47 protein-coding genes, 1 pseudogene and 1 riboswitch (2 of these 49 only partly in view) are annotated in these 57671 nt (G+C 73.5%); of the genes and pseudogenes, 27 read left to right on the top strand and 21 right to left on the bottom strand.

Annotated features, from left to right (window positions below):
- A protein-coding gene (locus ABZX40_RS14105) for a cation acetate symporter (protein ID WP_355735224.1) crosses the window boundary here: on the bottom strand, positions 1 to 491 show its start. It extends 1147 nt beyond the left edge of the window; the window shows 491 of its 1638 coding nt (coding positions 1–491); it begins with the start codon at positions 489 to 491; its stop codon lies beyond the left edge, outside the window.
- Entirely contained in the window at positions 488 to 844 is a 357-nt protein-coding gene (locus ABZX40_RS14100) for a DUF485 domain-containing protein (protein ID WP_355735221.1), read from the bottom strand. The genes ABZX40_RS14105 and ABZX40_RS14100 overlap by 4 nt, the downstream gene beginning before the upstream one ends.
- A 369-nt stretch (positions 845 to 1213) precedes the next feature.
- Here ABZX40_RS14100 and ABZX40_RS14095 point away from each other — a divergent pair, with 369 nt between their 5' ends.
- From ABZX40_RS14095 to ABZX40_RS14080, 4 genes are all read left to right on the top strand, one after another.
- Positions 1214 to 2740, top strand: a complete 1527-nt coding sequence (locus ABZX40_RS14095; protein WP_355735218.1) for a S8 family serine peptidase — start codon at positions 1214 to 1216, stop codon at positions 2738 to 2740.
- A 128-nt stretch (positions 2741 to 2868) separates the two neighbouring features.
- Positions 2869 to 4386 carry a S8 family serine peptidase gene (locus ABZX40_RS14090; RefSeq protein WP_355735216.1) on the top strand — a complete coding sequence of 506 codons (1518 nt, stop codon included), beginning with the start codon at positions 2869 to 2871 and terminating at the stop codon, positions 4384 to 4386.
- A gap of 233 nt (positions 4387 to 4619) precedes the next feature.
- The gene (locus ABZX40_RS14085) at positions 4620 to 6125 is read left to right on the top strand and encodes a CoA transferase (RefSeq protein ID WP_355735213.1); all 1506 of its coding nucleotides are present in this window, start codon (positions 4620 to 4622) and stop codon (positions 6123 to 6125) included.
- Between the two features lie 105 nt (positions 6126 to 6230).
- Positions 6231 to 7280 carry a CopD family protein gene (locus ABZX40_RS14080; RefSeq protein WP_355735345.1) on the top strand — a complete coding sequence of 350 codons (1050 nt, stop codon included), beginning with the start codon at positions 6231 to 6233 and terminating at the stop codon, positions 7278 to 7280.
- Positions 7281 to 7365: 85 nt separating this feature from the next.
- Here the strand turns inward: ABZX40_RS14080 and ABZX40_RS14075 are convergent, their stop codons facing one another.
- The 3 genes from ABZX40_RS14075 to ABZX40_RS14065 all read right to left on the bottom strand — a co-directional run bounded on the left by ABZX40_RS14075 (position 7366) and on the right by ABZX40_RS14065 (position 10199).
- Positions 7366 to 8154 carry a lysoplasmalogenase gene (locus ABZX40_RS14075; RefSeq protein WP_355735211.1) on the bottom strand — a complete coding sequence of 263 codons (789 nt, stop codon included), beginning with the start codon at positions 8152 to 8154 and terminating at the stop codon, positions 7366 to 7368.
- The gene (locus ABZX40_RS14070) at positions 8151 to 9161 is read right to left on the bottom strand and encodes a sterol desaturase family protein (RefSeq protein WP_355735208.1); all 1011 of its coding nucleotides are present in this window, start codon (positions 9159 to 9161) and stop codon (positions 8151 to 8153) included. Before ABZX40_RS14070 ends, ABZX40_RS14075 begins: the two co-directional genes overlap by 4 nt.
- Before the next feature lie 327 nt (positions 9162 to 9488).
- The gene (locus tag ABZX40_RS14065) at positions 9489 to 10199 is read right to left on the bottom strand and encodes a VIT family protein (protein ID WP_355735205.1); all 711 of its coding nucleotides are present in this window, start codon (positions 10197 to 10199) and stop codon (positions 9489 to 9491) included.
- A gap of 245 nt (positions 10200 to 10444) precedes the next feature.
- Here ABZX40_RS14065 and ABZX40_RS14060 point away from each other — a divergent pair, with 245 nt between their 5' ends.
- The 5 genes from ABZX40_RS14060 (at position 10445) to ABZX40_RS14040 (ending at position 15808) form a co-directional block, all read left to right on the top strand.
- On the top strand, positions 10445 to 11467 hold the full coding sequence (locus ABZX40_RS14060; protein ID WP_355735202.1) for a DEDDh family exonuclease: 1023 nt from the start codon (positions 10445 to 10447) through the stop codon (positions 11465 to 11467).
- A 78-nt stretch (positions 11468 to 11545) separates the two neighbouring features.
- Positions 11546 to 11779 carry a hypothetical protein gene (locus ABZX40_RS14055; RefSeq protein ID WP_355735199.1) on the top strand — a complete coding sequence of 78 codons (234 nt, stop codon included), beginning with the start codon at positions 11546 to 11548 and terminating at the stop codon, positions 11777 to 11779.
- A gap of 373 nt (positions 11780 to 12152) precedes the next feature.
- A complete protein-coding gene (locus ABZX40_RS14050) occupies positions 12153 to 12947 on the top strand; it encodes an SURF1 family protein (RefSeq protein WP_355735196.1) in 795 nt (264 codons plus the stop codon).
- Between the two features lie 324 nt (positions 12948 to 13271).
- Positions 13272 to 15047 (top strand): glycoside hydrolase family 15 protein, encoded by a 1776-nt coding sequence (locus ABZX40_RS14045; protein ID WP_355735342.1) that lies wholly within the window; start codon positions 13272 to 13274, stop codon positions 15045 to 15047.
- A gap of 5 nt (positions 15048 to 15052) precedes the next feature.
- On the top strand, positions 15053 to 15808 hold the full coding sequence (locus ABZX40_RS14040) for an SDR family oxidoreductase (protein ID WP_355735193.1): 756 nt from the start codon (positions 15053 to 15055) through the stop codon (positions 15806 to 15808).
- 13 nt (positions 15809 to 15821) lie between these two features.
- Here the strand turns inward: ABZX40_RS14040 and amaP are convergent, their stop codons facing one another.
- The 5 genes from amaP to ABZX40_RS14015 are packed head-to-tail and all read right to left on the bottom strand — an operon-like array spanning position 15822 to position 18363.
- Positions 15822 to 16409: an alkaline shock response membrane anchor protein AmaP gene (gene amaP, locus ABZX40_RS14035; protein ID WP_355735190.1), complete on the bottom strand. Its 588-nt coding sequence runs from the start codon at positions 16407 to 16409 to the stop codon at positions 15822 to 15824.
- Positions 16406 to 17119: a DUF6286 domain-containing protein gene (locus tag ABZX40_RS14030; protein WP_355735187.1), complete on the bottom strand. Its 714-nt coding sequence runs from the start codon at positions 17117 to 17119 to the stop codon at positions 16406 to 16408. Before ABZX40_RS14030 ends, amaP begins: the two co-directional genes overlap by 4 nt.
- Positions 17116 to 17643, bottom strand: a complete 528-nt coding sequence (locus ABZX40_RS14025) for an Asp23/Gls24 family envelope stress response protein (protein ID WP_355735184.1) — start codon at positions 17641 to 17643, stop codon at positions 17116 to 17118. Before ABZX40_RS14025 ends, ABZX40_RS14030 begins: the two co-directional genes overlap by 4 nt.
- A gap of 5 nt (positions 17644 to 17648) precedes the next feature.
- Positions 17649 to 17834 carry a hypothetical protein gene (locus ABZX40_RS14020; RefSeq protein ID WP_355735182.1) on the bottom strand — a complete coding sequence of 62 codons (186 nt, stop codon included), beginning with the start codon at positions 17832 to 17834 and terminating at the stop codon, positions 17649 to 17651.
- Positions 17835 to 17877: 43 nt separating this feature from the next.
- Positions 17878 to 18363 (bottom strand): Asp23/Gls24 family envelope stress response protein, encoded by a 486-nt coding sequence (locus ABZX40_RS14015; protein WP_355735179.1) that lies wholly within the window; start codon positions 18361 to 18363, stop codon positions 17878 to 17880.
- Between the two features lie 105 nt (positions 18364 to 18468).
- On the opposite strand from ABZX40_RS14015, the gene ABZX40_RS14010 reads away from it, so the two are divergent.
- Complete coding sequence (locus tag ABZX40_RS14010; RefSeq protein ID WP_355735177.1) at positions 18469 to 19311, top strand: nucleopolyhedrovirus P10 family protein; 843 nt, start codon at positions 18469 to 18471, stop codon at positions 19309 to 19311.
- Positions 19312 to 19334: 23 nt separating this feature from the next.
- Here ABZX40_RS14010 and ABZX40_RS14005 read toward each other — a convergent pair whose 3' ends face one another.
- The 4 genes from ABZX40_RS14005 to ABZX40_RS13990 form a co-directional block, all read right to left on the bottom strand.
- Entirely contained in the window at positions 19335 to 20078 is a 744-nt protein-coding gene (locus ABZX40_RS14005; RefSeq protein WP_355735340.1) for an enoyl-CoA hydratase/isomerase family protein, read from the bottom strand.
- 392 nt (positions 20079 to 20470) lie between these two features.
- Positions 20471 to 20686: a helix-turn-helix domain-containing protein gene (locus tag ABZX40_RS14000; RefSeq protein WP_355735174.1), complete on the bottom strand. Its 216-nt coding sequence runs from the start codon at positions 20684 to 20686 to the stop codon at positions 20471 to 20473.
- A gap of 335 nt (positions 20687 to 21021) precedes the next feature.
- Complete coding sequence (locus ABZX40_RS13995; RefSeq protein ID WP_355735171.1) at positions 21022 to 22620, bottom strand: ABC-F family ATP-binding cassette domain-containing protein; 1599 nt, start codon at positions 22618 to 22620, stop codon at positions 21022 to 21024.
- Between the two features lie 93 nt (positions 22621 to 22713).
- Positions 22714 to 23409 carry a hypothetical protein gene (locus tag ABZX40_RS13990; RefSeq protein WP_355735168.1) on the bottom strand — a complete coding sequence of 232 codons (696 nt, stop codon included), beginning with the start codon at positions 23407 to 23409 and terminating at the stop codon, positions 22714 to 22716.
- Positions 23410 to 23667: 258 nt separating this feature from the next.
- Here ABZX40_RS13990 and ABZX40_RS13985 point away from each other — a divergent pair, with 258 nt between their 5' ends.
- Complete coding sequence (locus tag ABZX40_RS13985; protein WP_355735165.1) at positions 23668 to 24558, top strand: neutral zinc metallopeptidase; 891 nt, start codon at positions 23668 to 23670, stop codon at positions 24556 to 24558.
- 134 nt (positions 24559 to 24692) lie between these two features.
- On the top strand, positions 24693 to 25106 hold the full coding sequence (locus ABZX40_RS13980; protein WP_355735162.1) for a VOC family protein: 414 nt from the start codon (positions 24693 to 24695) through the stop codon (positions 25104 to 25106).
- Between the two features lie 65 nt (positions 25107 to 25171).
- Here ABZX40_RS13980 and ABZX40_RS13975 read toward each other — a convergent pair whose 3' ends face one another.
- From ABZX40_RS13975 to ABZX40_RS13965, 3 genes are all read right to left on the bottom strand, one after another.
- Entirely contained in the window at positions 25172 to 26833 is a 1662-nt protein-coding gene (locus ABZX40_RS13975; RefSeq protein WP_355735159.1) for a hypothetical protein, read from the bottom strand.
- 952 nt (positions 26834 to 27785) lie between these two features.
- Complete coding sequence (locus ABZX40_RS13970; RefSeq protein ID WP_355735156.1) at positions 27786 to 28907, bottom strand: alpha/beta hydrolase; 1122 nt, start codon at positions 28905 to 28907, stop codon at positions 27786 to 27788.
- Positions 28908 to 28996: 89 nt separating this feature from the next.
- A complete protein-coding gene (locus ABZX40_RS13965) occupies positions 28997 to 29701 on the bottom strand; it encodes a class II aldolase/adducin family protein (protein WP_355735154.1) in 705 nt (234 codons plus the stop codon).
- Positions 29702 to 30027: 326 nt separating this feature from the next.
- On the opposite strand from ABZX40_RS13965, the gene ABZX40_RS13960 reads away from it, so the two are divergent.
- The 10 genes and pseudogenes from ABZX40_RS13960 (at position 30028) to cobI (ending at position 45041) form a co-directional block, all read left to right on the top strand.
- Positions 30028 to 30708, top strand: a complete 681-nt coding sequence (locus ABZX40_RS13960) for a lysozyme (protein WP_355735337.1) — start codon at positions 30028 to 30030, stop codon at positions 30706 to 30708.
- Positions 30709 to 31018: 310 nt separating this feature from the next.
- On the top strand, positions 31019 to 32335 hold the full coding sequence (locus tag ABZX40_RS13955; protein ID WP_355735152.1) for an inorganic phosphate transporter: 1317 nt from the start codon (positions 31019 to 31021) through the stop codon (positions 32333 to 32335).
- 58 nt (positions 32336 to 32393) lie between these two features.
- Positions 32394 to 32615, top strand: a complete 222-nt coding sequence (locus ABZX40_RS13950) for a hypothetical protein (protein ID WP_355735149.1) — start codon at positions 32394 to 32396, stop codon at positions 32613 to 32615.
- Between the two features lie 280 nt (positions 32616 to 32895).
- A riboswitch (cobalamin riboswitch) is annotated at positions 32896 to 33036 on the top strand.
- Between the two features lie 141 nt (positions 33037 to 33177).
- Positions 33178 to 34086: pseudogene (locus ABZX40_RS13945) on the top strand (cobalamin biosynthesis protein); the annotation flags it as partial.
- Positions 34087 to 34814: 728 nt separating this feature from the next.
- Positions 34815 to 36356 carry a cobyric acid synthase gene (locus ABZX40_RS13940; RefSeq protein ID WP_355735146.1) on the top strand — a complete coding sequence of 514 codons (1542 nt, stop codon included), beginning with the start codon at positions 34815 to 34817 and terminating at the stop codon, positions 36354 to 36356.
- Positions 36353 to 40081 carry a cobaltochelatase subunit CobN gene (gene cobN / locus ABZX40_RS13935; RefSeq protein WP_355735143.1) on the top strand — a complete coding sequence of 1243 codons (3729 nt, stop codon included), beginning with the start codon at positions 36353 to 36355 and terminating at the stop codon, positions 40079 to 40081. Before ABZX40_RS13940 ends, cobN begins: the two co-directional genes overlap by 4 nt.
- The gene (locus ABZX40_RS13930) at positions 40078 to 42180 is read left to right on the top strand and encodes a putative cobaltochelatase (RefSeq protein WP_355735140.1); all 2103 of its coding nucleotides are present in this window, start codon (positions 40078 to 40080) and stop codon (positions 42178 to 42180) included. Before cobN ends, ABZX40_RS13930 begins: the two co-directional genes overlap by 4 nt.
- Complete coding sequence (gene cobO, locus ABZX40_RS13925) at positions 42180 to 42779, top strand: cob(I)yrinic acid a,c-diamide adenosyltransferase (RefSeq protein WP_355735137.1); 600 nt, start codon at positions 42180 to 42182, stop codon at positions 42777 to 42779. The genes ABZX40_RS13930 and cobO overlap by 1 nt, the downstream gene beginning before the upstream one ends.
- A gap of 43 nt (positions 42780 to 42822) precedes the next feature.
- Positions 42823 to 44313 carry a cobyrinate a,c-diamide synthase gene (locus ABZX40_RS13920; RefSeq protein WP_355735134.1) on the top strand — a complete coding sequence of 497 codons (1491 nt, stop codon included), beginning with the start codon at positions 42823 to 42825 and terminating at the stop codon, positions 44311 to 44313.
- Positions 44310 to 45041, top strand: a complete 732-nt coding sequence (cobI, locus tag ABZX40_RS13915; protein ID WP_355735131.1) for a precorrin-2 C(20)-methyltransferase — start codon at positions 44310 to 44312, stop codon at positions 45039 to 45041. The genes ABZX40_RS13920 and cobI overlap by 4 nt, the downstream gene beginning before the upstream one ends.
- Positions 45042 to 45151: 110 nt before the next feature.
- Here cobI and ABZX40_RS13910 read toward each other — a convergent pair whose 3' ends face one another.
- Entirely contained in the window at positions 45152 to 45871 is a 720-nt protein-coding gene (locus ABZX40_RS13910; RefSeq protein WP_355735128.1) for a ZIP family metal transporter, read from the bottom strand.
- Positions 45872 to 45981: 110 nt separating this feature from the next.
- Between ABZX40_RS13910 and cobM the strand changes: the two genes are divergently transcribed.
- From cobM to cobC, 4 genes are all read left to right on the top strand, one after another.
- Positions 45982 to 46815 carry a precorrin-4 C(11)-methyltransferase gene (gene cobM / locus ABZX40_RS13905; protein ID WP_355735125.1) on the top strand — a complete coding sequence of 278 codons (834 nt, stop codon included), beginning with the start codon at positions 45982 to 45984 and terminating at the stop codon, positions 46813 to 46815.
- A gap of 79 nt (positions 46816 to 46894) precedes the next feature.
- Entirely contained in the window at positions 46895 to 48682 is a 1788-nt protein-coding gene (gene cobJ, locus ABZX40_RS13900) for a precorrin-3B C(17)-methyltransferase (protein ID WP_355735122.1), read from the top strand.
- Positions 48683 to 48824: 142 nt separating this feature from the next.
- A complete protein-coding gene (locus tag ABZX40_RS13895) occupies positions 48825 to 49850 on the top strand; it encodes a sirohydrochlorin chelatase (RefSeq protein ID WP_355735119.1) in 1026 nt (341 codons plus the stop codon).
- Entirely contained in the window at positions 49840 to 50940 is a 1101-nt protein-coding gene (gene cobC, locus ABZX40_RS13890; RefSeq protein ID WP_355735117.1) for an Rv2231c family pyridoxal phosphate-dependent protein CobC, read from the top strand. Before ABZX40_RS13895 ends, cobC begins: the two co-directional genes overlap by 11 nt.
- A gap of 111 nt (positions 50941 to 51051) precedes the next feature.
- On the opposite strand, the gene ABZX40_RS13885 is transcribed toward cobC, so the two are convergent.
- Positions 51052 to 51993 (bottom strand): SCO1860 family LAETG-anchored protein, encoded by a 942-nt coding sequence (locus ABZX40_RS13885; protein ID WP_355735113.1) that lies wholly within the window; start codon positions 51991 to 51993, stop codon positions 51052 to 51054.
- A gap of 410 nt (positions 51994 to 52403) precedes the next feature.
- On the bottom strand, positions 52404 to 53489 hold the full coding sequence (locus tag ABZX40_RS13880; RefSeq protein ID WP_355735110.1) for an amidohydrolase family protein: 1086 nt from the start codon (positions 53487 to 53489) through the stop codon (positions 52404 to 52406).
- 343 nt (positions 53490 to 53832) lie between these two features.
- Here ABZX40_RS13880 and ABZX40_RS13875 point away from each other — a divergent pair, with 343 nt between their 5' ends.
- Positions 53833 to 54948, top strand: a complete 1116-nt coding sequence (locus tag ABZX40_RS13875) for an aminotransferase class V-fold PLP-dependent enzyme (RefSeq protein ID WP_355735334.1) — start codon at positions 53833 to 53835, stop codon at positions 54946 to 54948.
- Here ABZX40_RS13875 and ABZX40_RS13870 read toward each other — a convergent pair.
- Positions 54945 to 57671, bottom strand: partial view of an NACHT domain-containing protein gene (locus ABZX40_RS13870; RefSeq protein ID WP_355735107.1) — the 3' portion only. Its footprint extends 576 nt past the window's final position; 2727 of the gene's 3303 nt are visible here — the last part of the coding sequence; its start codon lies beyond the right edge, outside the window — the gene reads right to left on this strand; it ends in the stop codon at positions 54945 to 54947. The genes ABZX40_RS13875 and ABZX40_RS13870 overlap by 4 nt on opposite strands.

Below are 57671 nucleotides of genomic sequence, written 5' to 3'. Positions count from 1 at the left end.
GAGACGAGCACACCGGCGCCGGCCATCTGGGCGAGCAGATAGAAGATCGACACGACGATGGTGGAGGTGCCGGCCGCGGTCCGTACCGGTCGCTGGCGCATCCGGTAGGCGAGCACGTCGCCCATGGTGTAGCGGCCGGAGTTGCGCAGCGGCTCGGCGACCAGCAGCAGGGCGACCAGCCAGGCGACGAGGAAGCCGATGGAGTACAGGAAGCCGTCGTAGCCGGAGAGGGCGATGGCGCCCGCGATACCGAGGAAGGACGCGGCGGACATGTAGTCGCCCGCGACGGCCAGGCCGTTCTGGAAGCCGGTGAACTGGCGGCCCCCCGCATAGAAGTCGGCGGCGTCCTTGGTCTGCCGTCCGGCCCAGATGGTGATGAACAGGGTGGCCACCACGAAGGCGGCGAACAGGCTGATGATGAGCGTCCGGTGTTCGCTCGCCGCCGTCGACGCGAGTGTTTCGCTGGTCGCGAGCGTGATCGACTGGCTCATTCGCCGCCCTCCATCCGGGACTTGATCGCTTGTGCTTTGGGATCGAACTTGTTCGCGGCGATCCGCGCGTACCACCAAGCGATCAGGAACGTGGTGACGAACTGGGCGAGGCCCAGGACCAGGGCCACATTGATGTTGCCGAAGAGCTTGGTGCCCATGAAGCCGCCCGCGTAGTTCGACAGCAGGACGTAGAGCAGGTACCAGGCGATGAAGGCGACGGTCAGCGGGAACGCGAACGAACGGTAGGAGTGGCGCAGTTCACCGAACTCCGCACTCTCCTGCACCTGGGTGAATTCCTCGGTCGAGGGGAGCCGGTGCTCCGGTTTCGAAGGTGGCGGTGTCTCGGTGGCCACGGAGTCTCCTCGCGTTGCGGGTGCGCCGCCCACAGGTGTCGGGGCGCGGTCGGGGATCGGGGACGGTTGCGGTACGGACATGCGGATCTGTCCTTGTGCTGGGGCGGATCATCTGATCGGCCGTGACAGTGGTGGCCGGGTGCGTGATCCACGGGGAGGCGTCGATCGTGCTCGGCTCCCTGTCCAACGTGCACGGCGCCACGCGAGGACCGGTTCAACCTCGATCAGTTCTTTCCGAAGTCGTCGCCTCTGGTCATTGCTGGCCAGCGAGTTCGGGAGATAACTTCACCCTGCACCACCCGTCATGTACCTGCCCGGACGCCACCTGTGTCTGGGCCGGTCCCGTTTTCCGGATGATGTGGAGACCCCATGGCTCATCTGCCTTCCAGACGCCGGCTCGCGCTCGCCGTGCCCGTCGTACTGTCACTGACCGCCTCGCTCGGCTTCCTGCCGGCGACCGCGACGGCCGCCTCCCCCGTGGAGAGCGGTGTCCGGGCGACACAGGACGCGCCGAGCCTGGCGTACGTGGTGAACACCAGGACGGACCGGCGCACGATCGAGTCGGTGACGAAGGCGATCGTGGCGGCCGACGGCAGGGTCGTGGCCACCTACGCGAACATCGGGGTGATCGTTGTTCATTCGGCCAACCCGAACTTCGGTCCGGTGATGCGCGCGGTGCGCGGGGTGCAGTCGGCGGGCGCGACCCGTACCGCTCCCCTGGTCGCCGCGGGCACCACGGACCAGGGCGCGGCGGATTATCTGACCTCTGCCGAGGCGGCCGAGGTGAGAGCCGCCGCCACGCCCGGCAGCGAGCCCCTGGAGGCCGATCAGTGGGATCTGCGCGCGATCGGCGCGGACAAGGCGGCGAAGATCAACCCGGGTAGTTCGAAGGTCACGGTCGCGGTGATCGACACGGGCGTGGACGACACCCACCCGGACCTCGCCCCGAACTTCTCCGCGTCGCAGTCGGCGAACTGCGTCGGCGGGGTGGCCGACACCAGTGAGGGCGCCTGGCGGCCGTACACCGCCCAGGACTACCACGGCACCCATGTCGCCGGTGAGATAGCCGCCGCCCGCAACGGCATAGGCGTCGCCGGGGTGGCCCCTGGCGTCAAGGTGTCCAGCATCAAGGTGAGCGACCCGGACAACGGGCTGTTCTACCCGGAGAACGTTGTCTGCGCGTTCGTGTTCGCAGCCGATCACGGTGTCGAGATAACGAACAACAGCTACTACGTGGACCCGTGGCTCTACAACTGCATGGACGACCCGGACCAGAGGGCGATCGTCGACGCGGTGAACCGTGCGCAGCTGTACGCCCAGAAGAAGGGCACACTGCACCTGGCCTCGGCCGGCAACTCCAACCACGATCTGGCCTCGGACGCGATCCTGGACGACTCCAGCCCCGACGACTCCACGCCGGTCGAGCGGACGATCGACCCGAGCGAGTGCTTCGACGTGCCGACCCAGCTGCCGGGCGTCGTGACGGTCAGCGCGACGGGCGTGAAGAACATCAAGTCGTACTACTCCTCCTACGGTGAGAGGGTCGTCGACGTGGCGGCGCCGGGCGGCGACCGGATCTACCAGATCCCCGACACACCGTCCAAGAACGGCCGCATCCTGTCGACCATGCCGAACAACGCATACGGCTTCCTGCAAGGCACCTCGATGGCGGCGCCGCACGCGGCGGGCGTGGCCGCGCTGCTGAAGTCCGAGCACCCGAAGGCGTCCCCGGCGCAGCTCCAGCGGCTGCTGAAGGCCCAGGCGGACGACACGGCCTGCCCCGCGTCCTACGACCAGGACGGCGACGGTACGCAGGACGCGGTGTGCGAGGGCGGCAAGCACTCCAACGGCTTCTACGGCGCCGGAATCGTCAACGCGCTCCGCGCGGTGAGGTAGTACGCCCTTCGCGGCGCGGTTCCGTTGCCACGGGCCGCGCCGCGACCGCGGCCGACTGCGTCACCCACCTGCCCGAACAGCTCACCGAGGTCCGCTCCGCACGCGGACGAACTGGAGAGACTCTCATCATGACCGCGTCCCACTCGCGCCACCGCCGTGCCCTCGCGATCCCGGTCGGCATGGCCGTGGCCACCGCCGTGGCGTTCCTGCCGAACGTCAATGCCGCCGCCGCGGAGCCCGTCGCCGCGCCCGCCGCGGAGGGGCCCTCGCTCAGCTATGTCGTGAACGTGAGCCAGGGGCGCGGCTCCTCGGCCGCCGTGAAGAAGGCCATCGCCGCGGCCGGTGGCACGATCGTTCAGGCGTACGACCAGATCGGTGTGATCGTGGTTCACTCGGCGAACACCGAGTTCGCTCAAACGATCAGAAAGGTGCGGGGCGTACAGTCGGCCGGTTCGACGCGCACCGCGCCGCTGCCCGCGCAGTCGACCACGGACATGGGCACGCCGAAGGTGCTCACGGCGGAGGAGGTGGCCGCCGCCGACGCGGAGGCCGGCCAGGACCCGCTGCAACCGCTCCAGTGGAACCTGCCCGCCATCAAGGCGGACAAGGCCCACGAGAAGTCGCTCGGCAGCAGCAAGGTCACCGTCGCGGTGATCGACACGGGTGTGGACGACACGCACCCCGACATCGCCCCGAACTTCGACCGCGCGGCGTCCGTCAACTGTGTGACGGGCAAGCCGGACACCCGTGACGGGGCCTGGCGGCCGAACGCGGCGGAGAGCCCGCACGGCACCCATGTGGCCGGTGAGATCGCCGCGGCGAAGAACGGCGTCGGCATGACCGGTGTGGCGCCCGGAGTGAAGGTCTCGGGCATCAAGGTGTCCACGACCGCCGGGTTCTTCTACACCGAGGCCGTGGTGTGCGGCTTCGTGTGGGCCGCCGAGCATGGCGTCGATGTGACGAACAACAGCTATTACACCGACCCGTGGTACTTCAACTGCAAGAACGACCCGGACCAGAAGGCCCTGGTCGAAGCGATCACCCGGGCCTCGAAGTACGCGGAGAAGAAAGGCGCGGTGAACGTCGCCGCGGCCGGCAACGAGAACTACGACCTCGCGGCCGACGAGATCACCGACCCCGGCTCGCCGAACGACTCCACGCCGGGTGAGCGCGTGATCGATCCGTCCGAGTGTTACGACATACCGACCCAGTTGCCGGGCATCGTGACGGTCGCGGCGACCGGCGCCAAGGGACTGAAGTCGTCGTTCTCCAACCACGGCCGGGACGTCATCGACATCGCCGCGCCCGGCGGCGACTCGACGGCCTATCAGACCCCGGCGCCCCCGGCGACCAGCGGCCTGATCCTGGGCACCCTGCCCGGCGGCCGATGGGGCTACATGGCCGGTACGTCGATGGCGTCGCCGCATGTCGCGGGTGTCGCCGCGCTCATCAAGTCGACGCACCCGTACGCGCCGCCCGCCCTGGTCAAGGCCCTGCTGTACGCGCAGGCCGACGCCACGGCGTGCACGAACCCGTACGACATCAACGGCGACGGCAAGGTCGACGCGGTGTGCGAGGGGCCGAAGAACTACAACGGCTTCTACGGCTGGGGCACGGCGGACGCGCTGGACGCGGTGACGAAGTAACGGCGGCCTGAGCGGTGCCGTAGCCGTAGCCGTAGCCGTAGCCATGGTGGGCGCTTCGGGGGAGGCTGTTCAGGTGTCCACGGTGTGATCGGTGATCAAAGGCGCACGGAGGGGCCGGGCGGATGTTCGTTCGCTCGGGCCCTTCGTGCGCCCCGTTCTTGTTTCTTGGGTCCCTTGCCCGTACGACACGCCCGGCGCTCGGTCGGGGCGTGCCCGTCCCGCATAGTGCCCTTATGCATGAGACTTCGTACGCGTGGGCCGCATTGGGCGGTGATCCGGCCATGCTCGACCGGCTCGCCGTGATCGAACGATCAGGAACGCTCCCGGCACATCTGCCGGTCCGGGAGCTGGCGCGGGCCTGTGTGAGCGTGTGCGCACTGGCGGCGGCGGAGTTGGCGGCGCTTCGGGCGGGTGCGGGAGCAGAGGCAGCACTCGCGCGCGTGCCAGGGGTCCGGGTGGACGACGGGGCGGTGGCCGCCGCGTTCACCAGCGAGCGGCAGTTGCTGATCGACGGGCGAGCGCCGGTCTCGTTCGCGCCGCTGTCCCGGTTCTGGCCGGTGGCGGACGGCTGGGTCCGCACCCATGCCAACTATCCGCATCACCGGCGGCGGCTGCTGGACGCCCTCGCACTGCCCCAGGACGCCCCGGCCGAGGCGGTCGGTGAGGTGCTCTCGGGGCGGGCCGCCCTGGAGGTGGAGGAGACGGTCCAGGGCGCCGGGGGCCTCGCCGTCGCGCTGCGGACACCGCGGGAGTGGGCCGCGCACGAGCAGGCGGTTGCCGTGGCCGCCCGGCCTCTGGTGGAACGCGAGCGGCTCGGTGCCGCCGGGCCCGCGCGCGGGCCGGTGCCCTTGACGGGCTCCCCGCTGCTTCCGGCCGCCGGGCTGCGCGTGCTGGATCTGACCCGGGTCATCGCGGGCCCGGTCGCCACCCGGACGCTCGCCCTGCTGGGCGCGGACGTGCTGCGCCTGGACCCGCCCTGGCTGCCCGAACTCCCCGACCAGCACATCGACACGGGTTTCGGGAAACGCTCGGCGACGCTGGACCTGACGGCGGACCGGGACCGGTTCGAGGACCTGCTCGGCGCGGCGGACGTCGTCGTCACGGGCTATCGTCCGGGCGCACTGGACCGTCTGGGGCTGTCCGCGCGGGCGCTGGCCGAGCGGCGACCCGGCCTGGTCGTGGCGCAGTTGTCGGCGTGGGGTGCGTACGGGCCCTGGGGCGGCCGTCGGGGCTTCGACAGCCTCGTCCAGGTCGCCACCGGCATCGCGGCGATCGAGGGCACCTCCGAGCGGCCCGGCGCGCTTCCGGCGCAGGCCCTCGACCACGGCACGGGGTATCTGCTCGCGGCCGGTGTCCTGCGCGCGCTCACCGAACGGGCGAAGGACGGGGACGCGCGCGTGGTGCGGGTCGCCCTGGCGCGGACGGCCGAGTGGCTGAAGGACGGGGCACGCGCGCGGGGCCTGCAGAGGGCGGGGGTGACCTCGGACACGGCGGAACCCGCCCCGGACACGCCGGCCGGGGAGACGGACACGCCGGACCGCCGACGGAGCCTGTCCGGCGAGTTGTCGGGCGCACGGGGGGCCGCCGCCCATGGCGGGCCCGGACCATGGCTCGCCGAGCGGGACAGCCGGGTGGGGCGGCTGCGGTACGCGCTCCCGCCGGTGGCCTTCGACGGAGGGCCGACGGACTGGGCGACCGCCCCTGTGCCATGGGGCTCCGACACGCCCCGATGGTCATGAGTACGATGCCTGCCGGAATCGTACGTATGGCCGGAATGCGGTCCTGCCCGTCGCCCTCCGGGCCTTGCCCGGTTGTGCGCGACTGGTGATGATCTTGAGGTGACCTTGATACGACCGACCGCCGAGACCGCCGGTGACGGTGGCCCCGACGAGCGGCGCCCCGGAACGGGCCGGGCCGTCGCCGTGCTCGTCCTGGTGACGCTGGGCGCGCTGATACCGCTGCTGGGGCCCTCCGCCGCGCTCCACGGCACCGGGGAGGACCCGGCACCGGGTGTGGGTGGCATCGCCCTGCTGCGCACGCTGCTGTTCGCGGCGTTGTGCGTTCCGGTCGGTGAGCTGTTCGTGCAGCGGCTCGCCGGGCGGCTGCCGGGCGCCCCCGAGGCCCGCCCGCGCAGTTGGGCGCTGTACGCGGCCGGGGCGGGGTTCCTGGCCGCGCTGGGGCTGGCCTCGGTGGTCGCGACCGGGAACCTCGTGCCGGGCGACCTCGGCGAGATCGACGTCGGTGGCCTGTACGCGTCGCGGGACGGGAAGCTCGCCCTGCTGGAGATCAACGCGTTCGCGCTGGCGGGGCTTCTGGTGCTGTTCGGCAGCCCGCGCGCGCAGGTGTGGCCGCTGGCGGCGATCGCCGTGGCGGAGGCCCTGCGCGCGCATCCCACGGTCGAGCACAGCCCGCTGGTCGGATCGGCGCTGACGCTGGTCCATGTGACGTGCTCGGCGCTGTGGGTCGGCGGCCTGGTGTACGCGTTGCGGACGCTGCGCCTGTGGAGCGCGGGGTCCGCCAAGGGTGACGGTGCCGGTACCCGTACGAGTGCCGACGCCGCCTCGGGCGCCGCGCTGCTGGGGCTCTACGCGCGCGTGGCCGCCGTTCTGCTCGCGGCGACCACCGCGAGCGGCATCTGGAGCACCTTGCGGCGGATGCCGCCGGAGACGGTGGTCGAGCAGTTCACGGAGACGGCGTACGGGCGGGTGCTGCTCGCCAAGGTGCTGCTCGTGGTCGTCGTGTCCGCGCTGGCGCTGTCGGCGCGGAACCGGCTGCGCCGTGTGTCCGATCCACTGACGGCGTACGCGCCCGCGCGGGCGGAGGTGGTGGCGCTGGGGGTGGTCGTGGCGGTCTCGGGACTGCTGACGGCCCTGCCGGTGCCGATCCGCTGGTGAGCGGGCGCGCTGGTGACGGTGATGCTGATCGTTTGTCCGGGGAGTGATCGTGCACGGTTCGTCCGGTCGGTGGGGCGAACGGGCCCTACGCCTCGATTCGTACTGATCGTTCGCTCAATACGCCGCGTGTGAGCAGGAACTGCGCGGCGACGTAGGTGAGCATCACCCAGAAGTCCGGCCGGGGCGGTTGCGGCCACTCGGCGACGCCTGTGGCGATCAGCGTGTCGGAGAGCAGGAAGAGCGCGCCGCCGATTCCGGCGACCAGGCCGACGCGGGTGGCCGCGAGGTAGGCCATCGCCGTGAGCAGGGCGCTGTAGGCGGCCACCGGGATCCTGAGGTCGGTCGGCAGATCGGGCCAGAGCAGGGCGACGGTGCCGACGAGGGCGAGCGCATAGACGGGGGCGAGCAGGGCGGCACGCCCGCGGGAGGGTGACGAGGCCCGCCCCCTCGCCCTCGACCCGGCGGCCGACGTACCCGGCGTCCGGGCCGCGCTCCGCGCGGTGGAGCGGGTGCGGCGGAACAGCACGAGGTAGCACACGTGCCCGACGGCGAACGAGCCCATGCCGGCCAGGAAGGCGGGTTCGGCGTCGGAGAGGAGCAGGACGTCTCCGCCCCAGCCGCACAGCAGGGCGGCGATCAGCAGCCGGGACGCCCCGCGCAGGGCGGCCCAGGCCGCCAGCAGGGGCAACAGCAGCGGCTTGGCGGCCAGGTGCCCGGCGTCGTACCCGGCCAGCAGGGAGCCGAGGTCGGCGGCGACCGCGAGGCCGAACAGCGCCGGGACGAGCCACCCGAGGGCCGACCGGCCGGGGGTGGGGCGCGGGGGAAGCGGACCGGTGGCGGGCGGGGCGGAGGGCGTACGGGTCCGGTCCATCACACGACCACGGTCTCTTCGGTGGCCTTGCCTGCCTTCTCGGCGGTGCCCTTGCCGGCCCTCTTGGCGACGTTCCCGCCGTCGCTCTGCCCGGCGTTGTCCCTGGCGGTTCTGTCGGAGTCCCTGTCAGCGTTCTCGTCGGCGTTCTTGTCGGCGTTCTTGTCGGCCTCTGCGCGGTGGTCCGCCGGTTGCCAGCCCGGACTGCGGAAGACGCGGCCGGCGCGTTCGCGCCAGTCGGCGGCCGTCTTCAGGTCCCTGGCGATGGCGATGTACTCGTGTGTGGCGACCTTGAGCGGGTTGTAGGTGTGGATGTTCTTGGTGAGGCCGTAGACGGGGCGTTCGGTCTCGGCGATGAACGAACCGAACAAACGGTCCCAGACGATCAGGATGCCGCCGAAGTTACGGTCGAGATAGCCGCCCTGGGAGGCGTGGTGGACGCGGTGGTGGGAGGGCGTGTTGAAGACGTACTCGAACCATCGCGGCATCCGGTCGATCCGCTCGGTGTGGATCCAGAACTGGTAGACCAGGTTGACCGAGGAACAGAACGCCAGCGCGGCCGGATGAACACCCGCGGCGATCAGCGGAACGTAGAACGGCCAGACCGTCAGCGACGTCCAGGGCTGGCGCAGGGCGGTGGTGAGGTTGAACTTCTCGCTGGAGTGGTGGACCACATGGCAGGCCCACAGGACGCGGATGACGTGATGGCCCCGGTGGGACCAGTAGTAGAAGAAGTCCTGGGCGAGCAGCATCAGTGGGATCGTCCACCAGAGCACGGGAACGCGCAGCGGGGTCAGTTCGTGGACCGCCGTGTAGATCGCGACGATCGGGATCTTCCACAGAAGGTCGAAGGCCAGGCTGCCGAGGCCCATGGTGACGCTGGTGGCGGCGTCCTTGGCCGCGTAGCCGGCGGCGTCCTCGTCGGGGTGGACGCGCACGCTGATCATTTCGATCACGGTGAGCAGGACGAAGGCCGGGATCGACCACAGCACGACATCGGGCAGGTTCGGCATGCAGGCACGGTAGGACGGCCGGTCGGCCGCGACTAGACGTTGTTACCGACAAGTATTACCGGCGGTACGGCCGGAATTGTTGGCGGTCTCCGCCAATGGACCGCCCGCTCTGGTCCGCCGTGCACCCGCGCCGGGACCGTCGCGCACTCGCCCCGGACCGCCCCGGACCGCTCCAGACCGCCCGGGCCTCGACCAGGAACGGTCACCCGACCGCGACGAGTGGGGCGGGGCGGGCGCGTGGATCAAGCAGGGCAAGTGGGGGGTGATCGATCACCGGGATACGTGATCGAACGATCAGATCCGCGCCGTTCCACCAGGAACGATCGCTCATACCCCCGTCGCCCCCAGCAGCGTCCCGGCCGCATAGGTGACGCCCATCGCGAGGATGCCGCCCGCGACGTTCCGCAGCGCCGCCCGCCGGGGGTCGGCGGAGCCGAGGCGGGCGCTGCTCCAGCCGGTGAGGACCAGGGCGGCCAGCACCGAGACCACGGTGACCGGCAGCCGCCGGTCGGCCGGGGGCAGCACCATCGCCAGCAGCGGCAGCAGCGCGCCCACGGTGAAGGACAGGAAGCTCGCCCAGGCGGCGTGCCACGGGTTGGTCAGCTGATCGGGATCGATGCCCAGCTCGACGCTGGCGTGCGCCTTGAGCGCGTCACGCCGGGTCAGCTGGACGGCGGCCTCGCGGGCCACTTCCCGGGACAGGCCACGGCCCTGGAGCAGTTCGGTCAGCTCCTCCAGTTCGGCTTCCGGCTGCTCGCGGAGTTCGCGCTTCTCCAGGGCGATGGCGGCCAGTTCGGAGTCGCGCTGGGTGGACACCGAGACGTACTCCCCCGCCGCCATGGACATCGATCCGGCGAGCAGTCCGGCCAGACCGGCGGTCAGCAGGGCCGAGCGGTCGCCGGTGGCGCCCGCCACGCCGACGACGATGCCGGCCGTGGACACGATCCCGTCGTTGGCGCCGAGCACCGCCGCCCGCAGCCAGTTGAGCCGCTCTCCGAGCGCGCCTCCATGGGCCTCGTCGTGCGTTGGTTGTGTCACACCGCGAGGATCGCACCCGGGGCACGCGCACGCGCGTACCGACTCGTGCACGCCGGAGGCGACCGGGCGCGTCCGAGGGAATGTCACTGGTCAGCCCCGGCGGGAGCACCTGAAGACGAACTTCCGTATGTGGACGCGGCCTTGAGGGGGCGTCCCGCGCGCGGGTGCCGGTTCCGGTGCCGCGCGGGGCGGGTTCACGGGGCGACTCGACGCACTGTCAGTCCGGGCCCGTATCCTCAGTGACCATGCTCGAAGACCTTACGACGGCGGGGTCCTTGCCTCTGCCGTGGCCGACCGCCTATCCGACGGGGTACGCGGTCGTCGACGTGGAGACGACCGGACTGGCCCGCGACGACCGGATCATCTCGGCGGCCGTCTACCGGCTGGACGCGCGCGGTGAGGTCGAGGACCACTGGTACACGCTGGTCAATCCGGAGCGTGATCCGGGACCGGTGTGGATCCACGGTCTGACGACCGACCAGCTCGATTCGGCGCCGCTCTTCCAGGACATCGCCGAGGAGTTCGGGCGGCGGCTCGCGGACCGGGTGCTGGTGGCGCACAACGCCGTCTTCGACTGGCAGATGATCGCGCGGGAGTACGTGCGCGTGGAGAGCCGCCCGCCGGTGCGTCAGCGGCTGTGCACGATCGCTCTGTCCAAGACGCTCGCGCTGCCGCTGCCCAATCACAAACTGGAGTCCCTCGCGGCGCACTTCGGTGTGGTCCAGCGGCGGGCGCACCACGCGCTGGACGACGCCCGGGTACTGGCCGAGGCGTTCCGGCCGAGTCTGCGCTCGGCGGCCGAGGGCGGGCTGCGGCTGCCGTTGCAGGAGTGCCGTCCGCTGACCGAGTGGTCGGACGGGTCGGCGCCGCGCATCGGGCAGCAGGCGGGCGGCTCGGGCTCCGGGTACGGCGGGTACGGCGGCTCCGGGAGTTACCGGCCGGGCACCTGGCGGCCGGCGCGGAAGCGGCCCGCGTGCCCGCATCCGAACCCGGGGCGGTACGAGGACGGCGGGCGGCTCAAGCAGGGCATGCGGGTGGCGTTCTCCGGGGACACCTCCGTCGAGCGCGAGATGCTGGAGGACCGGGCGATCGAGGCCGGGATGCATGTGGCGACCAGCCTCTCCCGGCTGACGAGCCTGCTGGTCACCAATGACCCGGACTCGGGTACGTCGAAGGTGGTCAAGGCGCGGCAGTACGGGACGCCGGTGGTCGACGAGGCGGCCTTCGGCCAGTTGCTGCTGGACGTGGAGCCGGCGTCGGAGGGGTGACCGTACGGACGGGTGATTGTGCGCGACTCGCCCGGCCGCCGCTCGCCCGTGCCCGGCGGACCGCTCACCCTGTGGCGCATGGCGACATGTGAGGTATGCGGCAATCACTACGGAATGACCTTCGAGGTGCACGCGCAGGGCGCGGTGCATGTCTTCGACTGCTTCTCCTGTGCGATCCATCGCATGGCACCGATCTGCGAGCACTGCCGGGTGCAGATCATCGGGCAGGGGGTGGAGGTCGACGGCCACTGGTTCTGCGGTGCGCACTGCGCCCGCGCGGAGGGAAGGACGGGCATTGTCGACCGGGTCTGATCGAACGATCGACATGCAGGGAAACGCATCTGAGAACACATCCGAGCACGCGCACGCACACGCACACGCCTGAAGCGAACGATCGTCTTCGCCTTTCGGCAGGCCATCAGGCCATCACCGGCTGAGCGAACAGCCATCCAGAGAACGGTCGACGATCACCCGTCCACGTTCGAACAATCACCTGTCCAGGTTCGACGATCGCCCGATCGCCCGTTCTCGTTCTCGTTACCCGTTCTCGTTCTCGTTCTCGTTCTCGTTCGACGATCACGTGTGAGCGTCCGGTCGGCATCCCGGTATCCCCCTCGGCGCAGGCCCCACCCCACCTCCCACCCCCGCGCACGGCGTGCCGCGCGCCGAGAGGTACGGTCGTGGGGTGTACCGCTTCCTGTTGTCCCGGCAGTGGATTCTGCTGACCCTGCTCTCCGTCGCGCTCATCCCGACGATGATCGAGCTGGGCTTCTGGCAGATGCACCGCTACGAGGAGCGCACCGCCCGCAACGACCTGGTCGCCGACGCGCTCGGCGCCCCGGCGGTGCCGGTGGAGGAGCTGACGTCCCCCGGGCACACGGTCACGACCGGCGAGCGGTACCGCACGGTGACCGCCCGCGGGCATTTCGACACCGAGCGGCAGGTCGTCGTCAGACGGCGGGTCAACGCCGACGAGGAGGTCGGCTTCCACGTCCTCACGCCGTTCGTGCTGGCGGACGGCAAGGTGATGCTGGTCAACCGGGGCTGGATCCCGGCCGACGGTCCCAGCCAGACCGCGTTCCCCGAGGTGCCCACGCCGCCGGACGGCGAGATCACGGTCACCGGGCGGCTGATGCCCGACGAGACGACCGAGGCGAGCGGGATCAAGAACCTGGAGGGGCTTCCCGACCGGCAGATCATGCTGGTCAGCAGCGCGCGGGAGGCCGACCGGCTCGACGCCGAGGTGCTCGGCGGCTATGTCGTCCAGACCACGCCCGCGCCCGAAGGCAGCACACCGCAGCTGATCGGAAAGCCCGGCAACGAGGACGCCGCGCTCAACTACGCGTACGCCATCCAGTGGTGGCTGTTCGCCGCCGCGGTGCCGGTGGGCTGGGTGATCCTGGTGCGCCGGGAGGCCCGCGACAAGAAGGACCCGGCGGACGTGGAGCGGACGCAGGACCCGCAACCGGCCGCGGTCTAACACCGCGACACGCCGAGCGGCGGCCGTTTCCCGGGCACCCCTGGGGTGCAGCACAGGCGACACGCCCACCAGCGCCCGCCCGCTCCCCCGGGTACCCCTCAGTACCCGCACCGAACGGCGCCTCTTCCCCCGGGGCCCCTCCGACACACCCACGGCCTCGCCTCGCCACCGCCCCGTACACATGTCCCACCCCGTCCCTGTCACCCGCCCGGCCCTCATCCCCGATTGCCGACTCCCCCGTACGGGAACCCGGAAGCCGTGCACCCGTCCAACGACACCCGCGCGCGTGGGCAGGCCGCCGGTGACCCGGGCCCCGTCAACCGCATCGAGGACTACGCCCTGATCGGCGACGAGCAGACCGCCGCCCTGGTGGGCGTGGACGGCTCCGTCGACTGGCTGTGCCTGCCCCGTTTCGACTCGGCCGCCTGCTTCGCGAAGCTCCTCGGCGACGAGGACAACGGCCACTGGCGCATCGCCCCCGTACGGGCCACCGGGCGCTGCGCCCGGCGCGCCTACCGCCCCGGCACGCTCGTCCTGGACACCGACTGGGAGACCGACGACGGGGCGGTGCGGGTCACCGACCTGATGCCGCAGCGCGACCGGGCCCCCGACCTCGTACGTGTCGTGGAAGGGCTGCGCGGGCGGGTCACGGTCCGCAGCACGCTGCGGATCAGGTTCGATTACGGATCGATCGTTCCGTGGATGCGCAAGTCCGACGGCCACCGGGTGGCGACCGCGGGCCCGGACTCGGTGTGGCTGCGCAGCGAGCCGCCGGTGCACACCTGGGGCGAGGACTTCGGAACGCACTCGGAGTTCACGATCGGACCGGGTGAGCGGGTCGCGTTCGTGCTGACCTGGCACCCCTCGCACGAGCCCCGCCCGCCGCTCACCAACCCGTTCCAGGCGCTGCGCACCAGTGTGGACGACTGGCACGCGTGGACCGCGCGGTGCACGTACCAGGGGCCGCATCGGGAGGCCGTGCTGCGTTCGCTGATCACGCTCAAGGCGCTCACGTACAAGCCGACCGGGGGCGTGGTGGCGGCGCCCACGACGTCGCTGCCGGAGGATCCGGGCGGGGTGCGCAACTGGGACTACCGGTACTGCTGGCTGCGCGACTCCACGCTCACCCTCGGCGCGCTGCTCGCCGTCGGCTACCAGGAGGAGGCCGAGGCGTGGCGTGACTGGCTGCTGCGGGCCATGGCCGGCGATCCGGCGGATCTGCAGATCATGTACGGCCTGGCGGGCGAGCGGCGGCTGCCGGAGCTGGAGGTGCCGTGGCTGGCCGGGTTCGCCGGTTCGTCGCCGGTGCGGATCGGCAACGAGGCCGTGCGCCAGCTCCAGCTGGATGTGTACGGCGAGGTCATGGACTCCCTGGAGCTGGCCCGGCGCGAGGGGCTGGCCGTACGGCCCGACATGTGGGCGCTTCAGCGGGCGCTCATGGAGTGGCTGAGCGAGCGGTGGCGGCAGCCGGACGAGGGACTGTGGGAGGTGCGCGGCGAGCGGCGGCACTTCGTGCACTCCAAGGTGATGGTGTGGGTGGCCGCCGACCGCGCGGTGCGGGCGTTGGAGGCCCAGCCCGAGCTGGGCGGCGATCTGGACGCCTGGCGGGCGATGCGCCATGAGGTGCACCGCGAGGTGTGCGAGCGCGGATTCGATCCGGTACGGAACACGTTCACGCAGTACTACGGCTCCCAGGAGCTGGACGCCTCGGTGCTGCTCATCCCGCGCGTGGGCTTTCTCTCACCGCGCGACCCGCGCGTGATCGGCACCGTGGACGCGATCCGCGCGGAGCTGGATCACGGCGGGCTGCTGCGCCGGTACACCGCCGAGGAGAGCAATGTGGACGGCCTGCCGGGGCGCGAGGGAGCGTTTCTGGTCTGTTCGTTCTGGCTCGTGGACGCGCTCCATATGACCGGTCGAACACGGGAGGCACGCGCGTTGTTCGAACGACTGGTATCGCTCACCAATGACGTCGGTCTGCTGTCCGAGGAGTGCGATCCGGACACGGGCCGTCATCTGGGCAACTTCCCGCAGGCGTTCAGTCATATCGGGCTGGTGAACTCCGCGCTCGCGCTCTTTGGGAGCGGCGGGGCACCATAGGGGCCATGGATCTTGGACTGAAGGACCGGGTGTACATCGTCACCGGGGCGACGCGCGGGCTGGGCAACGCGGTGGCGCGCGAGCTGGTCGCGGACGGCGCGAAGGTGGTCGTGACGGGCCGCGACGAGCGGACCGTGGCCGAGGCGGCACGCGCGCTGGGGCCGAACGCGGCCGGGGTCGCCGCCGACAACGCCGACCCGGGCGCGGCGGAGCGGCTGATCGCCACCGCGCGGGAGCGGTTCGGCGGTCTGGACGGGGTTCTGGTCAGCGTCGGCGGGCCGCCCGCGGGGTTCGTGGCGGACACCACCGACGAGCAGTGGCGGGCGGCGTTCGACTCGGTGTTCCTGGGTGCGGTGCGGCTGGCCCGCGCGGCGGCCGGCGAGCTGACGGAGGGGGGCGTGATCGGGTTCGTTCTGTCGTCGTCGGTGTATGAACCGATCCCGGGGCTGACCGTTTCCAACGGGCTGCGGCCGGGGCTGGCCGGGTTCGCCAAGGGGCTGGCCGACGAACTCGGGCCGCGCGGTGTCCGGGTGGTCGGGCTGGTGCCGGGGCGGATCGACACCGACCGGGTGCGCGAGCTGGACGGGCTGTCCGCCGACCCGGTGGCGACCCGCACGGCGCACGAGGCGCGGATCCCCCTGCGGCGATACGGGACAGCACAGGAGTTCGGTCGCGCCGGAGCGTTTCTGCTGTCCCCCGCCGCGTCCTATGTGACCGGCGTGATGCTCAGTGTCGACGGGGGCGCGCTGCACGGGTTCTGATCCGGGCGGCGCGTCAATTCACCCGTTCCGCGCGGTGCTTGACCGCGTTGAGGCGGACCTCCGCCGGAAGGGCGGCCAGGCCCGCCGAGTCGCGCGCGTGGGCCAGTGCCCCGGCCGACAGCTGGTGCAGCGCCGTGCCGGGATCCACATGGGGCTCCAGCAGCAGCCTTACGCGGGCCTGCGGGGCCGTTCGGCGGCCCTTGAGGTGGACGTGGGCGGTGTCCACGCCGTCGAGGTCGGCGGCCTCGGAGGCGAGCGCCTGTTCCAGCGCGCGGCCCCGCAGCAGGGCGCCCTCGCCGTCGCCGGTGTCGACCAGCACCTCGCCGAGCCGGCGGCGGCGCAGGAGCGCGGTGAGCCACCACAGGGCCAGCAGCACCAGCACGGCCAGGACGGCGATGACGACCGGCCACCACCAGTCGTCCGCCCGCCAGCGGGTGCGCCGGGCGTCGCTGAGCAGGACGTCGTCGGGACCGTCGTAGATCCACCAGGACGGGGGTTTCACCCCGAGGCCGATGGCGAGGACGGAGCCGCCGAACACCAGCAGTACGAGGCCGAGGAGGCCGAGCAGGATCCGGTTGACGGTTCTGAGCACCGCGGTCACCCCTTCCGGCCGGGACGGCGGACATGGACGGCGAGCGAGGGCGGCCGGGACAGGCCGAGCCCCTGGATCGCGTCGGCGAGCACCCTGTCGAGATCGGTCCGTACGTCGTCCAGCGGGCGGAAATGGGACACCGCGCGGACATCGGCGCGTCTGCGGCGCATCCGGACCCGTACGGACTGCACGCCGGACACCTCCATGGCGCGGTCGCGCAGGGCGAGCGCGGCGGCGTCGCGGCGCAGGCCCGCGCGGACGTCGGGGTGGACGCGGCGCATGGGGAGCACCGCGCGCAGGCCGGGTGTCAGGGCGAGCACGATCAGCCACAGGCCCAGCGCGGCGGCGATGCCCGCCCCGGTGAGCACCCAGGTGTCGTCCAGGGGGCGTTCGGCGAGTTGCCGGGCCAGGTCGCGCCGCCAGCTCATGGCGGGGCGTCCGGCGCGGACGGCGGCGATGTCGTAGAGGAAGAGCCCGGCGAGGCCGAGGAGGAGCAGGGCGACGATCGCGGCGGGGACACGCCGCGCGGACCAGAAGCGGCGCTGGTCGCCGCTGTCGCCGGTGCCGTCGAGCACGGGGGGCGGGTCGTAGGCGGCGGCCGAGGAGGACTGGTCCAGCCCGTGCCCGCGCGCGGGAGCGCCGTTGTCGCCGGGACCGGTGTCCTTGTCCAGGACCGGCAGCCGCCGGGTGGTGCTCTCGGGCTCCTGGGACTCGCTCATCGCGTCCTCCCCTGTGCGCCGCGTCCCGTCGGCGGATGCAGCCGCTCCACCTCGACGGCGACCTCCGGGACCTCCATGCCCACCAACGCGCCTACCCGCTCGGCGACATGGCGACGCACCGCGCGGCAGCGGGCGCCGATGTCGACGGGGTAGCCCAGTTCGAGGTACAGACGGATGTGGGCGGCCTCCGCGGGCGCCTGTCCCGGGCCCTGGGCCTGCGGCCGGATCACGACGGTGGCGTGCGGGGGCACCGCGTCCTCGGGCAGCGGGCCGACCGCCTCGCGCGCCGCCTGCGCGGCGACCTTCGCGACGACCCGGTCGGCGATCCGGGTGGCCCCGCGCTCCCCGGCAGGAACGACCGGGTCCCCGTCCGGCGCGCCGGGCCCGCCGCCGTCACGGGAGCCGTGATTCCCACGGGCCCCCTGGGCGCCATCCGGGTCATAGGGAGCGGGGTTGTCGGGGTCATGGGGCGGTGCGCCCGCCCCGGTGCCGCCCGACCGCCCGGTCCCGGTCCCACCGGTCACCGATGTCACCGCCGGCGGTTGTCACGCGTACGGAAGAAGTCGCCCAGCTCCAGGTCGCCCTCCAGGAACCGGCCGGCCACGAAGCCGATGGCGCCCAAGGCCGCCACCAGCAGAAAGGCTCCGAAGCCGCCGAAGTACCCGGCGAACCCCAGCGCCATCCCCGCGATCATTCCGACCACGGCCATGCTCATCCTGTGCTCCCCTCAGCGGTGCGGTTGTCCGGTTCCCGGCGGGTCACTGGATCCGGGGCTCCGGCTCCTCGTCCTCCTCGTCGGGCAGCTTCACATCACTGACCGCGATGTTCACCTCGACCACTTCCAGGCCGGTCATCCGCTCGACCGCGGCCACCACGTTCTCTCGCACATCCCGGGCCACATCGGAGATCGACACGCCGTAGTCGACCACGATCTCCAGGTCCAGGGCGGTCTGTACCTCGCCCACCTCGGCCTTGACCCCGCGGGTGACCGATTTCGAGCCACCGGGCACCCGGTCACGCACGGCGCCGAAGGTGCGGCTCAGACCGCTGCCCATGGCGTGCACACCGAGGACGTCCCGCGCGGCGAGTCCGGCGATCTTCTCCACGACCCCGTCGGCGATGGTGGTCCGCCCTCGGGTCGCCGGGTCCCCGCCGCCGCGCCGGGTGGTCTTGCGTGTCTGTACGGGCGTGTCGGTGTCGCTGTCGGCACCCTGCGTCCGGTTCCGGTCCGTCGTGTCCGTCATCGCCGTACATCCCTTTCGATCGTTCCGATCGTTCGATCGTCGTCCCTTCGACCACCGTAAGCGGCGTTGCGGGGTTGCGCGCCGGGAATGCGGCAGGCTGGAGCAATGACGGAGCAGTGGGCGCGGGTGGTACGACAGCAAGTGGGGCTCGGCAGGCTGCTGCCGCTGGGCGGCGCGCGGGACGGCGCCTGGATCACGGAGGACGCGGCGGCGGGCGTGTTGCGGCGGGCGGTGCGGGAGGTACCGGGTGTACGGCTCGGCGCGCTGCGGATCGCCCCGGCCGGACCGGGCAGCGCCCAGCCGGTCGTACCGCCCCCGCCGAGCGCGTTGCCGCCGGGCCCGCTGCGGGTGACGGCCGATTTCTCCGCCGTCGCCGGCCTCCCGGCCACGGCGGCCGAGCCACTGCCGACGATCGCCGCCCGGCTGCGCGGCGCCCTGGGCGAGGCGGCGGCGCGACAGCTCGGGCTGACGGTCTCCGAGGTGGATCTCCGGGTGACGGGGCTCCTGCACGACGAGGAGCCCGGAGAGGGCAGCGGCGGCCCGGACGTGTCGCCCTCCGTACCGCCGTCGGGGTCACGGGCCGTGGGCGAAGGACGGGAGGAGCCGCCGTCCCCCGGTACGGAGACCACCGACGAGGAGCGGGCCGCGACCGCCGCGCTGGCCGTCCCGGGCGTCACCCGGCTGACCGGAAGGCCCGGCGGCGGCCTCGGCCGTGCGGTCCGGATCGATCGCACCACCGCTGATCGACCTGATCGACCTGATCAATCTGATCGAGCTGATCGAACGAACATCGGCGCCACGGCCGCCATCCGTCCCCATGTCCGGGTGGAGATCGCCGTCGACACGGCGCACCGGACCGTGGAGGTGGCCCGGAAGGTGCGTACGGCGGTGGGGCGGGCGGTACCGGGGCGTCCGTCGGTGGCGGTGCTGGTGACCGCCGTCGGCTGAAGAGGTGGCCGGGGACGCCGGGCCTACTCCCCCAGCCCCGCCAGGTCCCGCAGCCGACGGGCCTGGGCCTGGCGTTCGGCGGTGCGCTGGTCCTCGTACGAGCGGTGCTGGGCGCCCTGGAGGAGGGCCTTGGTCTCGATGACGGCGTCGCGGGGGGCGGCCAGCAGGGCGGCCGTGAGGTCCTGGACGGCGGCTTCGAGCTGGTCGGCGGGGACGGCGAGGTTGGCGAGGCCGGTCCGTTCGGCCTCGGGGGCCTGGACGAAGCGCCCGGTCACGCAGATCTCCAGGGCACGCGCGTAGCCGACGAGGCCGACCAGGGGGTGGGTGCCGGTGAGGTCGGGGACCAGGCCGAGGCCGGTCTCGCGCATGGCGAACTGCACATCGTCCGCGACCACGCGCAGATCACAGGCGAGGGCGAGCTGGAAGCCCGCGCCGATGGCGTGTCCCTGGACGGCGGCGACGGAGATCAGGTCGCTGCGCCGCCACCAGGTGAACGCGTCCTGGTACGCGGCGATGGCGGCGTCCAGTTCGGCGTCGGTGCCGCGCGCGAGGTCGGGGAACGACGGCTCGCCGTCGAAGCCCTCGGGCGTGAACGCCTGCCGGTCGAGCCCGGCCGAGAAGGACTTGCCCTCGGCGCGCAGCACGACCACACGGACGGTGCCCGGCAGCGCCCGCCCGGCCTCGGTCAGCGCGCGCCACAGAGCGGGGCTCTGCGCATTGCGCTTGGCCGGGTTGGTGAGCGTCACCGTGGCGATCGGGCCGTCCACGGTGAGCCGTACGCCGTCCTGATCGAGAACCGGGCCGTTGTTGTCGTCACGAACCGGGCCGTGGTCGCTACGGACCGGACCGGTGTCGTCACCAACCGGAGCGCTGTCGTCACGGATCCGGCCCCTGGTGTCGTGGGCCGGATCGATCGTGTCGTGAACCGGATCGGTGGAGCCGTGAACCGGATCGATCGTGTCCTGAACCGGGTCGGTGGCCGGTGCGGTCACCGGATCGGCGGCCGGGTCGGGCGAAGCCATGGGGCGCCTCCGAGGGGTGCGGTCAGCGGGAGTGCCGTACCGGGGCACTCGTAAGTGACTGCACAGTAACCACCCGGCCGATCGCCCGACCGACCGGGTGTCCGCCATCGGAGCCGATGGACCGCCCGGGTCCGGGCCTACGGGGCCTTCTTGCCCCGTGTAGCCCCGCCACGCCCACGGAGCGTGACGCCCGACTCGCTCAGCATCCGGTGCACAAAGCCATACGAGCGGCCGGTCTCCTCGGCCAACGCCCGGATGCTCGCACCGGCGTCGTACTTCTTCTTCAGGTCTGCCGCGAGCTTGTCGCGCGCGGCGCCGGTTACCCGGCTGCCCTTCTTCAGAGTCTCGGCCACCCGTGCCTCCTCATGGGAAGTGCGCTCTGGTCCCCTCATGATCACCCCTCCGGGGCTTCATGGCCACCCATTCGGCAAGGTCCGTGCGACAGCGTGGTGACGACAGGAGCACATCCCCACAACCGGAATCGTCGATTCCGAGAGGTGCGGTCCTCGCCCTTGATCGGGTTCTGCGATGAAGGTCCAGGTCAGCAGTGCACAACGGCGGAGCCCCGGTAGGCACGGGGCTCCGCCGTGAAGTGGATGTAGGACACACCCCGGTACGAGGAGATCTCACACAGATGGTGGATCACCGATGGGCCGAATGATCCATACCCTGTGGATCATCCATTCGATCAAGCCAGGGCGACGAGATCCGCGTAGTCGGCGCCCCACAGGTCCTCGACGCCGTCCGGCAGCAGGATGATCCGCTCCGGCTGGAGCGCCTCGACGGCGCCCTCGTCGTGGGTGACCAGGACGACCGCGCCCTTGTAGGTGCGCAGCGCGCCGAGGATCTCCTCGCGGCTGGCCGGGTCGAGGTTGTTGGTGGGCTCGTCGAGCAGCAGGACGTTCGCCGAGGACACCACCAGGGTGGCGAGGGCGAGACGGGTCTTCTCGCCGCCGGAGAGCACCCGCGCGGGCTTGTCGACGTCGTCGCCGGAGAACAGGAACGAGCCGAGCACCTTGCGGACCTCGACCAGATCCATGTCCGGGGCGGCCGAGCGCATGTTCTCCAGCACCGTGCGGTCCGCGTCGAGGGTCTCGTGCTCCTGCGCGTAGTAGCCGAGCTTGAGGCCGTGGCCGGGGACGACCCCGCCCGTGTCCGGCTGCTCGACGCCCGCGAGAAGCCGCAGCAGGGTGGTCTTGCCCGCGCCGTTGAGGCCGAGGATCACGACCCGGGAGCCCCTGTCGATGGCCAGGTCGACATCGGTGAAGATCTCCAGCGAGCCGTACGACTTCGACAGGCCCTCCGCCATCAGCGGCGTCCGGCCGCACGGGGACGGCTCGGGGAAGCGGAGCTTGGCGACCTTGTCGGACTGGCGGACGTCGTCCAGACCGGCCAGGAGCTTCTCGGCGCGGCGGGCCATGTTCTGCGCGGCGACGGTCTTGGTGGCCTTGGCGCGCATCTTGTCGGCCTGCGCGTTGAGCGCGGCGGCCTTCTTCTCGGCGTTCTGCCGCTCGCGCCTGCGGCGCTTCTCGTCGGCCTCGCGCTGCTGCTGGTAGAGCCGCCAGCCCATGTTGTAGATGTCGATGGCCGAGCGGTTGGCGTCCAGGTAGAACACCTTGTTGACGACCGTCTCGACCAGGTCGACATCGTGCGAGATCACGATGAAGCCGCCCCGGTAGGTCCGCAGATAGTCGCGCAGCCAGACGATCGAGTCGGCGTCCAGGTGGTTCGTCGGCTCGTCCAGGAGCAGCGTGTCGGCGTCCGAGAACAGGATCCGGGCCAGCTCGATACGGCGCCGCTGACCGCCGGAGAGGGTGTGCAGGGGCTGGCCGAGCACCCGGTCGGGGAGGTTCAGCGCGGCGGCGATGGTGGCGGCCTCCGCCTCGGCCGCGTACCCGCCCTTGGTGAGGAACTCGGTCTCCTGGCGCTCGTACTGCCGCAGGGCCTTCTCGCGGGTGGCGCCCTGGCCGCCCGCGATGCGCTGTTCGTTGTCGCGCATCTTGCGGATCAGTACGTCCAGGCCGCGCGCGGAGAGGACGCGGTCGCGGGCGAGCATGTCCAGATCGCCCGTGCGCGGGTCCTGGGGGAGGTAGCCGACCTCGCCGGAGCGGGTGACCGTGCCCCCGGCGGGCATGCCCTCGCCGGCCAGGACCTTGGTGAGGGTGGTCTTCCCGGCGCCGTTGCGCCCGACGAGACCGATGCGGTCGCCCTTGGCGACCCGGAAGGAGGCGTTCTCGATGAGAATGCGGGCACCGGCGCGCAGCTCGATACCGGAAGCGGAGATCACGGACAGACTCCAGGGCGGATGGGTGGCGGACGGACGGGATCTAGCGGACGCACCCGCCGACTAGTGCGCGAGGAGAATGGCCATGGGGCCAGTCTAACGGGACCGTGCAACCAGTTTTTCCGACTTGACGGGTCCGGGCGTCCGCTCCGGTGCCCGATTGCCCAGCGGGGTGCGGCCCGGGACGATCCGGCCGAGGTCGTCCACCGCGATGAGCTGCGCGGTCCAGGCGTCCCGCGCGCACGGCTGGGCGACCAGCAGCGCGCCCGCGTGACCAACGGCACGCCGGGGATCGAACGAGCACCCCTTGCCGGCCGGCAGCACCCAGCGCAGATCCCCGTCGGTGAGGCGGTAGGCGGCGATCCGGTCGGGGGTGATCACCCCGAGCATCCCGTGCGGCAGTTCGCGCAGCACGCCCGTCCCGCCGTACTCGGGGAGCCAGTCGCCGGCGGCGGGCAGCGCGCGGTGCCAGCGGACCGAACGGCCGTCCGTGGCGGTGGCGGTGACCAGTCCGTCGTCCCAGAGCGTGATCGCCTCCCCGCGCGCGGGGAGCACCTCCAGCGGACGGCTGCCCACGCGCGCGTGGCGCCAGCGCACGGCGCCGGTCCGCGGGTCGTACGCCTCCACCGCGGACTCGCGGATCGCCGCGGCGCGCACCGGGAGCACCTGCCCGCGCGCGTGGACGGTGAGCCGGTCGCCGTAGGGGAGGGGTCGGGCGTGGTGGGCCGCGGCGAACAGGGGGGCGGCGAGGAGGACGGCCAGGGCAGCGGGGAGCAGGCGACGGGCGGTCACGGGCCGGGGACGGCGTCCCGGGGGCCCGGACTGTCGTACGGCCACGCGCGTGCCCTTCTCGGGGGTCCGGCCTGGGGGTGACACAGGGGTCCGGTCGGCCGCGGATCAGGCGCAGAGCGTAGCCGCGCGGATGGACGGCGGGGCGGGACACGGCCGGGGGCGGGCGGGGCGTCGCCCGTTCGGCCCTTCGCTCGGGCCCGGGGCGCGGGGGCGGGTCAGGATGGCCGCAGGGGGACGGCGTAGGCGGAGGGTGCCGGCATGCAGTTCGACGACGACGCGCGTCTGGACACCTCCGAGGTGCAGGACCGGCGCGGCAGCCGGGTCCCGGGCGGGCGGGCGACCATCGGCGGCGGTGTCGCGGGGCTGGTCGCGCTGCTGCTGGGGCTGTTCTTCGGGGTCGGTCCCGAGCAACTCGGACTGTCCTCGGGGGACTCCTCGCCGGCGGCGACCTCGTCGACGCTGGCGCAGGTGCAGCAGACCTGCCGGACCGGGCAGGACGCCAACACCAAGGAGGACTGCCGGATCGTGGCGGTCGTCAACAGCGTCCAGGACTTCTGGGCCGGGGAGTTCGAGCGGCGCGGCGGCCGGTACACCCGCTCCCCCACGGTGTTCTTCTCCGGGCGGGTCGCCACCGGGTGCGGCACGGCGACCTCGGCGGTCGGGCCGTTCTACTGCCCCGCCGACCAGAAGGTCTATCTCGACCTCGGCTTCTTCGACGAGCTGCGCACGACGTTCGGTTCGTCGGGCGGACCGTTCGCACAGGCGTATGTGGTGGCGCACGAGTACGGGCATCATGTCCAGGATCTGCTGGGCACGCTGAGCCGGGCGCAGGACGGGCGGACCGGCGCGGACAGCAACGCGGTGAAGGTGGAGCTCCAGGCCGACTGCTACGCCGGGGTGTGGGCGCACCACGCGACGACGACACCCGACGAGTCGACCGGGCGGCCACTGATCACCAGCCTCACGGACGCCGACATCCGGGACGGGCTGGACGCGGCGGCGGCGGTCGGCGACGACCGCGTCCAGCAGCGCTACCAGGGGCGGGTGACGCCGGAGAACTGGACGCACGGGTCCGCGCGGCAGCGGCAGGACTGGTTCCACGAGGGGTACCGGACCGGCGACATGGCGCGGTGCAACACCTTCCGGTGAGGTGGGCGCGAGGGGTCGTGGCCGGTCTCGGGGGCCGTTGTCAGTGGTGGGTGCGAGACTGAATTCACGTCGGACCCGGCGGGACCGGGCGGGTCCGGGGTGGCCGGGCAGGGCTTCACTAAGGAGTGATCGGCATGGCAGGCACGAGCGGCGGGCGGCCCAGCATCTATCCGACATTGCTGTACGCGGACGCGAAGGCGGCGGTCCGGCAGCTCACCGAGGCCCTCGGTTTCACGGAACTGGCGCTGTACGAGGGCGAGGACGGCGTGGTGACGCACGCCGAGCTGGTGCAGGGCAACGGCGCGGTGATGATCGGCTCGAAGGGCCGCGGCGGGGTGTTCGACACGGCGATGAAGGACGCGGGCGCGGTCGGGGTGTACGTCGTGGTGGACGATGTCGACGCCCACCACCAGTGGGCCGAGGACCACGGCGTGGAGATCCTGATGCCCCCGACCGACCAGGACTACGGCTCCCGGGACTATCTGGCCCGGGACGTCGAGGGCAATCTCTGGAGTTTCGGCAGCTACGCACCGGCGATATCCGGCTGACCCTGGCCGACCCTGTTCCCCGACCCCCTTCCCGGCTCTCGTCCCCGGCGGGGTCGCGGGCGGGGTCAGCGGCCTCCGGTGTGCACCTGGAAGGCCGCCCGGCGGACGGCCTTGGCCAGTGCCGGGTCGGGGTGGGCGGCGGCCAGCGCGACCAGGACCTGCACGGTGCGCGGATGGCCGACGGCCCGCACCTCGTCCAGCAGCGCGGGCACGGTCGGCTGCACGGCGGACTCCAGATGCCGTACCAGCAGCGGGGCCTCGCCGTGGTCGGCGACGGCGGCGGCGGTGTCGACCCACAGCCAGGTGGCCTCCTCGCGGGTCAGTACCTCATGGGCGTCCTCGGGGTCGGCGCCGTCGTGCTCGGCGAGCCAGAGCAGGGCGTAGGGGCGCAGGGTCGGCTCCTCGGCCACCGCGCGCACCCCGGGCTCGGCGGGGGCGCCGACGACCCGCAGCGCCTCGAAGGCGAGGCTGCGCAGCAGGGCGTCCTCGCCCCGGGCGGCGTCCAGGAGTTCGGTGACGGCGCTGCCGACGGGGCGGGCGGCGAGCCAGGCGCGGTACTCGGCGCGGGCGGCGTTCGGGCGGAGCTGGGAGCAGCCGCGCAGCATGTCCTCGGCGGCGGCCTCGATGTTCCCGGCGGGGCTCTGCGCGGCCACGCAGATCTGCTCCAGCTTGACCCAGACCGCCCAGCTGCCGAGCGGGGTGAGGGTGGCCTGGGCATCGCCGTAGGTGAGGGCGCCGACGGAGGCGAGGGCGTGCAGGGCCCAGTCCAGGAGCGGGGCGAGCGCGGTGTCGTCGGCGGCGACGGGCGGCACGGGCTCGGGCCGGGGGCCGTAGGGGATCTCGCAGCGTTCGGTGCGCAGTTCGCCGACCCGCTGCTGGAGCAGGTCCAGGAGTTGGGCGACGGGTACGGGACCGGCGGAGAGCTGGAGGAAGGAGAGCACCTGGGGCATGGCCGAGACGACCTCGGCGACCGCGGCGGGCTCATGGCCGTCGGGCTCGGGGTGGGCGAGCGACCAGGCGTCGAACAGGGCGACCCAGCCGCGCAGTACGGCGCTGTCGTCCCGGTGCCAGGCGCGGAGCCGCCAGCCGGGGCGGGCGACCCCGCCGTGCACCTCGACCAGACCGGCGAGGCGGGCGGTGTCCCAGTCGGCGCGGACCTGAGCGGGGGTCAGGCCCAGTTCGGCGGCGGCCTGTTCGGCGGTGGGGGCGGACATGGTGGCTCTGCCGTCGGCGGGGCGGTCCGGGGAGGGGGGTGAGGCCGGGGGTGGGGTCGGGGTCGAGGCCGGGGCCGGGGTTGGGCCAACGGTGGGCTGTGCGGTGGCCGTCGGGGCGTTGGCCTCCGGGGCGGGCGCGGTCGGGGTGTTCGTGTCCGGGGTGCTCGCGGTCGCTCCGTCCGCCGTGGGGGCGTTCGCGGCCGGTTCCTCCGTGGTCGACCCGGGCACGGTCGAGCGGGGAGGGGTCGGGCCGGGCGCGGTCGGGGCGTCGGCGGTCGGGGCGGGCGCCTTGGCCCCGTTCCCCACGGCACTGATCGGGCGGTCGCCCGCGGGTGGGGCGGCGAGGGGCCCGGCGGCGGTCGCGGGGGGTGGGGCGGCGAGGGGCCCGGCGGCGGCCGCGGGGGGTGTGGCGGTGGGCCCGACGCCGGTGAGCGCGGTGTTCTTGCCCGGCAGGGGCGCCGTCTCGGCCCAGCGGGCCACGCGGGCGGCGCCGGCCAGCAGGGAGCGTGCCATTCTGGCCAGTTCCGAGGGGGCCGGAGTGCCCTCCGGCGGCCGGGGCGCGGGGCGGCGCGAGCGCCGCTGGTTCATCGCTCGGGGGGCGGCGGCCAGGGGTCGCGGGCGGACGAGTCGAAGCCTGGAGTCGCGCGGGATACGGGACGTCACGGGTGCAGTCTTCCGGTTGACGGTCCGAAAACCCAAACGGAATGCCAGGAAGGGCCTCGGGGAGGGGCGGTGCCGGGGGCCGGGGACGGGAGCCTGGGGGTCGGATCAGGCCAGGGGACGGGGGCGAAGCGGAACCGGTGGGGGTGGGGAGAAGGGGGCGGGTCCCCCGCCCTTCCGGAGGGGATGGGGACGGCCGATGGGAACCTGTGGGTTTTGGGGGGAACGGGGGGCTCCGAGGGCAACCTGTGGGCTTTGGGGGGGACGGGGTTTCCGGGAGAAGGAGGGTCTCCCGGGGGGATGGGGGGCCGGGGGGACGGGTCTCCGGGGGGGAGGAGGAAGACGGGGTCTCCGGCGGGAGCAGCGGGCCTCCGGAGGGAATGGGGGGCCAGGCTTCCGGAGGGCACGGGTGGGGCCCGGACGGGGGGCTTCCGGGCCGCCGGAGGGTACGGGTGGCCCTCGGACGGCGGCTTCCAGGCACGTGGGAGGGAACGGGCGGGGCTCGGAGGGGGGCCTCCAGGCCGCCGGAGGGAACGGGGGGCCGCCGGACGGAGACTTCCAAGCACGCCGGAGAGCACGGGTGGCCCCCGGACGGAGGCTTCCAGGCACGCGGGAGGGAACGGGCGGGGCCCGGAGGGGGGCCTCCAGGCCGCCGGAGAGCACGGGGGGCCGCCGGACGGAGACTTCCAGGTAGCCGGAGAGCACGGGTGGCCCCCGGACGGGGGCTTCCAGGCAGGTGGAGGGCATGGGTGGCCCCGGACGGCACGGGCCGCCTCCGGAGGGGAAGGGGGGTGGTGCCCCCGTCTCACATCAGCGGGGTCAGGAAGCGGCGTAGGGCTTCCTCGTATGGGTCGGGGGACGGGTTCCACTGGGCGGCGTGGGGGGCGTCCGGGACCTCGTGGAGGGTGACCAGGGCGGGGTGGCGGGCGGCGAAGCGGCGGGAGAGGGTCCAGGGGGCCACCTCGTCACCGGGGCCGTGGAGGATCAGCGCGGGGACGGTGAGGGGGGAGGCGGCGGTGGGGTCGGGGGCGGGGTGCAGGCCGGTGCGGCCCTGGGCGGCGCGGACGGCGAGCGGGAGCAGGGCGCCCGGGGTGCGGCGGGCCTTGGCCAGCGCCTTGAGGGTGGTCTGCCAGTCGAGCACCGGGGAGTCCAGGATCAGGCCGGCGATCCGGTCCCGTACCGGGGAGTGGGTGGCGGCGCGCAGGGCCATGGTGGCGCCGGTGGACCAGCCGAGGAGGACGACCTGGCGGGCGCCGTGGGCGACGGCGTGGCGGATCGCGGCGTCCAGGTCGCGCCACTCGGTCTGGCCCAGATGGTTCAGGCCGTCCGGGGGACGGGGGGCGCCGAGGTCGCCGCGGTAGGCGAGGGCGAGGACGGGGAGGCGCTGGCCGTGCAGGAAGCCCATGAGGTTCATGGCGTGTTCCCGGGTGGTGCCCAGGCCGTGCACGGCGATCACCCAGGTGTCGCGGGCGCCGGGGACGAACCAGGCGGGGAGGGTGCCGAGTTCGCCGGGGATCTCGACGTCGGTGTGGTCGAGGCCGAGGGCGCCGCGGGGGTCGCCGACGTAGAGGTTGGGGGTGAGCCAGACGTGGTCGCCGGGGGTGAGGGTGCCGTGGGTGACGCGTTCCAGACGGCGGACGACGGTGTCGGCGCTGGGGGCGGCGGCGGTGAGGGCGGCGCCGACGACGGCGTGGGTGCCATCACCGGCGAGGCCGTAGGTGCCGGGGCGCAGGGAGGCCAGTTGCCGGGTGAGGGTGATCCGGCCGGCCGCGGTGGCGTGCACGGTGAGCCGGGGTTCGGTCGGCAGGGGGCGGCCGGGCGGCGCCTTCAGCGCGGCGTCGCTGGCGAGCCGTCCGGCGGCGACGCTCGCGGCGCCGGCCGCCAATGCCACGGTGACGGCAGTGGCCGCCGCTCTGACAGTGCGCACGGGTCCAGTGTCCTGGGCCGGGTCGATCCCGGCCAGTGGAGCGGGGAGAGGAACGGGGAGAGGAGATGGGGGGAGGGTCAGAGTCAGGGTCAGGTGGGGGGCTGGCCGTAGTCGCGTAGTCGTGCTGTGACCTCGGTGAGCTGCTCGGGGGTGAGCAGGGTGGGGGTCAGGCCCGGGACGGCGGAGGCGGTGAGCCAGAGGCGGCACATCCATTCGAGCTGGGCGGTGCGGTCGTACGCCTGGGTGAGGGTGGTGCCGTGGGTGAGGGTGCCGTGGTTCTGGAGGAGGCAGGCGGAGCGGTCGGTGAGGGCGCGGAGCATGTTCTCGGCCAGTTCCTCGGTGCCGTAGGTCGCGTAGGGGGCGACGCGGACGGGGCCGCCCAGGGCGGCGGTCATGTAGTGGATGACGGGGAGTTCCGGGACGAGGGTGGAGACGGCCGTGGCGTGGACGGCGTGGGTGTGGACGATCGCGCGGGCGTCGGTGGTGCGGTACACGGCGAGGTGCATCGGGAGTTCGCTGGTCGGGGCGAGGGTGCCGTGGGTGCGGCGGCCGGTGAGGTCGACGCCGGTGAGGTCGGCGGGGCCGAGCCGGTCGTAGGGCACGCCGGAGGGGGTGACGAGGACGGTGTCGCCGACGCGGACGGAGACATTGCCGGAGGTGCCGACGACGAGGCCGTCGGTCACGCTGCGGCGGGCGGTGTCGACGAGATCCCGCCAGGCCGCGGGGAGGGCGGACGGGTCGGTGGTGCGGGGCGCGGGAGAGGGGTGCCGGTCGTCGTTTCGCTGCTCGGGCATGGCGTGATCCTCGCAGCCGGGAGGCGGGGGCGGTGTCCGGCGTCCCCCCTGCCAGGAGGCGGGCGGGGTGTCCGGCGTTCGAGGGGGGTTCGCGGGGCGTTCGAAGGGGGTCCGGGCGGGTTTCCGGCGGTGATCGACGATCTTGATCTAGGGTCGGGGCGATTTGTCGCGCAGGTCACTTCTCACCCCGCCGCACCAGCCGTCGGTCGCCGCCGCTCTCCGGGAGAAGCATCGCCATGACTCGGGTCCTCGATCGCGCTCCGTCCCGTCCGTTCCCCCGCCGGTCGCGCGGGCGGGTGCCGGTCGCCGCGCTCGGGGTGCTGGTGATGGCGGGGGTCGCCCTGGGGGAGGTTCCGGCGGTCGCGGCGGGCGGGACCAAGGGGCATGACGTCTCCTCGCACCAGAGGGAGGTGGACTGGCGGGCGGCGCGGGCGAAGGGGGCGCGGTTCGTGTATGTGAAAGCGAGCGAGTCGACGTCGTACCGCAATCCGTACTTCCGGGGGCAGTACGACGGGGCGCGGGAGGCCGGGCTGGTCCGGGGGGCGTACCACTTCGCGCTGCCGGACCGTTCCTCGGGCGCGGCGCAGGCCGGGTACTTCGTCCGTGGCGGTGGGGGCTGGCGGGCGGACGGGTGGACGCTGCCGTCGGCGCTGGACATCGAGGGGAATCCGTACGACGGGAAGCGGCCGTGCTACGGGTTGAGCGCGGCGCGGATGGTTGGCTGGATCAGATCGTTCAGCGATGAGGTGGAACGGCTCACCGGGCGCCGTCCGGTGATCTACACCTCGGCGCGGTGGTGGAACGCCTGCACCGGGCGCAGTACCGCGTTCGCGGACGGGCACGCGCTCTGGGTGGCCCGGTACGGGACGAGGAGCGCCGGGGAGCTGCCCGCGGGGTGGTCGCGGTGGACGTTCTGGCAGCACGACGACCGGGGTGGGCTGCCGGGTGACCAGAATCTCTTCGCCGGGTCGGTGGAGGGGCTGCGGGAGTTCGCCCGGGGCGGGTGAGACCGGCGCCGGACGCGCGAGGGCGAGGCGCCGGACGCGTGGCGGCCAGGCGCCGGGCGCGCGGGGGCCAGGCGCCCCACGGCCCGTCGAGCCACCGCGGGTGGGCACCGGACGGACAGCGGACGGACAGCGGACGGACACCGGGGCGGGCGGCTGGGCGGGCGGCCGGTGGACGCCCTGGCCCGTGTCACAGGAAACGGAATGCCAACCCCCCGTCACATACACCCTGACGCCCCCCTTAGTTCACCATTCGTTCATCTGGGTTACCTACGTTCATCCGGCCGATGACCTCGAACGAATGCCTGGGTAAATGGAAAGCTTCTCGCTGATCCTCGCGATTGTGGTGGTCACCGCACTCGCGTTCGATTTCACGAACGGTTTCCACGACACCGCGAACGCGATGGCCACCACCATCTCGACCGGTGCCATGAGACCCAAGGCCGCGGTGGCGATGTCCGCCGTCCTGAACCTGGTGGGCGCCTTCCTCTCCGTGGAGGTCGCCAACACCATCTCCAAAGGGCTCGTCGACGAGTCCGGTATCCAGCCCGAGGTCATCTTCGCGGCGCTGGTCGGCGCGATCCTGTGGAATCTGCTGACCTGGCTGGTGGGCCTGCCGTCCTCCTCCTCGCACGCGCTGATGGGCGGTCTGATCGGCGCGGCCATCGCCTCCGCCGGGCTCGGCGCGGTGCACGGCGACGTACTGATCACCAAGGTGCTGATCCCCGCGATCGCCGCGCCGCTGGTCGCCGGGCTCGCGGCGATGTTCGCCACCCGGCTGACGTACTCGCTCGGCAAGAAGTCCGCCGGGAGCCGGTCGTCCGCCAAGGGCTACCGGGCCGGGCAGATCGCGTCCGCCGGTCTGGTCTCGCTGGCGCACGGCACCAACGACGCGCAGAAGACCATGGGCATCATCACCCTCGCCCTGGTCGCCGGTGGCGCCCTCGCCCCCGACTCCGACCCTCCCACCTGGGTGATCGTCTCCGCCGGTGTGGCCATCGCGCTCGGCACCTACCTCGGCGGCTGGCGCATCATCCGCACCATGGGCAAGGGCCTGACCGACCTCCAGCCGCAGCAGGGCTTCGCCGCCCAGACCAGCGCCGCCACGGTCATCCTGGCCTCCTCGCACCTCGGCTTCTCGCTCTCCACCACCCACTCCGTGTCCGGCGCGGTGATGGGCGCGGGGCTGGGCCGCAAGGGCGGGGTGGTCCGCTGGTCCACGGCCACCCGGATGTTCGTCGCCTGGGGGCTGACGCTGCCGGCCGCCGCCGTGGTCGGCGCGCTCGCCGAGTGGGTGTGCCGCTTCGGCGCCTGGGGCACCGGCCTCGTCGCCGTCTTCCTGATCGCCTCCAGCGCCTGGATCTGGAAGCTGTCCCGCCGCGAGGTCGTCGACCACACCAACGTCAATGACTCCGACGGTGACGGCGGCTCCGCCGCGGGCGCCGGTGGGGGCGGTCCCGATGAGGCGCCCGGTGTGGTCACCGCCGCCGTCGCCGCCGTGACGCCGCCGCCGACCGTGGCCGCGGAGGAGGCCGCGGGCGCCATCCCGGCCCAGCAGGGCGGCACGCCCGCCGCCGGCTCCGCCTCTGGTACCGGTCCCGATCCGGCCGCGCCCAAGGCCACCGTCTGAGCGGCGCCGTCCGTCGCCCTCCCCCTCCCCCCTCCACGACACTCAAGGACACAGCAGCATGGAAATCGACTGGGCGGCCCTCGGCTCCGTCTTCGGAGTCAGCCTCGTGGTCACCGTGGCCCTCGTCGGCCTGTTCACCCTCGGCATCAGCGGGCTGGCACGCCATGAGCGCGCGGCCGACAGCGGCGGGGGCGCGACGCTCGCGGTCACCGGCGCGTACGCCTGCTTCGCGGCGTGCCTGGGGGCCGTGGCGTACGGGATCTATCTGATCGTCGCCTGACACCCGCGCCGGGACGGGGCGGTCCGGGCCGGGGCGGTCCGTTCGGCGCGGGTGCGCCTGCGCGGTGGCGGGCCCGTCCGATCGTCGACCGACCCGCGTGCAGCGGTCGGCCCGCGCGCAACGGCGTGCCCGCGGGCGCGCGTTCGTCCCGCACACCCCCCACGAGGGCGGGTACCGGACCCAGGGACCTGGGTTCCGTACCCGCCCTCGTGGTGTGCGCGACGGTCGCTGTGTGGAGCTGAGCACACTCTCCTGTCGCAGGTCAGCGGCAGGTTGACGGTTTCTCCGGCCCCGTGGTGGACTGCCGGGGCCAACTACGGCGACACGAGAGGAAGCCGGTGCGAATCCGGCGCGGTCCCGCCACTGTCACCGGGGTAGAACCCCCCGGGAGCCAGGAACTCTCACCGCCGCTTCGTCGAACCAGGGCGCGGACACCCTGAGTGAGGACATGTCGCCATGCTCGGCTGCCGATCGAGGCTCGCCACCGGACCTGGACACGGATCCGGACCCGGAACCGGGACCCCGCTCCCCCTGACTTCCGCCTCCGCGGCCGGCTGAGCCGATGTCCGCCGAACGCGACTTCGCGTACGGCGCCGCCGCCGGACTCCTCGGTGACCTGCTCCTCGGCGATCCCCGCCGCGGGCATCCGGTCGCCGTGTTCGGACGGGCGGCGGGCGCCGTGGAACGACTGCTGTGGCGCGACCACCGGGGGTGGGGCGCGCTGCACACCGCCGTGTGCGTGGGCGGCGCCACCGCCCTGGGCCTGGCGGCGACCCGCGCGGTACGGTCCTCCGCCGCCGCCTCCGTCCTGCTGACCGGCGCCGCCACCTGGGCCGTGGTCGGCGGGACCTCGCTGGGGCGGGAGGCTCGGGCGATCGGGCGCGCGCTGGAGCGCGGGGACGTGGCCGGGGCGCGGGCGCGGTTGCCGCATCTGTGCGGGCGGGACCCGCAGGCGCTGGACGCCGACGGGATCGCGCGGGCCGTCGTGGAGTCCGTGGCCGAGAACACCTCCGACGCGGTGGTGGGGGCGCTGGTGTGGGGGGCCGTGGCGGGGGTGCCGGGGCTGCTGGGATTCCGGGCGGTGAACACTCTGGACGCGATGGTGGGTCACCGGTCGCGGCGGTACCGGCGCTTCGGATGGGCGTCCGCGCGGCTCGACGATGTGGCGGGCTGGCCGGGGGCACGGCTGACGGCCGCGCTGACCGTCGTCGCCGGAGGTGATCCGCGAGGGGCCTGGCGGGCCTGGCGCGAGGACGCCGACCGGCATCCGAGCCCCAACGCCGGGGTCGTGGAGGCGGCGTTCGCGGGCGCGCTCGGTGTGCGACTCGGCGGGACCCTGTCGTACGCGGGCCGGGTCGAGCGGCGCCCGGTGCTGAACGGGACGGGGCGGGCGGTGACGGTCGCGGATGTCGAGCGGGCGGTACGGGTGTCGCGGCGGGTGCAGTGGCTGGCGCTGGGGGTGAGCGTGGCGGGGGCGACTTGGCGGACGTGGGGGCGGGGGCCTGCCGGCGGGGGCGGGGGGTTGGCGAAGGCCGGGTTGGCGAAGCTGGGGTTGGCGAAGGCGGGGCTGGGGAACCGGGGGTCGCAGAACCCGGGGTTGGCGGAGCGCGGGTCGCGGAACCCGGGGGCGCGGAGCCTGGAGTCGCCGAAGCCGGGGGCGCGGAACCCGAGGACGCGGAGCCTGGAGTCGCAGAGCCTGGACTCGGCGAAGCCGGAGTCGCAGAACCCGAGGACGCAGAACCTGGACTCGCCGAGCCCGGGGTCGCCGAACCCGGGATCACAACACCCGAAGCTGCCGAAGGCCGGCTCGCACATCCCGGAGTCGCCCAACCCCAGGCCACAGAACCCGGAGTCGCCGAAGCCTGGGTCGCAGAACCCGAGATCACAACACCCAGAGCTGCCCAAGCCCGACTCGCACACCCCCAAGCCGCCCAACCCCAAGCCGCACACCCCGAAAACACACACCCCGAAGCCGCCCACCCCCAGATCACAGCACCCGGCGCCCCCCACCCCCAAGCCGCGAAACTCCACCTCACGCACCCCGGCGCCGCCAAACCCCACCTCACCCCACGCCACCTCAACCCACCCCACCTCACACCACCCCACCCGACCTCACCCCACCTCACCCCACCCAAAATCACCCCACCCCACCCCCCACCCCCCATCACCCGCCGCCTCCCCCCGCCCCGGACCTCTCCGATGACCGGCCACGCCCTGCTCGTCGCCGGTACCACCTCCGACGCCGGGAAGAGTGTTGTCACCGCCGGGATCTGCCGGTGGCTGGTGCGGCAGGGGGTGAAGGTCGCGCCCTTCAAGGCGCAGAACATGTCGCTGAACTCGTTCGTGACCCGCGAGGGCGCGGAGATCGGGCGGGCGCAGGCCATGCAGGCGCAGGCGTGCCGTATCGAGCCCACGGCGGCCATGAACCCCGTGCTGCTGAAACCCGGCGGTGACCGGAGCAGCCAGGTCGTGCTGATGGGGCGGCCGGTGGGCGAGATGAGCGCCCGGGGCTATCACGGCGGACGCCGCGAGGCGCTGCTCGGGACGGTGCTGGAGTGCCTCGCCGAGTTGCGGGCGAGCCATGACGTCGTGGTGTGCGAGGGCGCCGGGAGTCCCGCCGAGATCAATCTGCGGCACAACGACATCGTCAACATGGGCCTCGCCCGCCACGCCCGTCTCCCCGTACTGGTCGTCGGGGACATCGACCGGGGCGGGGTGTTCGCCTCGTTCTTCGGGACCGTCGCGCTGCTGTCGCCGCAGGACCAGGCGCTGGTGGCCGGGTTCCTGGTGAACAAGTTCCGCGGCGATGTGTCGCTGCTGGAACCCGGCCTCGACATGCTCGCCTCGCTCACCGGGCGCCCCACCTACGGCGTGCTGCCGTTCCGGCACGGGCTCGGCATCGATGAGGAGGACGGGATGGGGGTGCCCCCGCGCGAGCGCGGCCGGGTACAAGGGGGTGTCGGCGGCATCGGCGGTGAGTCCATGGCCGGCCCGCCCGTCGGGGCCGAGGTGCTGCGGGTCGCGGTCTGCGCGGTGCCGCTGATGTCCAACTTCACCGATGTCGACGCGCTGGCCGCCGAACCCGGGGTCGTGGTGCGGTTCGTGGACCGGCCGGAGGAACTGGCCGACGCCGATCTGGTCGTCGTACCCGGCACCCGGGGGACGGTCGGGGCGCTGGCGTGGCTGCGGGAGCGGGGGCTCGCCGCGGCGCTCCTGGAGCGGGCCGCGGCCGGGCTGCCGGTCCTCGGGATCTGCGGGGGCTTCCAGTTGCTCGGGGAGCACATCCAGGACGATGTGGAGAGCCGGGCCGGGTCGGTCGACGGGCTCGGGCTGCTCCCCGTACGGGTGCGGTTCGCGCGGGACAAGACGCTGGCCCGGCCCGTCGGCGAGGCCCTCGGGGAGCGGGTCGAGGGGTACGAGATCCATCACGGTGTCGCCGATGTCCTCGGTGGCGAACCGTTTCTCGACGGGTGCCGGGCCGGTCGGACCTGGGGCACCCACTGGCACGGCTCGCTGGAGTCGGACGGCTTCCGGCGGGCGTTTCTGCGCGAGGTGGCCGCCGCCTCCGGGCGCCGGTTCGTGCCCGCCCCCGACACCTCCTTCGCCGGGCTGCGCGAGGAGCGGCTCGACCGGCTCGGCGATCTGATCGAACAGCACGCGGACACCGACGCACTCCGGCGGCTCATCGAGTCCGGCGCGCCGCAAGGACTGCCCTTCATCCCACCGGGAGCGCCCGCATGACCACTGGCACCACGCACAGCTCCGCCGGCACCACCCTGCTGCTGCTCTCCACCGCCGACACCGATCTGCTCGCCGCCCGCGCCGCCCCCGGCGTCACCTACCGGATCGGCAACCCCACCCGGGTGGACGCCGCCGGGCTGCCCGCGCTGCTGGCCGGGGCGGACATCGCCGTCGTCCGGCTGCTGGGCGGGAAGCGGGCCTGGGAGGACGGGCTGGCCGCGCTGAAGGCGTCCGGGATCCCGACCGTGCTGCTGGGCGGGGAGACCGTGCCGGACGCGGAGCTGATGGCCGAGTCGTCGGTGCCGGCCGGGGTGGTCGCGCAGGCGCTGCGCTATCTGGTCGAGGGCGGGCCCGGGAACCTCGCGGAGCTGGCCCGGTTCCTGTCGGACACGGTCCTGCTGACCGGCGAGGGCTTCGAGGAGCCGCGCCCGATGCCCGAGTACGGCGTCCGGGGCGAGCGGGTCGTGGAGGAGGGGCGGCCGACCGTCGGGGTGCTGTTCTACCGGGCCCATGAGCTGAGCGGCAACACCGGCTTCGTGGACACGCTGTGCGAGGCGATCGAGGCGCGCGGCGCCAACGCACTGCCGGTGTACTGCGGTTCGCTGCGCGGCGCGGACGCCGGGCTGTACGAGTTGCTCGGGCGGGCCGACGCGCTGGTGGCGACCGTGCTGGCGGCCGGGGGCGCGCACGCCGCCGGTGCGTCGGCGGGCGGCGACGACCAGGCGTGGGACATCGGGGCGCTGGCCGCGCTGGACATCCCGGTGCTCCAAGGGCTGTGCCTGACCTCGTCCAGGGCGGCGTGGGAGGGCTCGGACGCCGCGCTGTCCCCGATGGACGCGGCGATGCAGGTCGCCATCCCGGAGTTCGACGGGCGGCTGATCACGGTGCCGTTCTCCTTCAAGGAGCAGGGCCCGGACGAGGTCGCGGTGTACGTGGCGGACCGGGAGCGGGCCGGGCGGGTGGCCGGGATCGCCGTACGGCACGCGCGGCTGCGGTACACGCCGAACGCGGAGAAGCGGATCGCGCTGGTGTTCACCGCGTATCCGACCAAGCACTCGCGGGTCGGGAACGCGGTGGGGCTGGACACGCCCGCGTCGGCGGTGCGGGTGCTGGACGCGCTGCGGGACGCCGGGTACGGGGTGAGCGGGTATCCGGCCGGGGGCGACGAGCTGATCCACCGGCTGATCGCGGCGGGCGGGCACGACGTGGAGTGGCTGACGGAGGATCAGCTCGCCGCGGCGCCCGCGCGGGTGCCGCTGGCCGACTACACGGCGTGGTTCGAGACGCTGGACCCGGCGCTGCGGGACGCCATGAGGCAGGCGTGGGGCGAGCCGCCGGGGTCGCTGTACGTGGACGGCGACGACATCGTGCTCGCCTCGCTGCGGTTCGGGAACGTCGTGGTGATGATCCAGCCGCCGCGCGGCTTCGGCGAGAACCCGATCGCGATCTACCACGACCCGGACATGCCGCCGTCCCACCACTATCTGGCGGCCTACCGCTGGCTGGAGAACACCTTCGGCGCGGACGCAGTCGTGCACATGGGCAAGCACGGCACGCTGGAGTGGCTGCCGGGCAAGGGGCTCGGGCTGAGCGGCGGCTGCGCGCCGGACGCGGTGCTCGGCGAACTCCCCCTGGTCTATCCGTTCATCGTCAACGACCCCGGCGAGGGCACCCAGGCCAAGCGGCGCGGCCATGCCACCGTGGTGGACCATCTCGTCCCGCCGATGGCCCGCGCCGACACCTACGGCGATCTCGCCAAGCTGGAGCAGCTGCTCGACGAGTACGCGCTGGTCTCCGATCTGGACCCGGTGAAGGCACCGGCGGTGCGGGCGCAGATCTGGACCCTGGTCAAGGCCGCCGAGCTGCACCACGACCTGCAGGTGGACGAGCAGCCGGAGGAGGACGACTTCGACGCGTTCGTCATGCACATCGACGGCTATCTCTGCGAGATCAAGGATGTGCAGATCCGCGACGGGCTGCACATCCTGGGCGGCGGCCCGGTCGGTGAGGCCCGGGTGAACCTGGTGCTGGCGGTGCTGCGGGCGTCCCAGGTGTGGGGCGGGCGGGCCGACGCGCTGCCGGGGCTGCGGGCGTCGTTCGCCGCGCACTTCGGGCTGAGCGAGAAGGAACTGCTGGCCGGTCCGGGCGCCCCGGTGAAGGTGCCGGACGGGCTGACCGGCCTGGTGGACGGGCCCGCCCGGACCGCCGCCGACGCGATCGATCTGCTGGAGCGGCTGTGCCGGCGGGTCGCGGAGGGCATGGAGGAGCGCGGCTGGGACGCGGCGGTGAGCGCGGCCCTGGTCCGGGAGGTCCTCGGCGGCGACGAGCCGCCGGACGCCGAGGCGGTGCTGCGGTTCGCCTGCGCGGAGGTCGTCCCGAGGCTCGCGCGGACGACGGACGAGATCGGGAACGTCCTGCACGCCCTGGACGGCGGCTATGTGCCGGCCGGGCCGTCCGGCTCCCCCACCCGGGGTCTGGTCAATGTCCTGCCGACCGGCCGGAACTTCTACTCGGTCGATCCCAAGGCCATCCCGTCCCGGCTGAGCTGGGAGGTCGGGCAGGCCCTCGCCGACTCGCTGGTCCAGCGGTACCTGGCCGACCACGGGGAGTACCCGGCGTCGGTCGGGCTGACCGTGTGGGGCACCTCCGCGATGCGCACCCAGGGCGACGACATCGCCGAGATCCTGGCGCTGCTGGGCTGCCGCCCGGTGTGGGACGACGCCTCGCGGCGGGTGACCGGCTTCGAGGTGGTCGACCCGGCGGAACTGGGGCGTCCGCGCATCGATGTCACGGTCCGGATCTCCGGCTTCTTCCGGGACGCGTTCCCGCATGTGGTCGCCCTGATCGACGACGCGGTGCGGACGGTGGCCGAGCTGGACGAGGCGCCCGAGGTGAACCACGTCCGGGCGCACGCCGACGCCGACACCGCCGCGCACGGCGACCGGCGGCGGGCCACGGCCCGGATCTTCGGCTCCAAGCCGGGCGCCTACGGGGCCGGGCTGCTCCCCCTGATCGACGCCCGCAACTGGCGCTCGGACGCGGACCTCGCCGAGGTCTACGCGGTGTGGGGCGGCTACGCCTACGGGCGGGGCCTGGACGGACGGGCGGCCCGGGGGGACATGGAGACGGCGTTCCGGCGGATCGCGGTGGCGGCGAAGAACATCGATACGAGAGAACACGATCTCGTCGACGCCGACGACTACTTCCAGTACCACGGCGGCATGGTCGCCATGGTCCGGCATCTGACCGGCGCGAGCCCGCAGGCGTACGTCGGTGACTCGGCCGTCCCGGACCAGGTGAAGACGCGCACGCTGGGCGAGGAGACGCACCGGGTGTTCCGCGCGCGGGTGGTGAACCCGCGCTGGATGGCGGCGATGCGGCGGCACGGCTACAAGGGCGCCTTCGAGATGGCCGCGACCGTGGACTATCTCTTCGGGTACGACGCCACGGCCGGGGTGGTGGACGACTGGATGTACGAGAAGCTCGCGTCCGAGTATGTGTTCGCGCCGGAGAACCAGGACTTCATGAGGAAGTCCAACCCCTGGGCGCTGCGCGGGATCACCGAACGGCTGCTGGAGGCGGCCGACCGGGGGCTGTGGGCGGAGCCGGACGCGGACACGCTGGAGCGGCTGCGGGCCACGTATCTGGAGCTGGAGGGCGACCTGGAAGGCGCCTCGGCGGACGACGACATGGAGGGCGAGGACATGGAGGGCGAGGACAAGTGAGCATCCCGTTTCCGTTCACGGCCGTGGTCGGCCAGGACGATCTGCGGCTGGCGCTGCTGCTGAACGCGGTCTCCCCGGCGGTCGGCGGGGTCCTGGTGCGCGGCGAGAAGGGCACCGCCAAGTCGACCGCCGTACGGGCGCTGTCGGCGCTGCTGCCCGAGGTGCGGGTGGTGGCCGGGTGCCGCTTCTCGTGCGATCCGGGGGCGCCGGACCCGGACTGCCCGGACGGCCCGCACGAGGCCGGGGCCGGGCAGACGCGGCCGTCGCGGATGGTGGAGCTGCCGGTCGGGGCGTCCGAGGACCGGCTCGTCGGCGCCCTCGACATCGAACGGGCCCTCGCCGAGGGCGTCAAGAGCTTCGAGCCGGGCCTCCTGGCCCAGGCCCACCGCGGGATCCTCTACGTCGACGAGGTCAACCTCCTCCACGACCATCTGGTCGATCTGCTGCTGGACGCCGCCGCGATGGGCGCCTCCTATGTGGAGCGCGAGGGCGTGTCGGTGCGGCACGCGGCCCGCTTCCTGCTGGTCGGCACCATGAACCCGGAGGAGGGCGAACTGCGCCCCCAGCTCCTGGACCGGTTCGGCCTCACCGTCGAGGTCACCGCCTCGCGGGAGCCCGACCAGCGCGTCGAGGTCGTCCGCCGCCGACTGGCCTACGACGACGGTCCCGCCGCCTTCGCCGCCCGGTGGGCCGACGAGGAGACCGCCGTACGGGCGCGGATCGTGGCGGCGCGGGAGCTGCTGGGGTCGGTGCGGCTGGGCGACGGGGCGCTGCGGCAGATCGCGGCGACCTGCGCGGCGTTCGAGGTGGACGGGATGCGGGCGGACATCGTGATGGCCCGCACCGCGACCGCGCTGGCGGCCTGGGCCGGACGGACGGACGTGCTCGCGGAGGACGTCCGGCAGGCGGCGCTGCTGGCGCTGCCGCACCGGCGCCGCCGCAACCCGTTCGACGCGCCGGGCCTGGACGAGGACCGGCTCGACCGGACGCTGGAGGAGTTCGCCGGGGACCCGGACGGCTCCGACGACAGCACCGACGACCACTCCCGTGGCCCCAAGGACGACGACCCCGGCCCGGACGGGCCCGGTGGCGGCGGGCAGCGGCCGGACGCGGGCGGGGACGGAGACGGGGACGACGGCGGTGGCGCGGGGGCGCCGCCCGAGGCCGGGGACGCGGGGGACGGCGGGCAGCCGGTTCCGTCCGGCGGCGGGGAGCAGTCCCCCGTACGGGCCGCGGAGCCGTTCCGGACGAAGGTGCTGAGCGTGCCCGGGATCGGGGAGGGCGCCACGGGGCGGCGTTCGCGGGCCCGGACCGAGCACGGGCGGACGACCGGGGCGCGGCGGCCCGAGGGCACGCTGACCAAGCTGCATCTGGCGGCGACGGTCCGGGCGGCGGCCCCGCACCAGCGGGCGCGCGGGCGGTCCGGGCCGGGGCTGGTGGTGCGGCGGGACGATCTGCGGCAGGCGCGGCGCGAGGGGCGCGAGGGCAATCTCGTGCTGTTCGTGGTGGACGCCTCCGGGTCGATGGCGGCCCGGCAGCGGATGGGCGCGGTGAAGGGGGCGGTGCTGTCGCTGCTGCTGGACGCGTACCAGCGGCGGGACAAGGTGGGGCTGGTGACCTTCCGGGGGTCGGCGGCGGAGGTGGCGCTGCCGCCGACGTCGTCGGTGGACGCCGCCGCCGCGCGGCTGGAGTCGCTGCCGACCGGGGGGCGGACGCCGCTCGCGGCCGGGCTGCTGCGGGCGCACGAGGTGCTGCGGGTGGAGCGGCTGCGGGATCCGGCGCGGCGGGCGCTGGTCGTGGTGGTGACGGACGGCCGGGCGACCGGCGGACCGCCCGAGCCGGTGGCTCACGCGGGGCGCGCGGCGCGGCTGTTCGCGGCGGACGGGGTGGCGTCGGTGGTGGTGGACTGCGAGTCCGGGCCGGTGCGGCTGGGGCTGGCCGGGCGGCTGGCCGGTGAGCTGGCGGGGACCGCGGTCACGCTGGACGAGCTGCGGGCCGAGTCGATCGCCGGGCTGGTCAGGGATGTGCAGGGCGTACGGGGTGCGCAGGGCGGGCAGGGCGTGCAAGGCATGCAGAACGTATCCGGGAGGGCCGCGTAGTGCCGCAGGGACAGCCGAGTGTCGTACCCGAGGACGGGCTGACGACCCGTCAGCGCCGGAACCGGCCGCTGGTCGTCGTCCACACGGGCGTCGGCAAGGGGAAGTCCACCGCCGCGTTCGGGCTCGCGCTGCGGGCCTGGAACCAGGGGTGGCCGATCGGGGTGTTCCAGTTCGTGAAGTCCGCGAAGTGGAAGGTCGGCGAGGAGCGGGCGCTGCGGGTGCTCGGGGACTCCGGGGAGGGTGGTTCCGTCGCCTGGCACAAGATGGGCGAGGGCTGGTCCTGGGTGCAGCGCGACGCCCAGGTGGACAACGAGGAGAAGGCCCGGGAGGGCTGGGAGCAGGTCAAACGGGATCTGGCGGCGCAGACGTACCGGCTGTACGTGCTGGACGAGTTCGCCTATCCGATGCACTGGGGGTGGGTGGACCCCGAGGAGGTGGTCGCCGTGCTCCGGGAGCGCCCCGGGCAGCAGCATGTGGTGATCACCGGCCGCAACGCGCCGGAGGCGCTTCTCGCGTACGCCGATCTCGTCACCGACATGTCCAAGGTGAAGCATCCGATGGACGCGGGGCAGAAGGGGCAGCGGGGGATCGAGTGGTGAGGGAGGAGCCGGGGAGGTGTGGGGCTTGCGAGGGGTGCGGGGCGTGAACCCCTCCGTTCCGCGGGCGGGCGTTCCCCTGGCGTCCGTGCCCCGGCTGGTGATCGCCGCGCCCTCGTCGGGGTGCGGGAAGACCACCGTCGCCACCGGGCTGATGGCCGCGTTCGCCGCGCGGGGGCTCGCCGTGTCCGGGCACAAGGTGGGGCCGGACTACATCGACCCCGGCTACCACGCGCTCGCCACCGGGCGGCCGGGGCGCAATCTCGACGCGTATCTGTGCGGGCCGGAGCTGATCGGGCCGCTGTTCCTGCACGGGTCGCGGGGGTGTGATGTGGCCGTGGTCGAAGGGGTGATGGGGCTCTTCGACGGGGCCGCCGGGCAGGGTGAACTGGCGTCGACCGCGCACGTGGCGAAGCTGCTGCGGGCGCCGGTGGTGCTGGTGGTGGACGCGTCGGCGCAGTCGCGGTCGGTGGCGGCGCTGGTGCACGGGTTCGTGACCTGGGACCCCGAGGTGCGGATCGGGGGCGTGATCCTCAACAAGGTGGGGTCCGACCGGCACGAGGAGCTGTTGCGGGAGGCGCTGGAGGCGGTGGGGGTGCCGGTGCTGGGGGTGGTGCGGCGGGCGCCGGAGGCGGTGGGGACGCCGTCCCGGCATCTGGGGCTGGTGCCGGTGGCGGAGCGGCGGGCGGAGGCCGTGGCGGCGGTGGCGGAGATGGGGGCGCGGGTCGGGGCGGGGTGCGATCTGGAGGGGTTGCTGCGGCTCGCCCGGGGGGCGGGGGAGTTGGGGGGTGGGGGGTGGGACGCGGGGGAGGCTGTGAGGGGTGAGGCGGTAGGGGGTGTGGTTGCAGGGGGTGTGGTTGCAGGGGGTTCGGTCCTGGGCGGGCCTCGTCCTCGGACGCCGGACGGGCTGACAAGTGGCGGTGGCGGTCGGCGGCGGCCCGTCGTCGCCGTCGCCGGTGGGGCCGCGTTCACCTTCTCCTATGCCGAGCACACCGAGCTGCTGGGGGCGGCCGGGGCCGAGGTCGTCGTCTTCGATCCGCTGCGGGACGAGCGGCTGCCGGAGGGGACCTCGGGGCTGGTCGTCGGGGGCGGGTTTCCCGAGGTGTTCGCCGGGGAGCTGGCCGCCAACGAGCCGCTGCGCAAGGACATCGGGGTGCTCGCGGAGCGCGGCGCGCCCGTCGCCGCCGAGTGCGCCGGGCTCCTCTATCTCTGCCGGGAACTGGACGGGCGGCCGATGTGCGGGGTGCTGGACGCCTCGGCCCGGATGACCGGCCGGCTCACCCTCGGGTACCGGGAGGCCGTGGCCGTCGGCGACAGTGTGCTGGCCGCCGCCGGGACGCGGATGCGCGGCCACGAGTTCCACCGGACCGCCGTCGAACCCGGCGCCGGGGACTCCCCCGCCTGGGGGCTGCGGACGCCCACGCCCCGTGCCGAGGGGTTCGTCCGGCTCGGGGTGCACGCGAGTTATCTGCACACCCACTGGGCGTCGGCGCCCGGTGTGGCCCGTCGGTTCGTCGAAAGGTGCCGGACGTCATGAGCAGCACGCTGATCGGGGTGGGGGTCGGACCGGGTGACCCGGAGCTGGTGACCGTGAAGGGCGTCAACGCGCTGCGCGGCGCCGATGTGGTCGTCGTCCCGGTGATGGACACCGGGGAGCGCGGGCGGGCGGAGGCGACCGTGCTGCACCACATCGGCGCGGAGAAGGTCGTCCGGGTGGTGTTCGCGCTCAACGAGCGGACCGACCGGGGGCGGCGCGAGGCCGCCTGGGACGACGCGGGGCGGCAGGTCGCCGCGCTGCTCGCCGAGCACGCCCGGGTGGCGTTCGCGACGATCGGCGACCCGAATGTGTACTCCACCTTCACCTATCTCGCGCAGACCGTCACCGCGCTGATGCCGGGGACGGTGGTGGAGACCGTGCCCGGGATCACCGCCATGCAGGACCTCGCCGCCCGGTCGGGGGCGGTGCTCACCGAGGGGACCGAGCCGCTGACGCTGGTCCCGGTGACCGCGGGGACCGGGGTCCTCAAGGACGCGCTGAACGGGCCGGGGACGGTCGTCGCCTACAAGTTCGGGCGGCAGGCCGCCGAGGTGGTCGAGGCGCTGCGGGACAGCGGGCGGATCGAGGGCGCGGTGTGGGGGTCGGCGCTGGGCCTGGACGGCGAGTCGATCCGGCCGGCGGGTGAGCTGGACGGGACTCCGCTGCCGTATCTCTCCACGCTGATCGCGCCCGCGCGGCGGGACGGCGGGCGGGGCGGGAAGTTGTGACGGGGGGTGCGGGGGGTGCGGGCGGTGAGGGGAGCGGGGACGGCTGGGGTGCCCGGCCGGGTGCGCGTGCGTGCTCCGATACGCGTGCCCCCTCCGGCGCGCGGGCCCGTTCACTCCCCCGCCAGCCCCACCACCAGCCAGATGAAGCCCGCCCCGGCGATCGTGCACAGCAGGGTCGGGCCCGCGGGGTGCTTGTGGTGGGCCTCGGGGAGGATCTCCGCCGCCGCGAGATAGAGCAGGGCGCCGCCGAACAGGCCGAGATAGCCGCCCAGCACCGGGAGCGGGAGGGTGAAGAGCAGGGTCGAGGCGGCGCCCAGCACGGGGGCCGCCGCGTCGGCGACCAGCAGGACGACGGCCTTGCGGCGGGCGTTGCCGTAGAGGGTCGCGAGGGTGAAGGTGTTGAAGCCGTCCGCGAAGTCATGGGCGATCACCGCGACCGCGACGGCCAGCCCCATGCCCTCGCCGACCTGGAACGCGGCGCCGATCGCGACCCCGTCCATCGCGCTGTGGCCGACCATGGCCGCGGCGGCGGTGAGCCCCACCTCGGGGGTGCGGGCATGCTCGTCACCGCCGTGCGCGGCGGCCAGCAGCCGTTCGACCAGATGGGCGAGGAGGAACCCGGCGACGAACAGCAGCAGCGCCGCCGGTACGCCGAACACCTCCCGGCCCGCCGCCTCCAGCGCCTCCGGCAGCAGATCCAGGCCCACCACACCCAGCATCAGCCCGCCGGCCAGGCCCAGCACCAGGTGACGGCGGTCCGTCACCCGCTGCGCGGTCCAGCCACCGGCCAGCGTCATCAGGAACGCGCCGAGCGCGACGAACACCGCCATGTGCCCTTGCTATCGGACCCGGCGGCCCCGGCACGGTTACGACGCCCCCGACACCCTCGCTCCCCCACCTTTTGATCATCCGCCCGCCCGTACGAGAGGAACCCGAACCCATGCCCGACGCCGAGGCGGTCGCTGTCCCCGCCGGCAAGGTGACCTTCGTCGGGGCCGGTCCCGGCGCCGCCGATCTGCTGACGTTCCGTGCCGCGCGGGCCATCGCCGAGGCGGACGTGGTGATCTGGGCGGCGAGCCTGGTGCAGGCCGAGGTGCTGGAGCACGCCCGGGACGGGGCGGAGATCCTGGACTCGGCTGTGCTGTCGCTGGAGGACGTCGTCGCCGTCTACGAGCGGGCGCGGCGGGACGGGCTGCGGGTGGCGCGCATCCACTCCGGCGACCCGGCGCTGTGGGGCGGTACGCAGGAGCAGGCCGACCGGTGCGCGGAGATCGGGATCGATGTGGAGATCGTGCCCGGCGTCTCGTCCTTCTCGGCGGTCGCCGCACTGGCCGGGCGGGAGCTGACCATCCCCGAGGTGGCGCAGTCGGTGATCCTGACCCGCCTCGGCGGCGGCAAGACGCCGATGCCGCCCGGCGAGGAGGTACGGGAGTTCGCCCGGCACGGGACGACCATGGCGCTGTTCCTGTCGGCGGCGCGCAGCGGCCAGCTGGTGCGGGAGCTGCTGGAGGGGGGCTACCCGGGGGACACTCCGGTCGTGGTGGCGTACCAGGCGACCTGGCCGGAGGAGCTGATCGTGAGGTGCACGATCGCCACGCTGGAGGAGACCGTCAAGGAGCACAGGCTCTGGAAGCACACGTTGTTCCTGGTCGGCCCCGCCCTCGACGCCCGCGGCACCCGCTCGCACCTCTACCACCCCGGTCACTTCCACGGCCATCGCCGGGCCGACCCGGAGGCGAGACGCGCGCTGCGCGAGCGGGGCGCGAGCACGTGATCACGACTGTGAGGACGGGGATGGAGATGGGAACAGGGACGGGGATGGGCATGGGGTTCGAGAGGGAAGAGGTCGAGCGGTGATCGGGCTTGTTTCGGCGACGGCGGCGGGGGCGGTGGCGCGGGACCGGCTGGCCGGTGCGTGGCCCGGCCGGACCCGGGTGTACGAGGGTCCCGTCGGGGACGCGGTGCGGGCCGCGTTCGCCGAGTGCGAGCGGGTGGTGTGCTTTCTGGCCACCGGGGCGGTGGTGCGGCTGATCGCGCCGCTGCTGTCGGACAAGGGGTCCGATCCGGGCGTGGTCTGTGTGGACGAGGGCGGGCGGTTCGCCGTCGCCCTGGTCGGCGGGCACGGCGGGGGCGCGAACGCGCTGGCCGCCGAGGTCGCCGGGGTGCTGGGCGCGGAGCCGGTGGTGACCACGGCGACGGACGCCGTCGGCATGGCCGGGCTGGACACGCTGGGCCTGCCGGTCGAGGGCGATGTGGCGGCGGTGTCGCGCGCGCTGCTGGACGGGGAGCGGGTGGTGCTGCGGACGGAGACTGCGTGGCCGCTGCCGGCGCTGCCGGTCTCCGTGACGGCGCCGGTGGCGGCGACGGGAGCGGCGACGGGAGCGGCGACGGGAGCGTACGTGCTGCGGGTGTCGGACCGGGTCGTGGCGCCCGGTGAATCCGGTGAGTCCGGCGGCTCCGGTGAACCCGGCGGCTCCGGTGGCTCCGGTGGTGGTGAGGTGGTGCTGCGACCGCCGACGCTGGTCGTCGGGGTGGGTGCCTCCCGGAACGCCCCGGCCGCGGAGATCGTCGCGCTGGTTCAGGACGCGCTGCGGGAGGCGGGGCTGTCGGCGCGCAGCGTCGGCCGGTTCGCGACCGTGGACGCCAAGGCGGAGGAGCCCGGGATCGTGGCGGCGGCCGGGCGGTTCGGGGTGCCGCTGGTCACCTACCCCGCGGACACCCTCGCGGCGATCGACGTCCCGAACCCGTCCGACGCGCCGCTCGCCGCCGTCGGCACCCCCTCCGTCGCCGAGGCGGCGGCGCTGGCCGGGGGCGGTGAACTGGTCGTGCCGAAGCGGAAGTCGGCGATGGCGACCTGCGCGGTGGTCCGGCGACCGGGGCGGGGGCGGCTCGCGGTCGTCGGGCTCGGTCCGGGCGCACGGGACCTGCTCACCCCGCGCGCCACGGCCGAACTGCGCCGCGCCTCCGTGGTCGTGGGGCTGGATCAGTACGTGGCACAGATCCGGGATCTGCTGCGGCCGGGCACACGGGTACTGGAGTCGGGGCTCGGGGCCGAGGAGGAACGGGCCCGGACCGCCGTCGAGGAGGCCCGGCGGGGGCGGGCGGTCGCGCTGATCGGCAGCGGCGACGCCGGGGTGTACGCGATGGCGTCACCGGCGCTCGCGGAGGCCGGGGACGACATCGACGTCGTCGGGGTGCCCGGGGTGACCGCCGCGCTGGCGGCCGGGGCGCTGCTGGGGGCGCCGCTGGGGCACGACCATGTCTCGATCAGCCTGTCGGATCTGCACACGCCGTGGGAGGTCATCGAGCGGCGGGTCCGGGCGGCGGCGGAGGCGGACCTGGTGGTGACGTTCTACAACCCGCGCAGCCGGGGCCGGGACTGGCAGCTCCCGAAGGCGCTCGGCCTGCTCGCCGGGCACCGGGCGGCGACGACGCCGGTGGGGGTCGTCCGCAATGCCTCCCGGCCGGACGAGTCGGTGCGGCTGACGACCCTGGCGGCGCTGGATCCGGCGGGCGTCGACATGATGACCGTCGTCGTGGTCGGCAACACGGCCAGCCGGGAGATCGCGGGGCGGATGGTGACGCCCCGGGGGTATCGGTGGCAGGAGGGGCGGGGGGCGCCGGCAAATCGCGTCACGTAGCCTCCGTACCGCCCTTACCCCCCCATTACCGCGGGTACCGCCCGTACCGCCCGCACAGCCCGCAATACCGCCCGTACCGCCCGTATTTTTCGCACCACCCGCACCACCCGCATCACCTGTTGTCCGCTGTTGAGGAGAAACCGTGACCACCCCGAGGCCCGCTCTGCTGATCGCCGGCCATGGCACCCGCGACGACGCCGGGGCGGAGGCCTTCCGTGCCTTCGTCCGGGAACTGGGTCGCCGCCACCCCGATCTGCCCGTGGCGGGCGGTTTCATCGAGCTGTCCCCGCCGCCGCTCGGCGAGGCGGTGGCCGAGCTGGTGGAGCGCGGGGTGCGCCGGTTCGCCGCCGTACCGCTGATGCTGGTGGCCGCCGGGCACGCCAAGGGCGACATACCGGCGGCCCTGGCCCGGGAGAAGGAGCGGCACCCCGGGATCTCGTACTCCTACGGCCGTCCCCTGGGCCCGCATCCCTCGCTGCTGGCGGTGCTGGAACGGCGGCTGGACGACGCGCTCGGCGCGGCCGGGCGCTCCCCCGAAGACCTGGCCGATGTCACCGTGCTGCTGGTCGGACGGGGTTCGACCGACCCGGACGCCAACGCCGAGGTGCACAAGGCGGCCCGGCTGCTGTGGGAGGGGCGCGGGTACGCGGGGGTGGAGACGGCGTTCGTGTCGCTGGCGGCGCCGGATGTGCCGAGCGGGCTGGACCGGTGTGTCCGGCTGGGGGCGCGGCGGATCGTGGTGCTGCCCTACTTCCTGTTCACCGGGATCCTGCCGGAGCGGGTGCGGCAGCAGACCGCCGGCTGGGCCGCCGCCCACCCGGAGGTGGAGGTGCGCTCGGCGGACGTCATCGGACCGGAGCCGGAGCTGCTGGACCTGGTGATGGAGCGGTACGCGGAGGCGGTGCGCGGCGATGTGCGGATGAACTGCGACGCGTGCGTGTACCGGATCGCGCTGCCGGGGTTCGAGGAGAAGGTGGGGGCGCCGCAGCAGCCGCATTTCCATCCGGACGACGACGGGCACCATCACGGTCACTCTCATCACCATCACGACCCGCACGGGCAGGCGCCGGGACCGGGGCAGGGACCGGGGCCGGGACCGGGGCCGGGGCCGGGGCACAGTCATGGGAACGGGCAGGGGCAGCACCCCGCGACCAGCCATGCCGGGTGACCCGCCCGCCGGGCTGCCCGATCTGGGGCATCACGGCGACGCGGAGGTCCGGGACGAGGGATCGGCGCTGGTCGATCTCGCCGTGAACGTCCGCGCGGACACCCCTCCGGCGTGGCTGCGGGAGGTGATCGCCGGGTCACTGGACGGGCTCGCGGCCTATCCGGACGGGCGGCGGGCGCGGGCGGCAGTGGCGGCCCGGCACGGGCTCGGCCCGGAGCGGGTCCTGCTGACGGCGGGCGCGGCGGAGGCGTTCGTCCTGCTGGCGCGGGCGGCGAAGGTGAGCCGGCCGGTGGTGGTGCACCCGCAGTTCACCGAGCCGGAGGCGGCGCTGCGGGACGCCGGGCACACCGTCGACCGGGTGCTGCTGCGGGCCGCGGACGGCTTCCGGCTGGACCCGGCGGCCGTCCCGGAGGACGCCGACCTGGTGGTGCTCGGCAACCCGACGAACCCGACCTCGGTGCTGCATCCGGCGGCGGCCGTCATGGCACTGGCCCGGCCGGGGCGGACGCTGGTGGTGGACGAGGCGTTCATGGACGCGGTGCCGGGCGAACGGGAGTCGCTGGCCGACCGGACCGACGTACCCGGGCTGGTGGTGCTGCGCAGTCTGACCAAGACCTGGGGCCTGGCCGGGCTGCGCATCGGGTACGTGCTGGCTCCGCCGGAGACCGTCGCCGCGCTGGAGCGCGTCCAGCCGCTGTGGCCGGTGTCCACGCCCGCGCTGGCCGCCGCCGAGGCGTGTATGACACCCCGCGCGCTGGCGGAGGCCGACCGCGCGGCCCAGCGGATCGCCGCCGACCGGGCCCATCTGGTGGCGGCGCTGTCGGCGGTTCCGGGGCTGAGCGTGACCGGCCCGGCGCAGGCTCCGTTCGTCCTCGTCCGGCTGCGGGGCGCGTCCGCCGTCCGGCACCGGCTGCGGGACCTGGGCTTCGCGGTCCGGCGCGGGGACACGTTCCCGGGGCTGGGCGAGGACTGGCTCCGCGTGGCGGTACGGGACCGGGGGACGACGGACGCGTTCGTGGGGGCGTTGGGGGCGGCGGTCGGCGCGGTGCGGGAGGGGTCGGCTGCCGGGGTGCCGTCCTCCGATCCCTGACAGCCGACGTCGGCTGCCGGGGTGCCGTCCTCCGATCCCTGACAGCCGACGCCTGCGCCCCCCGGTACCCCGTTGGCCGGTACCCCCGTTGGCCCGTTGGCCCCGCTGTGGCTACCCGTTCCGGCGGCGGGCCAGGGCCACCGCTCCCCCGCCCGCCGCCAGCAGGGCGACCGCGCCACCGGCGAGGTACGGGGTCATGGAGCTGCCGCCGGTCTCGGCGAGGTTGGCCTCGGTGGCCTTGCCGCCCTGGGGCTCGATGGCGGGCTCCTCCTCGGCGGCCGGTTCGGCGCCGGGCTTCTCGGACCCGGCGGGCGCCGACGGCTCGGTGACGGCGGGGGCGGCCGGGGCCTCGCAGGTGGCCTCGGCGAGCGTCACGACACCGTTGACCTCGGCGACGTTCAGCTCCAGCGGGTTGACGGAGACGCTGAGTTCGAGGGCGGTCGCGGCGGCCGTCCTCGATGTGGTCTCGCGCTTGGACAGGTCGAGCCGGACCTCGCCCACGCCCGGCACCTCGACCTCGGTGGTGCCGCCCGCGCTCAGGGTGATCCTCTTGCCGAGGACGGTGACCGAGCCGAGCACATTGGACTCGGCGACCGGCTTCCCGCCCGCGACGCAGGTCGCCTTGGAGGTGACCTGCTCGACCTCGATGAGGGAGAGCAGCGGCAGCCCGGGGACGTGCAGCTTGGCGTGGGCGAGGCGGGTGCTGCCCTCGGCGGTGCCGTTCTCCACGGTCGCCCTGGCCTCGGCGACCTCGGCGCTCAGCACGCTGAAGGACTTTCCGCCGTCGACGCCGTCGAGCCGGGCGGTGAGCGCGGTCTTCTCGGCGCTCTGCGGCGCCTCGACCTCGTTGAGGCTGAGCGCGAGCGGGACGTTCACGGTCTTGTTGAGCAGGCTCACATCGAGCCCGGTGCGCAGGACGACGGCGTCGGCGCGGCCCTCCTCGGTGGCGTGCGCGGAGCCCGCTCCGGCCAGGGCCGCGGGACCGGCGGCCAGGACGGTGGCGGTGGCCACGACCGCGAGTCTGCGGACGGGCGCGAACCGGTGTGCGGGCATGCGGAAGTTGGTGGTGCCGTTCACGGTGTGGGACCCCCAGAAGAGACAAGCTTGGGACCCCGTAAGAATTACGCACGGAGAGTGAACGGGCAGCAATCCTGCGTCACTTCACCCGGACGTGGGGTTTCCGGGCACGTTTTCGAATCCTTCGGCACGGCTGTTCCAGGACTTCACCGGAGCACCAGATGGCATTCGAGGGGGTGGGGGTGGGGGGGTGATGTCGTGGAAGGTACTTAACGACCTGCTGCCGTCTTCGTCACGCTCCGTCAACCGTGTGACGGGGGGCTCGATCTGGGGCGGGTTGGGGGGCGGGGTCGGGGTCGGTGCTGCGGGGGGCCGATGCTGGGGCCCGGTCCAGGTCCGGGCCGTGCTGTGCTGTGCTGTTCCGTGCTGTGCCGCGCTGCGCTTCGTCAGACGACGACCCGCCCGTTCAGCACCACCCGGCGCGGGGCCGTCAGGACGCGGACGTCGTCGCGCGGGTCCTGGTCGTAGACGACGAGGTCGGCGGGGGCGCCCTCGTCCAGGCCGGGGCGGCCGAGCCAGGCGCGGGCCGCCCAGGTCCCCGCCGAGATCGCGTCCACCGCCGGGAGCCCGGCCGTCACCAGCTCACCGACCTCCGCCGCCGCCAGCCCGTGCGGCAGGGTGCCGCCCGCGTCGGTGCCGACGAACACCGCGATCCCGGCGTCGTAGGCGTTGCGGACGGTGTCGTAGCGGCGTTCGTGGAGCCGGCGCATATGGGCCGACCAGCGCGGGAACTTGCTCTCGCCGCCGTCGGCGAGGCGCGGGAAGGTGGCGATGTTGATCAGGGTCGGGACGATCGCCACCCCGTGTGTGGCGAACAGCGGGATCAGGTCGTCGGTCAGGCCGGTGGCGTGCTCGACGCAGTCGATACCGGCCTCGACCAGGTCGCGCAGCGAGTCCTCGGCGAAGCAGTGGGCGGTGACCCGGGCGCCGAGCCGGTGGGCCTCGGCGATGGCCGGTGCCAGGGCCTCGCGGGGCCAGCAGGCCGTCAGATCACCGGCCTCGCGGTCGATCCAGTCGCCGACCAGTTTGACCCAGCCGTCGCCGCGCCGGGCCTCCTGGGCGACATACGCGACGAGGTCCTCCGGTTCGATCTCCCAGGCGTAGTTGCGGATGTAGCGGCGGGTGCGGGCGATGTGGCGGCCGGCCCGGATGATCTTCGGGAGGTCGTCGCGGGCGTCGATCCAGCGGGTGTCCGAGGGCGACCCGGCGTCGCGCAGCAGCAGGGCACCGGCCTCCCGGTCGGTGAGGGCCTGCTTCTCGGAGACGTCGTCGGGGACGGGTCCGTGCTGGTCGAGGCCGACATGGCAGTGGGCGTCGACCAGGCCGGGCAGGACCCAGCCCTCGACGGTGCGGAGGTCGCGGGCGGTGGTGGGGCGGTCGTAGGAGATACGGCCGTCCAGGACCCACAGTTCGTCGCGGACGTCGTCCGGTCCGACCAGGATCCGTCCCTTCACATGCAGCGCGTCGCTCATGCCGACCAGCGTAATTATCGCCGGGCGCGGGTGAACCGGCGGGTGGGACGGGAAGGCGGGACGGGTGGGAAGGGTGAGATGGGTGGGATGTGCGCCGGTTGGGAAGTGTGCCGGTTACTCTCGATGGCGTCGATCGATCGGCTTGATCAGTACCGGTCGACCGATCATCGGGTCGATCGAATGATCAATCGACATCCGTCACCCGATCCGTCACCCGAATCCGCCATCCATCATCTGCCACCCGTCACCCGTCACCCGCCACGCGTCACCCGAATCCGTCCTCAGCCCTCCGCCCTCCGCCCCCGCCCTCCCCCTCCGAAAGCGAAAGAGCACCCCCGTGAGCGTGTCCCACCCCTTCCTCGACCTCGCCCCGCTGAGCGCCGGCCGCTTCGCCGCCATCGAGGACCGGGTGGCCCGGCTGCTCGGCACCCGCCAGGACGTGGTGATCACCCAGGGCGAGGCGCTGCTCCCGCTGGAGGGCGCGATCCGCGCGACGGCGACCCCTTCGACGACCGCGCTGAACGTGATCACGGGACCGTACGGCCAGACCTTCGGGGACTGGCTGCGGGACTGCGGCGCGACCGTGCACGACCTGGCGGTTCCCTTCCACACCGCGGTCACCGCCGACCAGATCCGCGAGGCCCTGACCGAGCACCCGGAGATCGATTTCGTCTCCCTGGTGCACGCGGAGGCGGCCACCGGCAACACCAACCCGGTCGCCGAGATCGGCGAGGTCGTACGGGCCCATGGCGCCCTGTTCTATCTGGACGCCGTGGCCTCGGTGGGCGCCGAACCGGTGCTGCCGGACGCCTGGGGTGTCGATCTGTGCGTGATCGGCGCGCAGAAGGCGATGGGCGGTCCCGCCGGCGTGTCGGCCGTGTCGGTGAGCGAACGAGCATGGACGCGCATGGCGGACAACCCCCGCGCCCCGCGCCGCTCCTACCTCTCCCTCCTCGACTGGAAGGAGCGCTGGATCGACGGTGGCCGCAAGGCCCTGCTGCACGCACCCGCGCAGTTGGAGATGCTCGCGCTGGAGGCGTGCGTGGCGCGCATCGAGTCGGAGGGGCTGGACACGGTCATGGCCCGCCACGCCGCGGCTGCCGCCGGGACCCGCGCGGGCGCGCTGGCGCTGGGCGGGGGCCTGGAGCCGTACGTCCACGAGGCGCGGGACGCGGCGCCGGTCGCCACGACCCTGCGCGCCCCGGCCGGGGTGATCGCGTCGGACCTGGTCGCCCGTGCCCTGGCCGCGGACCCGTCCCTGCCGCTGGCGGCGGGCGGCGGCGCCCTGGCCAAGGAGATGATCCGCGTCAACCACTACGGCGCGGACGCGGCGCCGGGTGCGGTCCGGGCGTGTCTGACGGGGCTCGGGGTGGCGATGGCGGAGCAGGGGCTGGATGTGGATGTGGTGGGGGCGCTGAGGGCTGCGGAGGGGGCGCTGGGCGCGCGGGGCGCGCTCTAGTCGGAGAGCGATGATTGTCCGATCACCAAACGATCACCCATGTCCTTCTCTCCGAGGAAGCCGACGTGTTCGAGGTTGTCTTCCGAGAACTCGATGGTGAGGCCGGGGCGGGAGTGCAGCGGGGTCAGGTCGATCACCAGGGGGCGCGTCTCCTGATCGGAACTCCATCGCACATCGATCGTTTGCACACCGGTGAACACCCGGGTGATCGTTTCCAGATCGATGTCGCTCTTGATATCGACGAGACTCAGCTGCCGGATGTTCGGAACCTCCCGGTCGGGGAGCAGATCACGTAGGTGCCCGTCGAAGAGTTGCAGGCCGGCCAGGCCGGTCGACGCGGAGACGGCCTCCCAGCACTCCGGCACCGTCGCGCCACCCAGGTGCAGGAGGTCGAGCCCGAGCCCGGCGAGAGCGGAGAAGTCCCGCAGGGCCGGGCAGTTCTCCACCAGCAGCATCTCCAGATCCGTCCTGCCCCGGAGGAAGTCCAGGTCCGCGACCCGGGTGTTGTGCCGCAGACGGAGGTGCCGGGTGCCGGAGGCGGGAAGCCGCGCGGTCAGCTCCCCGGAGGTGAACTCGCCGTGCAGCCACAGGAACTCGACCGAGGCCAGACATGCCGCAGCGGCCAGTTGCTCCGCGGTGCGCACGGTCAGCGTGGGCGCGTGCATGCCCATGAGCACCTCGCGGGCGTACTCCCGCAGGGGTTGTCTGCTCCAGCCCCGGACGACCTGCATGCGCACCATCCTGCTCGGATGGAACGCGTAGGCCCTGAGGGCGCTGCGCGCCGACGTGCTCCGGATACCCGTCAGCGCCTGGACGACGAGCCGGGCGGGGTCGTCCCCCAACTCCTCCGGCCCGGGAAGCAGGTCCACCGCCCAGTCGCCCAGTTCGGAGAGGGCCCGGGTCTCGGCGTTCGCCTCCGGCGGCAGCAACGCCCCCACCCGCTCCCGGACCCGCCCCATCAGCCGCTCGTCCAGGGAGAGCAGACCGACCGCGCAGCGGGCCGCGAGCAGGTGGAGGCGGAACCGTTCGGGGCGCCTCTCGACGGCGTCCCCCTGCTCGATCAGCTGCTCGATGAGTTGCTGCGCGTCTCTGCGGGTCGCGTGCCCCGCTCCCATGACCACCACGTCGCGCCACTCCTCGTCGCCCGTGTGGGCCAGCAGTTCCAGGACGTACCCGCTCTCCTGGAACTCCTTCGCCGCCAGGAAGTCCTGGAAGGTCCGGTGGATGAACTGGACGTCGTCGTCACCCCGTTCCTGGAGCAGGCCGCTGCGGTCGAGGAGGAACTGGAGGACCCGTTCCGCGGTGACGTTCTGGGACCGGATGCGCGGCATGTCCCGCAGGCCGAGGCCGAGCTGGCGGGCCGCCTCCGCGCGGGTCATCTGCTGCCGGCCGGTGCGGACCAGCCAGATGGCGATCCGCTGGAGCAGGGCGTGCTGTTCGTCGGGGTCGAGGGTCAGATCGACCTGGACGACCCCGCGGCCCGCGTCACGGCCGCCCAGGAGCATCGCCAGGGCGGCGCGGTACAGGGACCAGCGGGTGGTGGGCAGCAGGCCGCCCCGGCGCCGGTGCAGCGCGCAGATCACGGCGCACAGGAGCGGCGTACGGGCCAGGGTGTGCAGGGCGTCGTTCTCCTGGAACTGGTGGAGCAGGGACTCCTCCAGGGTGGTGAGATGGGCCCGCTCCTCGTCCGCGCCGCCCGGCGTGCCGTGGCGCTCGTGCTCCAGGCGCGCGGCGGTGTGCCAGGCCCGGACGAACGCGTCGATGTCGTCGTCGTTCATGGGCAGCAGGTTCAGCTCGGTGAACCGTTCGGCGGCGAGCCAGTGCCTGGGGACGGCGTTGGGGCGGACGGTGACCAGGCAGCGGGTCCTGGGGTAGCGGTCCAGCAGGACGGAGAGCCAGCGCCGGGCCTCCTCGCGCTCCCGCTCCGGGACCTCGTCCAGACCGTCCACCAGGAGCAGGCCGCGTCCGGCTTCCAGGACCCGCCGGACCCAGCCCGGGGGCGGGTCCTCGGTGAGGACACGGCCGGTGGAGGGCAGTTCCGCGAGGGACGGAAAGCCGCTCCCGCGCGCGTGGACCTTGCGCAGGGGGACGACGAAGGGGACGAGGTGGTTCAGTTCGCGCAGCCGCCGGTCCAGGGTGCCGGTCGCGGCGTGCGCGGCGAGCCACCACACCAGGGTGGTCTTCCCGGCGCCCGCCTCGCCGCGCAGCAGGGCGCGGGGGCGGTCGGTGAGCAGGGTCTCGATACGCCGGCGCGGGGTCTCGGGCGCGATCTCGGGCACCGCCCCGGGCGCTGTCCCGGGTGTTGCTCCCGGCGCTCTCCCGGGTGTTGCTCCGGGCGTTGTTCCGGTGGCCCTCCCGGAGGCCCTGCCCGGGACCGTCTCGGCGGCTTCGAGGCTGTGGTAGGCGGTGTCGAGGTCCCAGCGTGACTCGCTCCGGCCGAGTTCCTCGATGCCGAAGATCTCCGTCCTGCGGTACTGGGCCTTCAGATCGGCGGCGTAGCGGGCCTCGAACCGTTCGTCCTCGGGGTGGACCTCGGTGATGTCCTCGAAGGTCTTGGCGGGCCAGCTGAACTCGCGCTCCGCCGCCCTCATCGCGATCTCGACCGGGACCGCCTCGATCCTGAGGTGGTGGCGGTCCCGGGGCACCTGGGTGACCACGCCCAAGAGCACGGCTCCGGCGAAGACCGGCGCCCCGGACAGCCCGGCGAGCGGGGACCGCGCGGG

This window comes from Streptomyces sp. NPDC004610 (genome assembly GCF_040609715.1).
Taxonomy (GTDB): domain Bacteria; phylum Actinomycetota; class Actinomycetes; order Streptomycetales; family Streptomycetaceae; genus Streptomyces.
This window is presented reverse-complemented; position numbering and strand designations above follow the sequence as displayed.

Excerpts from the sequence above, each read along its gene's own strand:
- cobN (WP_355735143.1), top strand. The coding sequence starts at position 36,353 with ATGACCACTGGCACCACGCACAGCTCCGCCGGCACCACCCTGCTGCTG.
- ABZX40_RS14090 (WP_355735216.1), top strand. The coding sequence starts at position 2,869 with ATGACCGCGTCCCACTCGCGCCACCGCCGTGCCCTCGCGATCCCGGTC.
- ABZX40_RS14070 (WP_355735208.1), bottom strand. The coding sequence starts at position 9,161 with ATGCCGAACCTGCCCGATGTCGTGCTGTGGTCGATCCCGGCCTTCGTC.
- cobC (WP_355735117.1), top strand. The coding sequence starts at position 49,840 with ATGCCGGGTGACCCGCCCGCCGGGCTGCCCGATCTGGGGCATCACGGC.
- ABZX40_RS13975 (WP_355735159.1), bottom strand. The coding sequence starts at position 26,833 with ATGGCACGCTCCCTGCTGGCCGGCGCCGCCCGCGTGGCCCGCTGGGCC.
- ABZX40_RS13950 (WP_355735149.1), top strand. The coding sequence starts at position 32,394 with ATGGAAATCGACTGGGCGGCCCTCGGCTCCGTCTTCGGAGTCAGCCTC.
- ABZX40_RS13940 (WP_355735146.1), top strand. The coding sequence starts at position 34,815 with ATGACCGGCCACGCCCTGCTCGTCGCCGGTACCACCTCCGACGCCGGG.
- ABZX40_RS13980 (WP_355735162.1), top strand. The coding sequence starts at position 24,693 with ATGGCAGGCACGAGCGGCGGGCGGCCCAGCATCTATCCGACATTGCTG.
- ABZX40_RS14055 (WP_355735199.1), top strand. The coding sequence starts at position 11,546 with ATGGCGACATGTGAGGTATGCGGCAATCACTACGGAATGACCTTCGAG.
- ABZX40_RS13965 (WP_355735154.1), bottom strand. The coding sequence starts at position 29,701 with ATGCCCGAGCAGCGAAACGACGACCGGCACCCCTCTCCCGCGCCCCGC.
- ABZX40_RS14095 (WP_355735218.1), top strand. The coding sequence starts at position 1,214 with ATGGCTCATCTGCCTTCCAGACGCCGGCTCGCGCTCGCCGTGCCCGTC.
- ABZX40_RS13960 (WP_355735337.1), top strand. The coding sequence starts at position 30,028 with ATGGCGGGGGTCGCCCTGGGGGAGGTTCCGGCGGTCGCGGCGGGCGGG.
- ABZX40_RS14015 (WP_355735179.1), bottom strand. The coding sequence starts at position 18,363 with ATGACGGACACGACGGACCGGAACCGGACGCAGGGTGCCGACAGCGAC.
- ABZX40_RS13880 (WP_355735110.1), bottom strand. The coding sequence starts at position 53,489 with ATGAGCGACGCGCTGCATGTGAAGGGACGGATCCTGGTCGGACCGGAC.
- ABZX40_RS13955 (WP_355735152.1), top strand. The coding sequence starts at position 31,019 with ATGGAAAGCTTCTCGCTGATCCTCGCGATTGTGGTGGTCACCGCACTC.
- ABZX40_RS14010 (WP_355735177.1), top strand. The coding sequence starts at position 18,469 with ATGACGGAGCAGTGGGCGCGGGTGGTACGACAGCAAGTGGGGCTCGGC.
- ABZX40_RS13885 (WP_355735113.1), bottom strand. The coding sequence starts at position 51,993 with ATGCCCGCACACCGGTTCGCGCCCGTCCGCAGACTCGCGGTCGTGGCC.
- ABZX40_RS14060 (WP_355735202.1), top strand. The coding sequence starts at position 10,445 with ATGCTCGAAGACCTTACGACGGCGGGGTCCTTGCCTCTGCCGTGGCCG.
- ABZX40_RS14030 (WP_355735187.1), bottom strand. The coding sequence starts at position 17,119 with ATGAGCGAGTCCCAGGAGCCCGAGAGCACCACCCGGCGGCTGCCGGTC.
- ABZX40_RS14040 (WP_355735193.1), top strand. The coding sequence starts at position 15,053 with ATGGATCTTGGACTGAAGGACCGGGTGTACATCGTCACCGGGGCGACG.
- cobM (WP_355735125.1), top strand. The coding sequence starts at position 45,982 with ATGCCCGACGCCGAGGCGGTCGCTGTCCCCGCCGGCAAGGTGACCTTC.
- ABZX40_RS13985 (WP_355735165.1), top strand. The coding sequence starts at position 23,668 with ATGCAGTTCGACGACGACGCGCGTCTGGACACCTCCGAGGTGCAGGAC.
- ABZX40_RS13910 (WP_355735128.1), bottom strand. The coding sequence starts at position 45,871 with ATGGCGGTGTTCGTCGCGCTCGGCGCGTTCCTGATGACGCTGGCCGGT.
- cobI (WP_355735131.1), top strand. The coding sequence starts at position 44,310 with ATGAGCAGCACGCTGATCGGGGTGGGGGTCGGACCGGGTGACCCGGAG.
- ABZX40_RS14085 (WP_355735213.1), top strand. The coding sequence starts at position 4,620 with ATGCATGAGACTTCGTACGCGTGGGCCGCATTGGGCGGTGATCCGGCC.
- ABZX40_RS14020 (WP_355735182.1), bottom strand. The coding sequence starts at position 17,834 with ATGAGCATGGCCGTGGTCGGAATGATCGCGGGGATGGCGCTGGGGTTC.